We start from the raw sequence: 57,671 nt of genomic DNA, 5'->3' as shown, positions 1-57,671 counted from the left end.
ACATGTTTCCTTCTTGCGGCACTGCTTTGTGCGCCAGGCAGCTTTGCACAACCAAACCCTGGCGCCGTGGATATACTGGCGCTGGCATCGTCTCCTCGATGGCTGACAACCAAAGTCTATATAGAAGGCGAGCCTCAAACTGACGTAAAAGCGGATTATTCCGAAGTGGTGGGCATATCGACCTGGGATCTCGAAACCAATCGCTATGAGTTCTTCGACGCTGTCACGGGAGTTTCAAAGTACAACAAAGGAGGTGGCGGTTACTTCTTTGTTACCGGAGATCAAAAACACCACATACTGGTACCCGAATTCGGCCCCATCAAAACAGTGGTCAGGCGCCTGGAAGCATTGAATAAAACCGAGTTCACCTACTCTCGAGAAGTACCACGCGACATGGTGGAAAACAACCCGCCGGTGCGCATCCATGTCGTTCACACTCCTTATAAAGGGGAGTAGCAAGCGCGTCCGCCTTGAGCCATAAATGAGCTTGCGACTACCTCGAACCTGTATTTGCTTCTTCCGGCAAGCAGTCCAGACTACAGAACACCGCCAAGGCGGTGGACACCATTGCCAAACACTTCTGAAATCAGCACCCTGAAACGACCTTTTGCACCTGACAAGCCGACGATCACAGGAGCCGAGCAATGCCCGCAACTGTTCTGGTACTGGTTGAAACCATCAATGACTACCTACCGATTCTCGAACATCAAGGCTTTCACCTGATCCTGGCACCCACGCCCGCCGAGCGAGCCGAAGCCATCTCGCGCCACGCCGGCCAGATAGATGCCGTGCTGACTCGCGGCCCCCTGGGGCTGTATGCCGATGAAATCGCCGCCCTGCCCAACCTCAAGATCATTTGCGTGATCGGCGCCGGTTACGAACACGTCGACCTGCAGGCGGCCGCCGACCGCGGCATCACTGTCACCAACGGCGCCGGGGTCAATGCCTCCTCCGTCGCCGACCATGCCATGGCACTGCTATTGGCACTGGTGCGCGATGTGCCGCGCTGCGATGCCGCCGTACGACGCGGCGAATGGCCAAAAATCATGCGCCCGTCCCTCGCCGGCAAGCGCCTGGGCATCCTTGGCCTGGGCGCGGTCGGCATGGCGATCGCCAAACGCGCCGACGCCGGCTTCGACATGAGCGTGAGCTACCACAATCGCCAGCTTCGCAGCGACGTGCCCTACGCCTTCTGCTCGACCCCCACCGAACTGGCGCGGGCCTCGGATTTTCTCGTTGTTGCCACGCCGGGTGGCGTGGGCACCAGACACCTGATCAACCGCCAGGTGCTGGACGCCCTTGGCCCCAACGGATTCATCGTCAATATCGCCCGGGCCAGCGTTATCGCCACCGCTGACCTGATCACCGCACTTGAGCAACGGCGGATCGCCGGGGCCGCACTGGATGTGTTCGTTAACGAACCGCACGTACCCCAGGCATTCAAGGCACTGGCCAACGTTATCCTCACCCCGCATGTCGCCGGGCTGTCCCCGGAGGCAACCCAGGGTACCGTCGAACTGGTGGGCAAGAACCTGGTGGCGTTCTTCTCCAGCCAACCGGTACTGACGCCGATCCTGTTGCCGCCGGCGCAAAGCCGTGCTGTACATTGACGACAAATTCAAACAGCTGTATCAAAAACAATGATTGGCCGGCAACACGCTTACCTATAAGAGCCATTCACGGTTGTGGGTGCAGGGTGTGCGCATTAGATTAGCCAATAGTTTGAGGCCTCCAGAATAAGCAGAAGGGATAAGCATGGCGCTTACTGACCAGTCCACCCGTATCCGCTCCGGCGAAGAACTCGATGCCAGCCTGATCGATCCGTACCTCAAGGCGCACATTCCCGGCCTCAGTGGTCTGCCACAGATCAGCCAGTTCCCGGGGGGGGCGTCGAACCTCACCTACCTGCTCGAATACCCCGAACAGGAGTTCGTCCTGCGGCGCCCACCCTTCGGCCACAAGGCCAAGTCCGCCCACGACATGGGGCGTGAGTTCCGCATCCTCAATCAGTTGCGCGACGGTTTTCCGTACTGCCCCAAGGCCTATGTGCACTGCACCGACGAATCGGTGATCGGTGCCGAGTTCTACGTGATGGAACGGGTCAACGGCATCATCCTGCGCTCGGACCTGCCAGCAGAACTGGGCCTGGACGCCGCAAAAACCGAACCCCTGTGCAAGAGCTTCATCGACAAGTTCGTGGAATTGCATCAGGTCGACTACAACGCCTATGGCCTGGGCGACCTGGGCAAGCCCGAAGGTTACGTGGCGCGGCAGATCAAGGGCTGGAGCGATCGCTACGAGAAAGCCCTGACCCCGGACGCGCCACAGTGGGACGCGGTGAAGGCCTGGCTCAACGACAAGATGCCGGCCGATCACCCGACCTCCAGCATCGTCCACAACGATTACCGCTTCGACAACGTGATCCTTGACCCGAATAACCCGATGCAGATCATCGGCGTGCTCGATTGGGAGCTGACCACCCTCGGCGATCCGCTGATGGACCTGGGCAACACCCTCGCCTACTGGATCGAAGCCGATGACCCGGCCCCCGTGCAACTGATGCGCCGCCAGCCGAGCCACGCACCGGGCATGCTGACTCGCCGCGAGTTCGTCGATTACTACGCCGAACGTTCAGGCATCCGCATCGACAATTTCGATTTCTACTACACCTATGGCCTGTTCCGCCTGGCCGGCATCGTGCAACAGATCTACTACCGCTTTTACCATGGTCAGACCCAGGACAAGCGCTTCGCACAGTTCATTCACATGAACAAACTGCTGGAGCAGATGAGCCTTCAGGTCATCCAGAAATCCAGCCTTTGATCACGCTTGTGGCCCGATAACAAAACTTTTTATAAGGGAATACCATGTCCAAGACTCAGTTGTTCGACCTCGATGGCAAGATCGCTTTTGTCTCCGGTGCCAGCCGCGGCATCGGTGAGGCCATCGCCAAACTGCTGGCCCAGCAAGGCGCCCATGTCATCGTTTCGAGCCGCAAGCTCGACGGCTGCCAACACGTCGCCGACGCGATTATTGCCGCCGGCGGCAAAGCCACCGCCATCGCCTGCCACATCGGTGAAATGGAGCAGATCAGTCAGGTTTTCGCCGGCATCAAGGAACAGTTCGGGCGCCTGGATATCCTGGTCAACAACGCAGCGACCAATCCGCAGTTCTGCAACGTGCTGGACACCGACCTCAGCGCCTTCCAGAAAACCGTCGATGTGAACATTCGCGGCTACTTCTTCATGTCGGTGGAAGCCGGCAAACTGATGCGCGAGAACGGCGGCGGCAGCATCATCAACGTCGCCTCGATCAACGGCGTCTCGCCGGGCATTTTCCAGGGCATCTACTCGGTGACCAAGGCTGCAGTCATCAACATGACCAAGGTCTTCGCCAAGGAATGCGCGCAGTTCAACATACGCTGCAATGCCCTGCTGCCGGGCCTGACCGACACCAAGTTCGCCTCGGCGCTGGTCAAGAACGAGGCCATCCTCAACACCGCCCTGCAGCAGATTCCGCTCAAGCGCGTGGCGGACCCGAGTGAAATGGCGGGCGCAGTGCTCTATCTGGCCAGCGACGCCTCCAGCTACACCACCGGGGTGTCGCTGAACGTGGATGGCGGCTACCTGTCCTGATTGGCGTCTGCGAGCAAACAGGTAGGAGCCGGCTTGCTGGCGATAACGATTCGTCAGGCGACACCGCCGTCGGCTGACCCAAAGCAATCGCCAGCAAGCCGGCTCCTACAGGGTTTCGCGTACTGGATGGTCTACTGCGTGACGCAACGAGTAGTCGTGGTGACTCGGGTCACCTCGCCGTTTTCGCCACGCACATCGCCCAGCACATCGGTTTTATCCATGGTCTCGCAGGTTTTTTCCTGCGGCGGTAATGGAGGCGGAGGGGGTGGTGGACTGGCGCAGCCACCGAGGATCGCTGCGCAGAGTGCGAGCGGTGCAAAAACGCATTTCCCGGACTTTTTCATAGGTTGACCCACGATAAGTGATCGACACTTTTTTGTGACAACAAAACCTCCGTACAAAGTCCACGATCCTGTCACAAAAAACCATTGCCTTAATCCTTATAGCCCAGTCGTTGGCCGCCGCCAGCAGAATCTGGCAGTTCTTACATCACCGGGTCCGGGCGATGCAGACTGTTACTCGTGAGCTCGTAACGTAGTTCCTCGATCAGGACAGCCACCGACTCTGCTGTGTGCAGCGCTGCCATGTTCAAGCCGCTGACCACCAGGTCCACCTGACCAGACAGCGGATGGTAAAGCTTCACGGTCAATGAATGATCACCCGAGACACTGCACTCGCAGGCCAGCGGAGAAAAACTGCGCTCGATCGACATCCGCAACTGGCTGAGGGAAATCATTGCACAGGCCTCGTCAGGCGCAATGCGACACAGGGTTGTTTCATGTAGCGGTTCCTTGAGCTGTTTCAATGGGGACACGCAGGCGCTGCGCACAGACCTGTCGTACTCCGCCAGCGTAAGAGCCGCTACCACCAGTCAAAACATCAATTTGCACCCTGCTCTCTGGTGCATTTGCACCTCAGCGCTGGCCCTTGGGCCGCCACTCGCTGGAGAACAACCCACGCTCACGCGACCAGACAATCGCTTCGCTGCGACTGTGCACGTCGAGTTTGGAGTAGACCGTCGCCACATGATTGCGAACCGTGTTCGGCGCCAGCTGCAGGCGCGCGGCGATTTCCTTGTCGGCCAGACCTTCGCAGATCAGGCCCAATACGTCGCGCTCGCGCGGGGTCAGGTCGGTGAAGGACACGCTGGGCAACCTCGGCGTGTTGACGCTTCTCACATTGGCCAGCTTTTCGATCAGCGTGCGGCTGAACCACGAGGTGTCTTTCATCACCTCCTCGATGGCCGATATCAGTTCAAGTTCAGTGCGTTTGCGCTCGCTGACGTCGATCAACACCAACAGATAGCAGGGTCTGTCCTGAATATTCACGGTATCGGCAGACACCTGGCAATCGATCAGCCCGGCGTCTTTTTTACGCACGCGCACATCGACCCGATCCAGGCTTGCGCTCTTCTCCAGCGCTGCGAACAGGCGCGTGCAGGCGCCTTTGTCCTCAACGAAATCAACCTGCGCGATGCTCTCGCCGAGTACTTCCTCGCTGGGGTAACCGAGGGTATCGAGAAACGCATCATTGACGTCCAGGACCACCTGATCACTGGCAGCGCATAGCAGTATTGGCACCGGTGACAGGCGAAACGCCTTGGCAAAACGCTCCTCGCTCTGGCGCAGGGCGACCTCGGCCTTGTGGCGCGGTTCCATGTCGACGAAGGAAAACAGCATGCAGGCTTCTTCATTGAGTTCCAGAGGCTGACCGGCGACGATCACCTGCTTGCTGCCACCGTCGGGCAACTGAAGTTCGGCCTGCATCTGTGGAATGGTGGTCCCTTCGCGCAAGCGCTGTTTGGCCAGGTCCTTGTTTTCGGCCTGCTCCAGTACATCGAGCTCATAGGTGGAACTGCCGATCACCTGGTCGCGGGCATAACCGGTCATTTCGAGGAATCCGGAGTTGACCTTGATGTAGCGCAAATCACTGAGCCGGCAGATCACCGCAGGTGCCGGGTTGGCGGAGAAAGTCTTCTCGAACCGCTGCTCGGCGCTGGCCCAATCGGTGACATCGTCCATGATCAACACCAGCGATTCCGGCTCGCCACGGCTATCGGCCAACACCATGCTGCGTACGCGATGGACCCAGCAACGCTCCTCGTCCTCAGCCGACGTCACCATCACCAACACATCGCTGAACGTCTCGCCACGCGCCACGCGGTTGATCGGGTAGCTATCGGCCGGGACCACATGATTGTTGCGATAACGCAGGGCGAAGCGCTTGGCGTAGGCCTTGGCGTCGGCACCCAGATCGCCGACCTGATCGACGCCATGCATCGTCAACGCCGCTTCATTGGCCCAGAGAATGTTCTGTTCGGGGTCGAGCACGATCACCCCGTCGGACAGGCCGGCAATGATCTGCTGCAACTGTCGACGATTGGTTTCGGTGCTCAGGACGTCCTGGCTCATTGCGTTCCACCCTTGCGATGGAGCTGTCACGCCCCAGTGAAGAGTACGACCGCAGGCATTTCTGAACGTGCGAAGAACCTGTGAGGACGAAGTGAGCAAAAGCAAAAAGTCGCAGCCTGCGCCAGCTTCTACACCCGAAACCCTGTAGCTGGCGCAGCCTGCGATCTTTTTTTCCGCTCAAGTAGCCAGTTCCCCCTTCGCAATGGCTTGCGACGCCGCCAGCATCGCCCGCAACAACACCGCACAGCCCGCCGCGAGATCATCCGGCGCGGCGTTTTCGATTTCGTTGTGGCTGATGCCGCCTTCGCACGGTACGAAGATCATCCCGGCCGGGCCGAGTTCGGCGAGGAAGATTGCGTCGTGCCCTGCTCCGCTGACGATATCCATGTGCGACAGGCTCAGGCCCCGGGCGGCGCCACGAACCGCATCGACGCAGCCCTGGTCGAAGTACAGCGGCGGGAAGTCGGCGGTCGGGGTCAGCTCGAAGGTCAGGCCGTGTTCCTCGCAAGTGGTTTCGATCACCTGGCGCACTTCGGCGATCATCGAGTCCAGCCGGGCCGGTTCCAGATGCCGGAAGTCCAGGGTCATGCGCACTTCACCGGGGATGACATTGCGAGACCCGGGATAGGCTTGCAGGCAACCGACCGTGCCACAGGCGTGGGGTTGATGGCCAAGGGCAGCGCGGTTGACCGCACCGACGATCACCGCGGCGCCGACCAGTGCGTCCTTGCGCAGGTGCATCGGCGTCGGGCCGGCGTGGGCTTCGACGCCACGCAGTTTCAGGTCGAACCACTTCTGCCCGAGGGCGCCCATGACGACGCCGATGGTCTTGTGTTCGTCTTCCAGAATCGGGCCCTGCTCGATATGGGCTTCGAAGTAGGCGCCGACCGCATGGCCACTGACTTTACGTGAGCCGGCATAGCCGATGGCGTTCAGGGCTTCGCCGACGGTTACACCCTCGGCATCGACCTTGGCCAGGGTTTCTTCCAGGGTGAATTTCTCGGCGAAGACGCCAGAGCCCATCATGCAGGGGGCGAAACGCGAGCCCTCTTCGTTGGTCCAGACCACCACTTCCAGCGGTGCCTCGGTTTCGACGCCCAGGTCATTGAGGGTACGCAGCACCTCGACGCCGGCCAGTACGCCGAAGCAGCCGTCGAACTTGCCGCCGGTGGGCTGGGTGTCGATGTGGCTGCCGGTCATCACCGGCGGCAGATCCGGGTTACGCCCGGGACGCCGGGCGAAGATGTTGCCGACGCCGTCGATACTGACGGTGCAGCCCGCCTCCTCGCACCATTTGACGAAGGTGTCGCGGGCCTGGCGGTCGAGGTCGGTCAGGGCCAGACGACAGACGCCGCCCTTGACCGTAGCGCCGAGCCTTGCCAGTTCCATGAGCGACTGCCACAGGCGGTCGCGGTTGATGTGCTGATGGCTGGTCTGCAGAACGTCTAGGGCAGCGTTCATGATGATCTCCTCTGGCTGTTCTTATGGATTTGTTCCGACGATACGGTGGTGTTTGTACTGCCGTCTTCGCGAGCAAGCCCGCTCCCACATTTGAAATGCGTTCCCCCTGTGGGAGCGGGCTTGCTCGCGAAGGGGCCATCACTCATACCGCAGATTTCGCAACAGACGGACTGGGCCGCATCACACTCAACCCGTAATAAATCACCCCGCCAAGGGCCGAGCCGGTAAACCAGCCGTAGCTGTAGAACCAGCTGAACACATCGCTGCCCAACGACAGCAGCGTCAACACCACCGGCACCCCGAACGCGATGAAGCCACTCCAGTTCCATGCCGGGTACACGTCATCGCGATAGAGCCCGGCAAGGTCAAGCTGCTGTTTCTTGATCAGGAAATAATCCACCACCATGATCCCCGCGATCGGGCCCAGCAGGCTGGAATAACCGAGCAGCCAGTTGGAATAGACGGTTTCCAGGCTGAGATCCGAAACGATCAGCCCGAGCTTTTTCAGCAGCTCATGAGCCATCAATGCCAACCCCACCAGCCCGGTGAGGATCACCGCCTTGGTGCGGTTGATCGCCTTGGGCGCGATGTTCTGGAAATCGTTGGTCGGCGAGACGATGTTGGCCGCGGTATTGGTCGACAGCGTGGCGATGATGATCAGCGCCATCGCCAAAGCGACCCAGACCGGGCTCTGGATATGGCCGATCAAGGTCACCGGATCGGAGACGGTCACGCCCACCAGTTTCACCGACGCGGCGGTCATCACCACACCGAGGGAGGCAAACAGGAACATGGTCAGCGGCAAGCCGATGATCTGCCCGACAATCTGGTCCTTCTGGCTTTTCGCGTAGCGGCTGAAGTCCGGGATGTTCAGGGACAAGGTGGCCCAGAAACCGACCATCGCTGTCAGCCCGGCGGCGAAGTAGCTGGCGACACCGGCGCCTTCGGGACGCTTGGCCGGGATGGCCAGCAGTTCGGTCATCGACACATTCGGCATCGCCCATACCAGCAGGCCCACGCCCACCGCGACCAACAGCGGTGCGGACAGGGTTTCCAGCCACTTGATCGACTCGGCGCCGCGAATCACCACCCATAGGTTCAGCACCCAGAACACCATGAAACCGATGACCTCACCGGTCCCCCCCAGAGATTTCCAGCCTTCGAACACCGAGCCCAGGAACAGATGAATCGCCAGGCCACCGAACATCGTCTGAATACCAAACCATCCGCACGCCACCAGGGCTCGGATCAGGCACGGTATGTTGGAGCCGAGGATGCCAAAGGAAGAACGCAGCAATACCGGAAAGGGAATGCCGTACTTGGTACCGGGGAATGCGTTGAGGGTCAGGGGAATTAACACGATGATGTTGGCAAACAGGATCGCCAACAGCGCTTCACCCACGCTCAGGCCGAAGTACGCAGTCAGCACGCCGCCCAAGGTGTAGGTCGGCACGCAGATCGCCATGCCCACCCACAATGCAGTGATATGCCATTTATTCCAGGTACGTTCGCGCACCTTGGTCGGTGCGATGTCGTGGTTGTAACGGGGACTGTCGAGTACATCGCTGCCGGCTTCCAGCTCAAACAAGCCGTCGCGCTCGGTCACTTGCGATCTGATCTGTTGCATGGCCGCTCCACTGTTCTTTTGATTGTTGTTACACATCAGGGGCTGGCGGCATCAATAAACGTGCCGGATGCCCCGCTTGCGCATCGGGCAGTACCATAAACATTTTGTAAGCAACTGATGTTTATCAGTTTTATTTATTCAGCCATCAACTCCTCGGTTGCTCGTCATGCCACTCAAACCGAATGCCAGCAAGTTGTCCGAACAGTCAGGACTCAATCTGGTGCGTTGAAGTTTTTTTCAAAGTTGCGCAGCAACCATAGACCACCTTCAAACAGCTGATTTCACATAGGAAATCTTGACCATATTTGGTTCCTGTCAAGTGCGTCAAAATGGTGAGGACATGCACCATTTTGCGGATTTGTGATTTTAGTTGTTTATTTTCAACAGGTTAAACCAGATATAAGCTTATAAAAAATAATCTTGCCGATTCCAATAACACCAGCTAGCTTCTATTCCTGACAACGTTGACAGGATTAAACCTGCTAACGATGGCAACCTATAAAACATCTAGAACCGGCACAAGCCGGTCATGCCTGCGAGGAACTCGGAATGTCTCTGTTGATCCGTGGCGCCACCGTTATTACCCACGATGAAAGTTACCGCGCCGATGTTTATTGCGCAGACGGCGTGATCAAAGCCATCGGCGAAAACCTTGACCTTCCCACGGGTGCCGAGTTACTCGACGGCAGTGGCCAGTTCCTGATGCCCGGCGGCATCGACCCGCACACCCACATGCAACTGCCCTTCATGGGCACCGTCGCCAGCGAGGACTTCTACAGCGGCACGGCGGCGGGCCTGGCTGGTGGCACCACATCGATCATCGATTTCGTGATTCCCAACCCGCAACAATCCCTGCTCGAAGCCTTCCACCAATGGCGCGGCTGGGCCGAGAAATCGGCGGCGGACTACGGCTTTCACGTCGCCATCACATGGTGGAGCGAGCAGGTTCGCGAAGAGATGGCCGAGCTGGTCAGCCAGCATGGCGTCAACAGTTTCAAGCATTTCATGGCCTACAAGAACGCGATCATGGCCGCCGACGACACCCTGGTCGCCAGTTTCGAACGCTGCCTGGAGCTGGGCGCGGTGCCCACCGTGCATGCGGAAAACGGCGAACTGGTCTATCACCTGCAGCGCAAGTTGATGGCCCAGGGCATGACCGGCCCGGAAGCCCATCCACTGTCGCGGCCCTCGCAAGTGGAAGGCGAAGCTGCAAGCCGGGCCATCCGCATTGCCGAAACCCTCGGTACGCCGCTGTACCTGGTACACGTCTCGACCAAAGAAGCCCTCGACGAAATCACCTACGCCCGGGCCAAGGGCCAGCCGGTCTACGGTGAAGTGCTGGCCGGGCATCTGCTGCTCGATGACAGTGTCTACCGCCACCCCGACTGGCAGACCGCCGCCGGTTACGTGATGAGCCCGCCGTTCCGTCCGCGCGGTCACCAAGAGGCGCTTTGGCACGGGCTGCAGTCGGGCAACCTGCACACCACCGCAACCGACCATTGCTGCTTCTGCGCCGAGCAGAAAGCCGCCGGTCGCGACGACTTCAGCAAGATCCCCAACGGCACCGCCGGCATCGAAGACCGCATGGCGGTGTTGTGGGATGAAGGGGTGAACAGCGGTCGCCTGTCGATGCAGCATTTCGTGGCGCTGACTTCCACCAACACAGCGAAGATCTTCAACCTTTATCCACGCAAGGGTGCGATCCGCGTCGGTGCCGATGCCGACCTGGTGCTGTGGGACCCGCAAGGTACACGCACCATTTCCGCCAAGACCCATCACCAGCAGGTCGACTTCAACATATTCGAAGGCAAGACCGTACGCGGCGTGCCCAGCCATACCATCAGCCAGGGGCGTGTGGTCTGGGCCGATGGCGACCTGCGGGCCGAGCGCGGTGCCGGGCGTTATATCGAGCGGCCGGCTTATCCGGCGGTGTTTGATTTGCTGAGCAAGCGGGCTGAGTTGAATCAGCCGGTTGCTGTTAAACGCTGAGAGCGGCCTGCGGCCTATCGCGGGCAAGCCACGCTCCCACAGGGATCCCGGTTGATCGAAATAACTGTGGCAGGCCAGCTCTCACGGGATTTGTGAACACCCGAGCCCCTCCTGTAATTGGAGCTGGCTTGCCAGCGATAGCGTTATCACAGACGCCACAACAACCAATGCCCGACAGAGGCAGAACCTCCATCACCGTGAGGCCATAACCGTGATCAAGACCCTGACCCACCTCCCCCGTCCCATTGAAAACGCCGCCGCCCTCGCCGGCCATTTCAGCGACCTGGCGCCGCCGCTCAACGAGCGCCAGGCTCACCTCGAAGCCTCGCGCTGCCTGTATTGCTATGACGCGCCGTGCATCAATGCCTGTCCAAGCGAGATCGACATTCCCTCGTTCATCCGCAACATCCAGCACGACAACGTGCAGGGCGCGGCGCAGAAAATCCTCTCGGCCAACATCCTCGGCGGCAGCTGTGCCCGGGTCTGTCCGACGGAAATCCTCTGCCAGCAGGCTTGCGTGCGCAATAACGCCCAGGAATGCGCTCCGGTGCTGATCGGTCTGCTGCAACGCTACGCCGTGGACAACGCGCACTTCGCTACACACCCGTTCCAGCGCGCCACCGCCACCGGTAAACGCATCGCGGTGGTCGGTGCCGGCCCGGCCGGCTTGTCCTGCGCCCATCGCAGCGCCATGCACGGGCACGACGTGGTGATTTTCGAGGCCCGGGAAAAGGCCGGAGGCCTCAACGAATACGGGATCGCCAAATACAAACTGGTGGACGACTACGCGCAGAAGGAGCTCGACTTCCTGCTGCAGATCGGCGGCATCGAAATCCGCCACGGGCACAAGCTCGGAGACAACCTGACCCTCAGCGAACTGCACCAGCAGTTCGACGCGGTGTTCCTCGGCCTCGGTCTGGCTGCCAGCAAGCAACTGGGTCTGCCTCACGAAGACGCGCCGGGTCTGCTCGCCGCCACCGACTACATCCGCGAACTGCGCCAGGCCGATGACCTGACGCAGCTGCCGCTGGCCGACCGTTGCATCGTCCTCGGCGCAGGCAACACCGCCATCGACATGGCCGTGCAAATGGCCCGCCTCGGTGCCCGCGACGTAAACCTGGTGTACCGCCGGGGCGCCGAGGACATGGGCGCCACTGATCACGAACAGGACATTGCCAAGGCCAATCAGGTGCGCCTGCTGACCTGGGCCCAACCCCAGGAAGTCCTGCTCGACGCCAGCGGCCGGGTGCGCGGCATGCGTTTCGCCCGCACGCATCTGGTCGAGGGGCGCCTGCAGAGCACTGGCGAAACTTTCGAACTGGCCGCCGACGCCATCTTCAAGGCCATCGGCCAGGCCTTCGACAACAGCGCCCTCGCCGACCCGCTGGCCCGAGAGCTCAAGCGTCAGGGCGAGCGCATCGAAGTCGACGAACAGCTACGCACCAGTATCCCCGGTGTATATGCCGGCGGTGACTGCACCAGCCTCGACCAGGACCTCACCGTGCAAGCGGTGCAACACGGCAAACGTGCCGCCGAAGCAATCAACGCACAACTGATGCTTAACGTGGAGGCTGCATAAATGGCCGATCTGTCGATTGTCTTCGCCGGCATCAAAGCACCCAATCCGTTCTGGCTGGCCTCGGCGCCGCCGACAGACAAAGCCTACAACGTGGTCCGCGCCTTTGAGGCGGGCTGGGGTGGCGTGGTCTGGAAAACCCTGGGGGAAGACCCGGCGGCGGTGAACGTGTCGTCGCGCTATTCAGCGCACTTCGGCGCCAACCGTGAGGTGCTGGGTTTCAACAACATCGAGCTGATCACCGATCGCTCCCTGGAGATCAACCTTCGGGAAATCACCCAGGTCAAAAAGGACTGGCCGGACCGTGCCCTCATCGTGTCCTTGATGGTGCCCTGCGTCGAAGAGTCCTGGAAACACATTCTGCCGCTGGTGGAAGCCACCGGCGCAGACGGAATCGAACTGAACTTCGGTTGCCCCCACGGGATGCCGGAACGGGGCATGGGTGCGGCAGTCGGCCAGGTGCCTGAATACGTCGAGCAGGTCACTCGCTGGTGCAAGACCTATTGCTCGCTGCCGGTGATCGTCAAGCTCACGCCGAACATCACCGACATCCGCGTCGCCGCACGCGCCGCTCACCGTGGCGGCGCCGATGCGGTGTCGCTGATCAACACCATCAACTCGATCACCAGCGTGAACCTGGAACGCATGGTCGCCAACCCCATGGTCGGCAGCCAGAGCACCCATGGCGGCTATTGCGGTTCGGCGGTCAAGCCGATTGCCTTGAACATGGTCGCCGAAATCGCCCGCGACCCACAGACCCGGGGTTTGCCGATCAGCGGGATCGGCGGCATCGGCAACTGGCGCGATGCCGCGGAGTTCATCGCCCTGGGTAGCGGCGCGGTGCAAGTGTGCACGGCGGCGATGTTGCACGGTTTCAGGATCGTCGAGGAGATGAAGGACGGCTTGTCGCGCTGGATGGACAGTCAGGGTTACGCCAGCATTTCAGAATTTTCCGGCCGCGCGGTGGGCAACACCACGGACTGGAAGTACCTGGACATCAACTATCAGGTGATTGCCAGGATTGACCAGCAGGCGTGCATTGGTTGTGGCCGCTGTCACATTGCTTGCGAGGACACTTCGCACCAGGCGATTGCCAGCCTGAAGAAACCCGACGGTACCCATGCCTATGAAGTGATCGATGACGAGTGCGTGGGCTGCAATCTTTGCCAGATCACCTGCCCGGTGCAGGATTGCATCGAGATGGTGCCGGTGGCGACGGGCAAGCCGTTTCTGGATTGGAATCATGATCCGAGGAATCCGTATCACGTCGCGTCGTGAAATCAGCGGCGCCTTGACTGACGCAATCGTCGCAACGCCGCCCGGACTTGGTCCGGGCGGCGTTGCGACGATGAGGCCAGCAACTACAGCGCCGACCTCAAGGCCTCACACCTATCAGTTCTGCTAGTAGACGCCTCTCCAAAAATGCCCGAGGCTTAAACCAACGAGCTGCCAAAGGGAACTGCGCCCATGACTTCGATGAAATTGCTGCGTGCATATCACTACGACCCACTGGACCGTCTGACGGGCGAGACTTCGGCTGGTCGGGCGAGCACGCAACGTTTCTATCAGGAAGACGACCTGGTGACCGAAGTGGGGGATCAGGTGCAGTTGACGATCCTGCGCCACGGGGAGGAGCCACTGGCCCAACATCGGACCGCTTCCGGTGTTGATGACACGACGCTGCTGGCAACCGATCGAGCGCATTCAGTATTGCAAACTCTTNCACGGGGAGGAGCCACTGGCCCAACATCGGACCGCTTCCGGTGTTGATGACACGACGCTGCTGGCAACCGATCGAGCGCATTCAGTATTGCAAACTCTAGCAGGAACTAATCGCCATCAGATGGTTTATACCGCTTATGGGCATCGAACTGGCGAAAGTGGTTTGAGCAGCTTGCTGGGGTTCAATGGTGAGGCCCCGGATGCGATAACCGGTCATTATCTGTTGGGACAGGGAACGCGTGCTTTCAATCCGGTTTTGATGCGATTTAACAGCCCGGATGAGTTGAGCCCATTTGATTCAGGTGGAGTAAATCCGTATGCGTATTGCGGGGGAGACCCGATCAACCGCTACGATCCCACCGGAAAATATTGGCAATGGATCCGGTTTTTGGGTTTTCACCACTACGATGCAGGAATGAATCTAATCAACAATAAGATTTCGGTTATTGTCAAAAATCCGATAAACCATTCTCGATACCAAAAAACCACTAAAACAAACCTCGCAACAGCGAAGCCGTTTGAATACGACTTGCCACCGGTAAAAAAACACCCAAGCAGAGTCGACAAACCTAAGTCTGTGCGTGGAAAACAAAATAGAACTCTTATAAACGACGCTATACGATACGATGAAATAAAAAACTCCAATGACATCACGACCGTGGCCACGGAAGAAATGAAATCTAAATACCGGAACGCAACTGAGGAGCTAAGCAGACTTCCCAAAACCAAAGACACCAGTTCAAGGCGCCATAAATTAAAACAAATAATAAGCTGGCAGTCAGCTCGAATCAAACAACTTAGTGTCTTTAATTACCACAAGGAAATTAAAACCTCCCAACATATCAGAGGCAAATAATGGCAGTTGCGCCACAGTTACATTAGTTCTTCATGCACCGGCAGAGCTCCGATTCTTTCATATTGGTCCACTTGTACAGATTGACGCGCCTACCTATCAGTTCTGCTAGTAGACGACACCCCAAAAATGCCCGAGGCTTAAACCAACGAGCTGCCAAAGGGAACTGCGCCCATGACTTCGATGAAATTGCTGCGTCAATATCACTACGACCCACTGGACCGTCTGACGGGCGAGACTTCGGCTGGTCGGGCGAGCACGCAACGTTTCTATCAGGAAGACGACCTGGTGACCGAAATGGGGGATCAGGTGCATTTGACGATCCTGCGCCACGGGGAGGAGCCACTGGCCCAACATCGGACCGCTTCCGGTGTTGATGACACGACGCTGCTGGCAACCGATCGAGCGCATTCNTTTGACGATCCTGCGCCACGGGGAGGAGCCACTGGCCCAACATCGGACCGCTTCCGGTGTTGATGACACGACGCTGCTGGCAACCGATCGAGCGCATTCAGTATTGCAAACTCTTGCACGAACGAACCGCCAGCAGATGTTTATACCGCTTATGGGCATCGAACTGGCGAATGTGGTTTGAGCAGCTTGCTGGGATTTAATGGTGAGGCACCGGATGCGATAACCGGTCATTATCTATTGGGACAGGGAACACGTGCTTTCAATCCGGTTTTGATGCGTTTCAACAGCCCGGATGAATTAAGCCCTTTTGGCGAGGGCGGGATTAATCCATATTCCTATTGCGCAGGTGATCCTATTAACTTTCGCGATCCTACCGGCCATGTGCCAGTGAGGTTTAACATGCGCCCATTGCACATGGCCACCCAAACTGCATCAGCTGGACCGATTAAAACGAGCATCGCCACTCAAACTGATCCGGTTATAATATTTTCAGCGCGCAGCGCCACTCCAACTATTACAATTACACCAATTGCAGGGAACATCGGAGCTCCAACTGCTCCAACTGCTCCAACTGCTCCAACTATCACAACTAGACCAACCCCCAGTGGTTCAAAGCTTAACTTATACAAGATATTGCCTCCGGAGGGACCAGACAAGCCGAGGTACCGCAACCCTACAAACTCCCCGAGCCTGGAAAAAACGCGTAATTATCGAGAACGACAAAAACAAGCCGCATGGGACTATGATGAACTCGCTGCTCGAGGTGAAATTATGCATATACCGCTGGACCCAGAGACGTACAGAAAATTGCTTGTCGCCGAAGAAAAAATGACGACCGCCAAAGCCATGAAATCAGGTGAACGAAGGAACAAAACAATACAAGGCTTGCGCAGGAGCTTGCATAGCATCCGACGCCAGAACAAAGCTTACGTCATGAATCAATTCAATAAACTACCGAGAAATAAAACAAAATAGACCGGCATTATCTATTTTCAACCAAAACCAAAGCGTGTGACAGACGCACACACTACGGCTCCAACCCAATCCCCCGCAAAATCACCCCGGTCACCGTCTGCACCGCTCGCTCGAACTGCATGTCCGACAGCGGCTGGTGATCGTTGAGAATATTCACCTGATGATCAAAGTCAGCGTAATGCTGGGTCGAGGCCCAGATCATGTACAGCAGGCTCGACGGTTCCACCGCCAGGATGCGTTTGTCCTCCACCCACTGGCGGATCTTCGCTTCTTTCATCTTGGCCCAGTCGTACAGGCTTTCGTCCAGGGCGCTGCCCAGGGTCGGTGCGCCATGGATGATTTCGTTGGCCCAGACTTTTGAGCCATGAGGCCGGCTGCGCGAGTGGTTCATCTTGGCGCGGATGTAGCTGCTGAGCACCACCCGGGGATCGTCGAACAGCTCGAAGCACAGGGCGTCCTGCTTCCACACTTCCAGCAGATCGAACAGTACGGCGCTGTACAGTTCGGTCTTGGTACTGAAGTAGTAATGCAGGTTGGAGCGCGGCAGTTGCACTTCGGCGGCGATGTCCGCCATGGCGGTGCCGCCGAAGCCCTTTTCGGCGAAGACTTTTTCGGCGCCCAGCAGAATCTTTTCGACGTTACTGCGACGAATCTCGATCTTGTGATTGCCCATGAGGGCTCCCCGGCAACAGCGTTGATCAAGACTAACACCCGCTCTGGATCGCGGCGACAGGGGAACAGGAAACTTCGTACTGCCGCCGTCTGTGGGTAAACCGGGCGCATTTGGAATTGACCTGTGAGGTACTCTCGATGCTGCTCAAGAACACCCTGACTGCCGCTGCCCTGCGTCTGCGGATCAATGACAGTGAAACACGCCATGACGCCCTGCGTAGCAGCGTGATCCTGGAGTGGCTGTTGGGGTTGGGTGGGTTGCGGCGGTTTCTTTGCTCGGCACCCTGCCACCGATGGTTTCCGGGTGACCTGACACTCGGATTACTGTGGAGCAGGCTTGCCAGCGATAAGGCCGGCAAATCCAGCATCATCGGCGACTGACACCCCGCCATCGAGACGGTGTGGCGATCCTAGAAGCCCCGCTCCCACAAGGAACACCATTGCAACCTGCCTGCCACGAGTCATCGTATAACTTCTGATTGACATCCCGCCGAATTCCCGCAAATATCGCCACCAATGTTGTACGACGACGTATAACAAAAAATAAAAACAACAAGCTACAAGGGAGCGTCACAGTGAGCAAACCCGTCCGCCATTACTCCGCCCGTAGTCCACGTCCTGCCTTCGTCCGTCGCCATACCCTGAGCCTGATTGGCTGCAGCGGCCTGGCCCTGGCCCTGCCCATGAGCAGCCAGGCCGAAGGCTTTACCGATGACGCCAAGGTCAACCTGAACCTGCGCAACGCCTACATCAATCGCAACTACGTCAACCCGGCCTACCCCCAAGGCAAGGCCGAAGAGTGGACGCAGAACTTCATTTTCGACGCCAAATCCGGGTACACCCAAGGCCCGGTAGGCTTTGGTGCGGACGTGCTGGGATTGGTATCAGTCAAGCTCGATGGCGGCAAGGGCACCGGCGGCACGCAGTTGTTGCCGATCCATGGCGATGGCCGCCCGGCTGACAGTTTCGGCCGCCTGGGCGTGGCGCTGAAAGGGAAAATTTCGAAAACCGAACTGAAGGTCGGCGAGTGGATGCCGGTGCTGCCGGTCCTGCGTTCCGACGACGGTCGTTCGCTGCCACAGACCTTCCAGGGCGGTCAGTTGACCTCCACCGAAATCAGCGGCCTGACGCTGTATGGCGGCCAGTTCCGCCAGAACAGTCCGCGCAACGATGCGAGCATGCAAGACATGTTCATGAACGGTAAATCGGCGGCCTTCACATCGGACCGTTTCAACTTCGGCGGCGGCGAGTACGCCCTCAACGAAAAACGCACACAGATCGGCGTGTGGTATGCCGAACTTAGCGACATCTATCAACAGCAATACTTCAACCTGAGCCACAGCCAGCCAATCGGCGACTGGACCTTGGGGGCCAACCTCGGTTATTTCATCGGCAAGGAAGATGGCAGTGCCCTGGCTGGCGACCTCGACAACAAAACCGCCTTTGCCCTGCTCTCGGCCAAGTACGGCGGCAACACCTTTTATGTCGGCCTGCAAAAACTCAGCGGCGACGATGTCTGGATGCGTGTCAACGGCACCAGCGGCGGCACCTTGGCCAACGATAGCTACAACTCCAGCTACGACAATGCCAAGGAGAAATCCTGGCAGGTGCGCCACGACTACAACTTTGCCGCCCTCGGCGTGCCGGGCCTGACCCTGATGAACCGCTACATCAGCGGTGACAACGTGCACACCGGGGTCATCACTGACGGCAAGGAATGGGGCCGCGAATCGGAACTGGCCTACACCGTGCAGAGTGGCGCGCTGAAGAACCTCAACGTGAAATGGCGCAACGCGAGCATCCGCAAGGACTTCAGCACCAACGAATTCGATGAGAACCGCATTTTCGTCAGCTATCCGATTTCGTTGTTGTAAACCCCGGGGATCCCCCCCTGTAGGAGCCGGCTTGCTGGCGATGGCGTCCACCCGATCGCCATCGCCAGCAAGCCGGCCCCTACGGGACCGAGATTTTGCGCAGCAGGGACAGTGATGACCCTCCGTCAATTACCACCAAGGTCGCGTTGACAAGTAACGGAAACCCTAACGATACTTCACGCCAGTCATACGACAACCTACAACAATTCGATAACAACAACTGTTTGTCCAGGATTCCCATGACGACCACTGCAACCACTCGCACTCCATTCAACCGCCTGCTGCTGACCGGCGCCGCCGGTGGCCTCGGTAAAGTCTTGCGCGAAAGCCTGCGCCCTTACGCCAACGTCATCCGCCTGTCGGACATCGCTGAAATCGCCCCGGCGATTGATGATCGCGAAGAAGTCGTGAACTGCGACCTGGCCGACAAGCAGGCCGTGCATGACCTGGTCGAAGGCGTCGACGCGATCCTGCACTTCGGCGGCGTGTCCACGGAGCACTCGTTTGAAGATATTCTGGGCGCCAACATCTGCGGCGTATTCCACATCTACGAAGCCGCGCGTCGCCACGGCGTGAAACGGGTGATTTTCGCCAGCTCCAACCACGTCATCGGCTTCTACAAGCAGGGTGAAGTGATTGACGCCCACTCCCCTCGCCGCCCGGACAGCTACTACGGCTTGTCCAAGTCGTACGGCGAAGACATGGCCACCTTCTACTTCGATCGCTACGGCATCGAAACCGTCAGCGTGCGCATCGGCTCCTCCTTCCCGGAACCACAGAACCGCCGGATGATGAGCACCTGGCTGAGCTTCGGCGACCTGACTCAATTGCTCGAGCGCGCGTTGTACACGCCGAATGTCGGCCACACCGTTATCTACGGCGCCTCCGATAACAAGGACGTCTGGTGGGACAACCGCTACGCCACGGCCCTCGGGTACACCCCTAACGATACTTCCGAGGTATTCCGCAGCAAGGTCGAGACGCAGCCACTGCCGGCAGCCGATGATCCGGCGCGGCTCTATCAGGGCGGTGCCTTTTGCGCAGCCGGCCCGTTCGGCGACTGAGCCTTTGCCCACCACTTGATCCCCACAACAAAAACCCAAGGGAATGAGTCGCCATGCAAGCCGAATTGATTGTCGATGCCCGCAATGCGGTCGGTGAAAGCCCGGTCTGGGTGCCTGAGGAAAACGCCCTGTACTGGGTAGACATCCCCGCTGGCACGCTGCAACGCTGGAATGCCGAGGATGGTCGTGTCCAGGCCTGGACAACCCCGCAAATGCTCGCTTGTATCACTCGCCACCAAAACGGTGGCTGGGTGGCCGGAATGGAGAGCGGTTTCTTCCACCTGCATCCGCACCGCGACGGCAGCATTGACAGTCAGTTACTGGCCCTCGTCGACCATGCCCGCCCCGACATGCGCCTCAACGACGGGCGCTGCGATCGCCAGGGCCGTTTCTGGGCCGGCAGCATGGTGCTGAACATGGCAGCCAATGCCGTCGACGGCACCTTGTATCGCTACAGCGCCGGGCAACGCGGGCCGCTCGACGCACAATTGAGCGGGTTCATCGTGCCCAATGGCCTGGGCTTCAGCCCTGATGGTCGCACCCTGTATCTGTCCGACTCTCATCCTTCAATCCAGCAGATCTGGGCCTTCGACTACGACATCGACACCGGCACCCCCTCCAATCGCCGGGTCTTCGTCGACATGAATCAATACTGTGGTCGCCCCGACGGCGCCGCAGTCGATGCCGAGGGCTGCTACTGGATCTGCGCCAACGATGCCGGATTGATCCACCGTTTCACCCCCGAAGGAAAGCTCGACCGCTCCCTCACCGTCCCGGTGAAAAAACCCACCATGTGCGCCTTCGGCGGCAGTCGACTGGACACACTGTTCGTGACCTCGATCCGCCCCGGTGACGACCATGACCCGCAGTCCCTGGCCGGTGGCGTGTTTGCGCTGAACCCCGGTGTACAGGGCCTGCCTGAGCCCATTTTCAACAACTGAACCGCAGCTGATTGTGCTGCAACGCTGTGCCTTGAACAAAAAAACAATAAAACAATAAAACAATAAAACTGGAGACACCCCCATGGACTTCAAACGCACCTTGCTCGCCGCCGCACTCCCCCTCGCCTTCTCCCTCAGCAGCGCCGCTTACGCGCTGGAAATCAAATTCGCCGACATCCACCCGGCCGGTTACCCGACCGTGGTGGCCGAAGAGCAACTGGGCAAGACCCTGGTGGCCGACAGCGACGGCAAACTGACCTTCAAGATGTTCGCCGGTGGTGTGCTCGGTTCGGAAAAAGAAGTGATCGAGCAGGCCCAGGTTGGAGCCATCCAGATGGCCCGGGTCAGCCTGGGTATCGTCGGGCCAGTAGTGCCGGACGTAAACGTGTTCAACATGCCGTTCGTGTTCCGCGACCAGGCGCACATGCGCAAAGTCATCGACGGTGAAGTTGGCGACGAGATCCTCGACAAAATCACCAACTCCGAATTCAACCTGGTCGCCCTGGCCTGGATGGATGGCGGTACGCGCAACATCTACACCAAGAAACCGGTACGCAGCCTGGCCGACCTCAAGGGCATGAAGATTCGCGTACAAGGCAACCCGATGTTCATCGAAACCATCAACGCCATGGGCGGCAACGGTATCGCAATGGATACCGGCGAAATCTTCAGCGCCCTGCAGACCGGTGTGATTGACGGCGCGGAAAACAACCCGCCGACCCTGCTTGAACATAACCACTTCCAGAACGCCAAGTACTACAGCCTGACCGGTCACCTGATCCTGCCCGAGCCGATCGTGATGTCGAAAATCACCTGGGAAAAACTCACCCCTGAGCAGCAAGCCCTGGTGAAGAAAACCGCCAAGGCTGCCCAGGCCCAGGAGCGCATCCTCTGGGATGCAAAATCGGCCAGCAGTGAAGAAAAACTCAAGGCCGCCGGCGTCGAGTTCATCACCGTCGACAAGAAACCTTTCTACGAAGCCACCGCCTCGGTCCGCGAAAAATACGGCGCGCCGTACGCTGATCTGATCAAGCGCATCGAAGCCGTCCAGTAACCCTCCCTGCATTTGAAGAAAGGCCAGGCGCCATTGACGTTGATAAACGTCAGTGCGCGCCCGGTTACGGTGGAACCCGATGAAGAATCTATTGCTGCGTATCAACGACAGGATTTACATGACCTGCATCTGGGTCGCGGGCCTGTCGGTCCTGGCCATTGCGCTGATAATCCCTTGGGGTGTCTTCGCCCGTTACGTCCTGGGCACCGGCTCCAGCTGGCCGGAGCCCACGGCGATTCTGCTGATGATGGTGTTCACCTTCATCGGCGCGGCCGCCAGTTATCGCGCCGGCGCGCACATGGCGGTGGCAATGCTCACCGACCGCATGCAGCCGCAAATGCGCAAAGCCGCCAGCGTGTTTTCGCAATTGTTGATGGCGACCATTTGCCTGTTCATGGCCATCTGGGGCACCAAGCTTTGCCTGTCGACCTGGAACCAGTTCATGAGCTCCATGCCAACCCTGCGTGTGGGCATCACCTACATGCCGATTCCGATTGGCGGCGTGCTGACCTTGATCTTTGTCCTGGAAAAACTCTTGCTCGGTGATCAGAGCAATCGTCGGGTCGTGCGTTTCGACCTCGTTGAAGAAAACGAAGGTGCCGCCTAAATGGACGCTCTGATACTGCTCGGCAGTTTTATCGCTTTGATCCTGATCGGCATGCCGGTCGCCTACGCCCTGGGGCTATCGGCGCTGATCGGCGCATGGTGGATCGATATCCCGTTCCAGGCCCTGATGATTCAGGTCGCCGGGGGCGTGAACAAGTTCTCTTTGCTGGCGATTCCGTTCTTCGTCCTGGCCGGCGCGATCATGGCCGAGGGCGGCATGTCCCGGCGTCTGGTGGCGTTTGCCGGGGTCTTGGTGGGCTTCGTGCGCGGCGGCCTGTCCCTGGTCAACATCATGGCCTCGACCTTCTTCGGCGCGATCTCCGGCTCCTCGGTAGCGGACACCGCTTCGGTCGGTTCGGTATTGATTCCGGAGATGGAGCGTCGCGGCTATCCGCGGGAGTTCGCCACCGCGGTCACTGTCAGCGGCTCGGTGCAAGCCCTGCTGACCCCGCCGAGTCACAACTCGGTGCTCTACTCCCTGGCCGCCGGCGGCACAGTGTCGATCGCCTCGCTGTTCATGGCCGGTGTAGTGCCGGGCCTGCTGATGAGCGCGTGCCTGATGGTGCTGTGCCTGATCTTCGCCAAAAAGCGTGACTACCCAAAAGGTGAAGTCATTCCGATGCGCGAAGCGCTGAAGATCTGCGGCGAAGCGCTCTGGGGCCTGATGGCCATGGTCATCATCCTGGGCGGCATTCTGTCGGGCATTTTCACCGCCACCGAGTCGGCGGCGATTGCCGTGCTCTGGTCGTTCTTCGTGACCATGTTCATCTACCGCGACTACAAGTGGCGCGAACTGCCGAAACTGATGCACCGCACGGTGCGCACGATTTCGATTGTGATGATCCTGATCGGCTTTGCTGCCAGCTTCGGCTACATCATGACCCTGATGCAGATCCCGGCGAAGATCACCACGATGTTCCTGACCCTGTCGGACAACCGTTACGTGATCCTGATGTGCATCAACGTCATGCTGCTATTGCTCGGCACGGTGATGGACATGGCGCCGCTGATCCTGATCCTGACGCCGATCCTGATGCCGGTCATTCTGGGCATCGGTGTAGACCCGGTGCAGTTCGGCATGATCATGCTGGTGAACCTGGGGATCGGATTGATCACACCGCCAGTGGGTGCGGTATTGTTCGTGGGGTCGGCAGTGGGCAAGGTGAGTATCGAAAAAACCGTGAAAGCATTGCTGCCGTTCTACGGCGTGCTGTTCCTGGTGCTGATGGCCGTGACCTACATTCCTGCACTGTCGCTGTGGTTGCCGCATCTGGTGTTGTGATGTTCAAGGCAAGGGAGGCGCATCCTCCCTTGCCACAACCAATATGAAAGCAGGTCTCCATGTCGCTGACACTGATCGAACTCGAAGACGAACTCACCCACCTCACCCTCGCCCCTGAACTCGGCGCCAGCATCGTTAACTGGACCGTGCGCAGCACCGGACAGCCCTTGCTCCGACACTCCGATGAGCGCGCCCTGAACACCGGCCTGCCCGGCAAACTCGGCTGCTATCCCTTGATACCCTGGTCCAACCGCATCGCCGATGGCGGCTTCGAATGCCCGGATGGCTGGCAGGCGTTGGCGCCCAACAGCCTCACCGATCCCCTGCCGATTCACGGCAGCGCCTGGCAGCAAGCGTGGCAGGTGGTCTCGCACTCGGCAGATGAGGCGGTCCTGCAACTGGACAGCACCAGCCCCTTCGCCTATCGCGCCGTACAGCGTTTCCATCTGGCTGGCGGCAAACTGAGCATCGAGTTGCACGTCACCCACCTGGCCGAACGCGCCGCGTGGCACGGCCTGGGGTTGCATCCCTATCTTCCGCGCAGCGCCAACACCCGTCTGCAGGCTGCGGCCGCTCAGGTATGGCTGTGCGATGCGAGAAAACTGCCGACGCAGCTCAGCGCGTTACCCGCCGAATGGGATTTTCAGCAGCTCAAAGCGCTGCCCGAGACGCTGGTCGACAATGGGTTCTGCGAATGGGATGGCCAGTGCCTGATCCAGCAACCCGACCTCGGTTACGAGCTGGACTGCCAGGCCATCGGCAGTGATTACTTCCTGCTGTATTGCCCGGTGGGCCTGGATTTTTTCTGTATCGAACCGGTCAGCCACCCGGTCAATGCCCATCATTTGCCGGGTCGGCCGGGGTTGCGCTTGCTGGAACAGGGACAGTCCAGCGAACTGGGTTTCAGCCTCCAGTATCGGCCGCTGTAAGGCTCAGGCGCGCAGCAACATATAGGCGGCTACCACCAGGCAAACACTGGCAAACCCGACCTGCAACGCCCGCGCCGGCACCCGCGCGCAGAGCTGCCGGCCGATGACCATGCCGACGATGCTGGAGACGATAAAGGCTACCCCCAGACTGTCGATGCGCACCCCCGCATGGAACGCACCGATCACCCCGATGGCGGAAATCAGGCTGATCACCATCAGGGAGGTGGCGACGATCCCGCGCATCTGCACATCGGTCAATTGCTTGAAAGCCGGCACGATGAGAAAGCCACCACCAACACCGAGCAGCCCCGACACTACCCCGGTCACGGCGCCGAGGGCCGCGAGCGTCGCGGTGCATTTGGCGGTCCAGGAGAAGCGCCCGGTTTGTTGATCGAGCATGCAGTTCTTCTGACCCCAGTTGGCGTGGCCATGATCGCTGGGACCCTCGTCCTTGCGTTCACGGCGCAACATGCGCCAGGCCACCATGACCATCAGCAGGCTGAACAGGATCATCAGGACTTTTTCCGGCAACTGATGGGCAAAATAGATGCCCACCGGGGAAAACACCGCACCCAGTGCCGCGATCAGCAACGCCGCGCGATAGCGCACCAGGCCATGGCGTAAACCGTCAATGGCGCCGACCGCCGCCGCGCTGCCAACGGCAAACAATGCCACCGGGGCGGCCTGGGTCATGCTCCAGCCCAAGCCCAGCACCAGCGCCGGCACCGCGAGAATCCCGCCACCGGCACCGGTCAATCCCAGCACCAACCCCATCACCACGCCAAACAGACTTGCCAGCAACATAGGGAGTTCTCAGTCGACCTTGGACATGCGCGTCAGCCACTCGCGGCCCTTGAGCATACCGTTCCAGTAGAACCACGGCAGCAGTGTCGCCTTTAGCCACCACGCCGAGCGGCGCGCGGTCGTCGGGTCGAGGGGAAAAGTGGGCAACAACTTGCCCGCGTAACCGAACTCGGCAAGGATCACCTTGCCCTTCTCCACCGTCAGCGGACAAGAACCATAGCCGTCGTATTTCAGCGGCAGCGCTTGTTGCTTGCGCAAGGCCAGCAGGTTTTCGGCAACGACCACTATCTGCTTGCGCACCGCCGCGGCGGTTTTGGCATTGCTGGTGCCGCAGATATCGCCCAGTGCGAACACGCCTGGATAGCGTGGATGCTGCAGGCTGTGAGGATCGACCTCGCACCAGCCGGCGGCGTCGGCCAGCAGACTCTGGGCGATGAAGTCCGGGGATACTTGAGGTGGCACGACGTGCAGCAGATCAAAGGTTTTTGCCTGGCGGGTGACCGTGCCATCGGCGTCCTTGACTTCGAACCACGCGGTTTTCGCCGGGCCGTCGACTTTTACCAGGTTCGAGTTGAACGCCAACCGGGCCTTGTATTTATCGATGTACTTCATCAGCGGCGCAACAAATGTCGCCACACCGAACAGCGCCGCGCCGGCAAGATTGAATTCGACGTCAATGTTGTTCAGCACACCGGTCCTGTTCCAGTGATCGCAGGACAGGTACAGCGCCTTTTGTGGCGCGCCCGCACATTTGATCGGCATGGCGGGCTGGGTGAACAGCACCTTGCCGCCGCGCAATTTCTGCACCTGCTCCCAAGTGTAGGTCGCGTGCTGATAGCTGTAGTTGGAGGTCACACCGTGTTGGCCGAGGGTATCCTCCAGGCCTTCGATTTTCTCCCAGGCCAGGCGCAGGCCGGGGCAGACGACCAGGTTTTGATAGCTGACCGTGCGCGCGTCACTGAGGGTAAGTTGGCGCTGGACCGGATCAATGCCCGTCACGGCAGCCTGCAACCAATTGGCCCCGCGCGGCATCACCGATGCCATGGGCCGAACGGTATCTTTGACGTTGTACGCACCACCACCGACCAGGGTCCAGGCCGGCTGATAGAAGTGTTGGGCGCTGGGTTCGATCACGGTGATGCTCAGGTGCGGGCTGCGCTTGAGCAGGCTGGCGACAAGGCCGATACCCGCCGTGCCACCGCCGATGACCACGATATCTGCACTGATGGATGGGCCCCAGTGTTGATCGTTCATTGCTTGTTCCTTTTGTTGCACGAAAGGATTTTTGCCGGCCTCAACAAAAAACAACTGTGGGAGCGGGCTTGCTCGCGAAGGCGGTGTGTCAGCCAACGTATATGTCTAATGACACGCCGCCTTCGCGAGCAAGCCCGCTCCCACATTATTGAGTTGCGCTGGCCGGCATCAAGGTTGCACCCAGCTTTGAAGCACAGCCCCGCAATAAAGCCCGGAGAGGGTCTTCATCACCTGGATCACTTCGTGACTGGCGAGACCGTAGAAAATGTACTTGCCTTCACGACGGGTCGCGACCAGCCCCTCATCGCGCAGGATGCCCAATTGCTGGGACAGGGTCGGTTGACGCACGCCGGTCATTTTTTCCAGCTCGCCGACGTTGCGCTCACCCTGGGTCAGCTGGCACAGGATCAACAGGCGATCCTCATTGGCCAGGGCCTTGAGCAGCGCACATGCCTTGGAGGCCGAGGCGCGCAGTTGAGCGACTTCACATTCGGTCAGACTGGATTGCATTTGCAGGATGCCTTCAATGTCACTTAAGCTGTACACATTATGTTTTTACATAAAGTGTTGCAAGCCATGACTCACTTTTCTTCCCCTGCACAGGTTCGTGTCCATGCCCGCGCTGATTGAAGCTTTCCTCGACCCCGCCTCCTCGACCTACAGCTACGTGGTCTACGAGACTGATGGCGGTCTGTGTGCGATCGTCGATCCGGTGCTCGACTACGACGCCGCCTCCGGGCGTACCGCGACCACCCAGGCAGACACAATCATCGCGTTCATTCGCGCCCATGCACTGCAGGTGCAATGGCTGCTGGAAACCCACGCACATGCTGATCACCTGTCCGCCGCGCCGTACCTGCGCAGGGAGCTTGGCGGCAAAATCGCCATTGGCGAGTCGATCAGCAAGGTCCAGGACGTGTTCAAGGCGCTGTTCAATCTGGAGCCGTCATTTCGCGTCGACGGCTCGCAGTTCGATCACCTGTTCGCACCCGATGAATCGTTCATGATCGGCAACCTCAAGGCCACCGCCCTGCATGTACCCGGCCATACCCCGGCGGACATGGCCTACCTGGTCGACGGTAACGTGATTCTGGCGGGCGACACGCTGTTCCTGCCTGACGTGGGCACTGCCCGTTGCGACTTTCCCGGCGGCAATGCCCAGCAGATGTTCTCTTCAATCCACAAACTGTTGGCCTTCCCCGCCAGCGTGCGCCTCTACGTGTGCCACGACTACCCGCCCGAGGGCCGTGAGTCCCACTGCATGAGCACCGTCGGCGAGCAGCGCAAAAGCAACATCCACGTGCGTGACGGCATCGACGAAGGCGCCTTCGTCGCCATGCGCACCCAGCGCGATGCCGGGCTGGGCATGCCCACACTGTTGCTGCCGGCGATTCAGGTGAATGTGCGGGCGGGCAATTTGCCGCCAGCGGAAGACAATGGCGTTACCTACCTGAAAATTCCGATCAATCAGTTTTAAGACCGATCGTTCCCACTGCGTGGGAACGATCAGGCATGCTGGCTTCAAGTCCCCAACGTCAAGCCCCCAACGTCAAACCATTAGACGGCAAAGGCAGCGCCGTCTTGTACCGCACCTGCTTGAGTGCAAAGCTCGAGCGGATGTTCGCCACCCCCGGCACCTTGGTCAGAAAGTCCATCATGAAGCGCTCCAGGGACTGGATGGTCGGCACCAGCACCCGGATCAGGTAGTCCGGGTCGCCGGCCATCAGGTAGCACTCCATGACTTCCGGGCGATCGGCGATTGCCTCTTCGAAATGCTGCAGCGCCTCCTCTACCTGCTTCTCCAGGCTGACGTGGATGAACACGTTGACGTGCAGCCCCAGCAGGTCCGCGTCCAGCAGCGTCACCTGCTCGCGAATGAGGCCCAATTCTTCCATCGCCTTGACCCGGTTGAAACACGGCGTCGGCGACAGGTTCACCGAACGTGCGAGGTCGGCGTTGGTGATGCGCGCATTCTCCTGAAGGCTGTTGAGAATGCCGATGTCGGTACGGTCCAGTTTGCGCATGAGATAAAGCCACCTGTTTTTTATGCTTATGCAGTTTTTTTATCTGCAAATGACCTTTAGCGCAATGAAACAGAGAGAAATATTCTTCTTGGCCGGGCCTATGATTGTTGTAGGACAAGATTTCTTTTATCGAAGAATGACGGTCAGCTCACTACAAGAAATTCACAAGATCGAGCGAAAAAGCCATGAATCAAGCGTATGAACCGCTGCGCCTGCACGTTCCCGAACCCTCGGGCCGCCCAGGGTGCAAAACCGACTTTTCCTACCTGCGTCTGACCGATGCCGGTACGGTGCGCAAACCTTCCATCGACGTTGAACCTGCCGACACGGCTGATCTGGCCAAGGGCCTGATTCGCGTGCTCGACGACCAGGGCAACGCCCTCGGTCCGTGGGCTGAAGGCGTACCGAGCGAGATCCTGCGCAAAGGCATGCGCGCCATGCTCAAGACGCGCATCTATGACAACCGCATGGTGGTCGCCCAGCGTCAGAAAAAAATGTCGTTCTACATGCAGAGCCTTGGCGAAGAAGCCATCGGCAGCGGCCAGGCCCTGGCGTTGAACATCGACGACATGTGCTTCCCGACCTACCGCCAGCAAAGCATCCTGATGGCCCGCGAAGTGCCGCTGGTAGACCTGATCTGCCAACTGCTGTCCAACGAGCGCGATCCGCTCAAGGGACGTCAGCTGCCGATCATGTATTCGGTCAAGGATTCCGGTTTCTTCACCATTTCCGGCAACCTTGCCACCCAGTTCGTGCAAGGCGTGGGCTGGGGCATGGCCTCGGCGATCAAGGGCGACACCAAAATCGCCTCCGCCTGGATCGGCGACGGTGCCACCGCTGAATCCGACTTCCACACCGCCCTGACCTTCGCCCACGTCTACCGTGCGCCAGTGATCCTCAACGTGGTCAACAACCAGTGGGCGATCTCCACCTTCCAGGCCATTGCCGGCGGTGAAGCGACCACCTTTGCCGGTCGTGGCGTCGGCTGCGGGATTGCCTCCCTGCGCGTCGATGGCAACGATTTCGTCGCGGTCTATGCCGCCTCGGCCTGGGCTGCTGAACGTGCGCGCCGCAACCTGGGGCCGACCATGATCGAATGGGTCACCTACCGCGCCGGCCCGCACTCGACCTCCGATGATCCATCGAAATACCGTCCTGCCGACGACTGGAGCCACTTCCCCCTGGGCGATCCGATTGCGCGTCTCAAGCAGCACCTGGTGAAAATCGGCCAGTGGTCCGAAGAGGAACACGCCGCCGTCAGCGCCGAGCTGGAAGCCGAAGTGATTGCCGCGCAGAAAGAAGCCGAACAGTACGGCACCCTCGCCGGCGGCCAGATTCCAAGCGCCGCGACCATGTTCGAAGACGTCTACAAAGAGATGCCGGAGCACTTGAAGCGCCAGCGTCAAGAGTTGGGGATCTGACATGAACGATCACAACAACAATATCCAGCTGGAAACCGCCATGACCACGACCACCATGACCATGATCCAGGCCCTGCGCTCGGCCATGGATGTGATGCTTGAGCGCGATGACAATGTCGTGGTGTTCGGCCAGGACGTGGGCTACTTCGGCGGCGTGTTCCGTTGCACCGAAGGCTTGCAGAACAAATACGGCACCTCCCGGGTGTTCGACGCACCGATCTCCGAAAGCGGCATCGTCGGCGTCGCCGTGGGCATGGGCGCCTATGGTCTGCGCCCGGTGGCCGAGATCCAGTTCGCCGACTACGTGTACCCGGCGTCGGACCAGATCATTTCCGAAGCGGCGCGCCTGCGCTATCGCTCAGCCGGTGAATTCACCGCGCCAATGACCCTGCGTATGCCTTGTGGCGGCGGCATCTATGGCGGCCAGACCCACAGCCAGAGCATCGAAGCGATGTTCACCCAGGTCTGCGGCCTGCGCACGGTAATGCCGTCCAACCCTTACGACGCCAAGGGCCTGCTGATCGCCTCCATCGAAAACGATGACCCGGTAATCTTCCTTGAGCCAAAACGCCTGTACAACGGCCCGTTCGACGGCCACCACGATCGCCCGGTAACCCCGTGGTCGAAACACCCTGCCGCACAAGTGCCGGACGGTTACTACACGGTGCCGCTGGACGTCGCCGCCATCACCCGCCCGGGCAAGGCCGTGACCATCCTGACCTACGGCACCACCGTGTATGTCTCGCAAGTCGCCGCGGAAGAGACCGGTATCGATGCCGAAGTGATCGACCTGCGCAGCCTGTGGCCGCTGGATCTGGAAACCATCACCAAGTCGGTGAAGAAAACCGGGCGCTGCGTGATCGTCCACGAAGCCACCCGCACCTGCGGTTTCGGTGCGGAACTGGCTGCACTGGTACAAGAGCACTGCTTCCACCACCTGGAAGCGCCGATCGAACGCGTCACCGGTTGGGATACCCCCTACCCGCACGCGCAAGAGTGGGCGTATTTCCCTGGTCCGTCCCGAGTGGGCGCGGCTTTGAAACGGGTCATGGAGGTCTGAATGGGTACTCACGTTATCAAGATGCCGGACATTGGCGAAGGCATCGCAGAAGTTGAATTGTCGGTGTGGCACGTCAAGGTCGGCGACATGGTCGTCGAGGATCAGGTGCTCGCCGATGTGATGACCGACAAGGCGATGGTCGATATTCCGTCGCCGGTTCATGGCAAGGTGATTGCCTTGGGCGGCCAGCCTGGCGAAGTGATGGCGGTCGGCAGTGTGCTGATCAGTATCGAAGTCGAAGGCGCGGGCAACGTCAAGGAGTCGGCTCAGCCTGCGGCGCCTGTGGTTAAAGAAGCGCCGGTTGCGGCGCCGAAAGTTGAAGCCGTAGTGCAAAGCAAACCGGTCGCTGCTGCAGCACCACGAGCCGCCGTCTGCCAAGGCCCGATGGTAGCCCGCGAAGCCGATGAGCGCCCGTTGGCCTCCCCGGCCGTGCGCAAGCATGCACTGGACCTCGGCATTCAACTGCGTCTGGTTCGCGGAACCGGCCCGGCCGGTCGCGTGCTGCACGACGACCTCGATGCCTACCTGGCCCAGGGTCAGTCGAATGCATCGGCACCTGCCTCTGCCACTTACGCCCAGCGTAACGACGAAGAACAGATCCCGGTGATCGGCATGCGCCGCAAGATTGCCCAGCGCATGCAGGACGCCACCCAGCGCGCCGCGCATTTCAGCTATGTCGAAGAAATCGACGTCACTGCCGTGGAAGAGCTGCGTGCACACCTGAACGAAAAACATGGCGCCACTCGCGGCAAGCTGACCCTGCTGCCGTTCCTGGTGCGCGCCTTGGTCGTTGCCCTGCGTGATTTCCCGCAGATCAACGCCCGTTACGACGACGAAGCCCAGGTCATCACCCGCCTCGGCGCGGTGCATGTGGGTATCGCCACCCAGGCCGACATCGGTTTGATGGTGCCGGTAGTGCGCCATGCCGAGGCCCGCAGCCTGTGGGACAACGCGGCGGAAATCTCCCGCCTGGCCACCGCTGCCCGCAATGGCAAGGCCAGCCGCGACGAACTGTCCGGCTCGAGCATCACCCTGACCAGCCTTGGCGCCCTTGGCGGCATCGTCAGCACCCCGGTGCTGAACCTGCCGGAAGTGGCTATCGTCGGCGTCAACAAGATCGTCGAACGGCCGATGGTGATCAAAGGCCAGATCGTGGTCCGCAAGATGATGAACCTCTCCAGCTCTTTCGATCACCGCGTGGTCGATGGCATGGACGCGGCGCTCTTCATCCAGGCCGTACGCGGCCTGCTCGAACAACCCGCAACCCTGTTCATGGAGTAAGGCATGCAGTCTCTGAGCACCAAGCTATTGATCATCGGCGGCGGCCCTGGCGGTTATGTGACGGCGATCCGTGCCGGCCAACTGGGTATCCCGACCATTGTGGTGGAAGGCCAATCCCTGGGCGGTACTTGCCTGAACATCGGCTGCATTCCGTCCAAGGCACTGATTCACGTGGCCGAGCAGTTCCACCAGACACAACACCACAGCCAGCACTCGGCCCTGGGTATCAGTGTTTCGGCGCCAAGCCTGGATATCACCAAGAGCGTGGAATGGAAGGACGGCATCGTCGACCGCCTGACCACCGGCGTTGCGGCGCTGCTGAAGAAGAACAAGGTCCAGGTCATACAGGGCTGGGCCAAGGTCATCGACGGCAAGACCGTCGAGGTCGGCGACACGCGCATCCAGTGCGAGCATCTGGTGCTGGCCACCGGTTCGAAGAGCGTGAACCTGCCGATGCTGCCGATTGGCGGGCCGATCATCTCTTCCACCGAAGCCCTGGCGCCGACCTCGGTGCCCAAACGCTTGATCGTGGTGGGTGGCGGTTACATCGGCCTGGAACTGGGTATCGCCTATCGCAAGCTAGGCGCCGAGGTCAGCGTAGTCGAGGCACAGGAGCGCATCCTGCCGGCCTATGACGCCGAATTGACCCAACCGGTCCATGACGAACTGAAAAAACTTGGCGTGAAGCTTTACTTGAAACATAGCGTGCAAGGCTTTGATTCTTCTAACAATACACTGCAGGTATTGGAGCCGAATGGCGACACCCTGAACCTGGAAACCGATCAGGTGCTGGTGGCTGTCGGGCGCAAGCCCAACACCCAGGGCTGGAACCTTGAAGCGCTGAATCTGCAGATGAACGGTTCGTCGATCAAGATCGACAATCGCTGCCAGACCAGCATGCGCAACGTCTATGCCATCGGCGACCTCAGCGGTGAGCCGATGCTCGCGCACCGGGCCATGGCCCAGGGCGAGATGGTCGCCGAGCTGATCAGCGGCAAGACCCGCCAGTTCAACCCGACCGCCATTGCTGCCGTGTGCTTTACCGACCCGGAACTGGTGGTGGTCGGCCAGACCCCGGACGACGCCAAGGCTGCGGGGCTGGACTGCATCGTCTCGAGCTTCCCGTTCGCCGCCAATGGCCGGGCGATGACGCTGGAGTCCAAAAGCGGCTTCGTGCGAGTGGTCGCCCGTCGGGACAATCACCTGATTGTCGGCTGGCAGGCGGTGGGCGTCGGGGTGTCGGAATTGTCCACGGCGTTTGCCCAGAGCCTTGAAATGGGCGCGCGGCTGGAAGACATCGGCGGCACCATCCACGCCCATCCGACGCTCGGCGAGGCAGTGCAGGAAGCGGCGTTGCGGGCCCTTGGCCACGCGCTGCATCTGTGATCGAGGACAATGGGTGGCGTGGCTGATGGCCTCTTCGCGGGCAAGCCCGCTCCCACAGGTGATTTGCAGTGAACACAAATTTTGCAAACACCAGAAACTACTGTGGGAGCGGGCTTGCTCGCGAATTCTCCAGAGCGACACTATTTCTGCCGATTAGCCGATAGTCCGGGCTGCGAAACCGGCCCGGAATGAAGTATTGTTGTCCCCATCCAAAAAAATGTCAGAAGCCTTGAACCGTTTCGACGGTTGTTCAGTGATAGAGGGTGTCATGGGTAACGAAAGCATCAATTGGGACAAGCTGGGTTTTGACTACATCAAGACAGACAAACGCTACCTGTCGCACTGGCGCAACGGTGAGTGGGATAAAGGCTCCCTGACCGAAGACAACGTGCTGCACATCAGCGAAGGCTCCACTGCCCTTCACTATGGCCAGCAGTGCTTTGAAGGCCTGAAGGCCTACCGCTGCAAGGACGGCTCGATCAACCTGTTCCGCCCGGATCAGAACGCCGCGCGCATGCAACGCAGCTGCGCCCGCCTGCTGATGCCGCAGGTGTCCACCGAGCAGTTCGTCGAAGCGTGCAAGGAAGTGGTCCGCGCCAACGAGCGCTTCATCCCGCCTTATGGCACCGGCGGCGCGCTGTACCTGCGCCCGTTCGTGATCGGCGTGGGTGACAACATCGGCGTGCGCACCGCCCCCGAGTTCATCTTCTCGATCTTCTGCATCCCGGTCGGTGCCTACTTCAAGGGCGGCCTGACTCCGCACAACTTCCTCATCTCCAGCTATGACCGCGCCGCGCCACAAGGCACCGGTGCCGCCAAGGTCGGTGGCAACTACGCCGCCAGCCTGATGCCAGGCTCCCAGGCCAAGAAAGCCCACTTTGCCGACTGCATCTACCTGGACCCAATGACCCACTCGAAAATCGAGGAAGTCGGTTCGGCCAACTTCTTCGGGATTACCCACGACAACAAGTTCGTAACCCCGAACTCGCCGTCGGTACTGCCAGGCATCACCCGCCTGTCGTTGATCGAACTGGCCAAGTCCCGTCTGGGCCTGGAAGTGGTTGAAGGCGACGTGTTCATCGACAAGCTGGCGGACTTCAAGGAAGCCGGCGCCTGCGGTACCGCTGCCGTGATCACGCCGATCGGTGGCATCAGCTACAACGACCACCTGCACGTGTTCCACAGCGAAACCGAAGTCGGTCCGGTCACCCAGAAGCTCTACAAAGAGCTGACCGGGGTGCAAACCGGCGACGTCGAAGCACCAGCGGGCTGGATCGTCAAGGTCTGACCTGACACCCACCGGTCGTAAAAAGCGCCGCCTTCGATGTTGAAGGCGGCTTTTTTGTGGCTGATGCAGCCCCCCGTAGGAGCCGGCTGGCTGGCGATGCAGGCGACTCGGTTCAACATTTGACTGAGTTGATGCGTCAATCAGTCATCCCGGGTCAGCACTTCCAGCAGTTCAATCTCGAAAATCAGGTTCGAATTGGGTGTGATCTTGCCCATGGTGCGTTCGCCATAAGCCAGATGCGCCGGCACCAGCAGCTTGCGCTTGCCGCCGACCTGCATGCCCATGATTCCCTGGTCCCAGCCCTTGATCACCCGACCGGTGCCGATTACGCACTGGAAAGGTTTGCCTCGACTGTAGGAAGAGTCGAATTCAGTGCCGTCCTCCAGCCAGCCGCGGTATTGGGTGGTGATCAGTGCGCCTTTGACGGCGGCTTTGCCAGCGCCGGGTTCGAGGTCGATGATTTGTAGTTCGTTGGTCATGTTCGTACTCGTTCACGTTCGCCCGATTCTTGCAGGCGTGGACGGCGGTTTTCGCAGAAACCGGTGCGGATGGCAATGGGTGGAACCGATACCTCGTCTGTCGCTCACATAAGTATCAACCACCATTGTGCAAGGGATGCTCTGATGACTGACTCTCTGGCTCTACGCAATTTCATCCCGCCCTACATTCTGCGCCGTATCCTCGCGAACGGTTCTGCACACCAGCGGGCCAGCGCGATGAACACCCTGACCCATATTCGCACCTTGCGGCATCAGCCGGGCCCACCCGTTCGTCCTCCTGCGGCGGCGATTCTCCTGCAAACCAATCAACCAGGGCTGGCACAACGCAGCGTCTATGATGCCCTGGGGAAAACGCTGTTGCCCGGCATGCCGGTGCGTCTCGAGGGCCAACCGGCAAGTGGTGATCCGGCGGTCGACGAAGCCTACGATGCGCTGGGGGCCAGCTACGATTTTTTCTGGAAGGTGCTTGGTCGCAACTCTCTCGACAACAAAGGGTTTGCCCTGATCGGCAGCGTGCATTACGGCCAGAACTACGAAAATGCGTTCTGGAACGGTTCGCAAATGGTCTTTGGTGACGGCGACGGCGAAATCTTCCAGCGCTTCACCCGCTCGCTGGATGTGGTCGGCCATGAATTGACCCATGGCGTGATCGAAAGCGAAGCCGGCCTGGTGTATGCCGACCAGTCAGGCGCGCTGAATGAATCGCTGTCGGATGTGTTTGGCGTCATGATCAAGCAACATATCCTGGGGCACACCGCCGATCAGGCGGACTGGCTGATCGGTGCAGACTTGCTGACACCGCGCATCAATGGCGTTGGCCTGCGGTCCATGGCCCATCCGGGCACCGCCTACGACGACCCGCTGCTGGGCAAGGACCCGCAACCGGACCACATGGGCAAGTTCGTCATCACTCAGGAGGACAACGGTGGCGTACACATCAACTCGGGCATCCCCAATCGGGCGTTTTACCTGGTGGCACAAGCGCTGGGCGGCTTTGCCTGGGAGAAAGCCGGTCGCATCTGGTACGACGCATTGTGCGATCGGAGCTTGAACCGCGAAGCGTCATTCAGCGCCTTCGCGCATTTGACCCTTGAGCATGCACGCAAGCGCTTCAGTGCCCATGAGGCACGTGCCGTGCAACAGGGCTGGGCCGATGTGGGTGTCAATCTGACTCGGGAGGCGCCATGAAAACCCTGCCAATACTGGACGAGCAAGCCGTCGTTCGCCTCTCTCGCCAAGGCGGTTTTGCGACGATTCAGGCCTTGACCCGACCACGGGAAATCGAGTTCGCACAATGCAATTTCGAACAACGGACGCGCATCTGTACCTTGCTGGAAGGTTGTCTGCCGCTGACCAGTTCATCATCCGGCCGTGGCGATCAGCGCTTTTACCAGATCGAACTGCGCTACCACACCGGCGAGCAGGACGATGAAATGGTATTGAAAGTGCCGGAAGACCAGGCGCCCGGTGAACTGGTACTGCTCTGGGATAAAGGTGAACTGCTGCAAAATGGGCGTTGAGCGCCAGCTAATGGCCGTCGTGCCCGCCTTACGCCTGTTTGTGACAGATGAGACCGCCATCGCTGGCAGGCCAGCTCCCACAGGGGAATGTGGCCGCACGCAGATTTTGTGTCCACTGCACACTCACTGTAGGAGCGAGCATGCTCGCGATGAGGCCGGCACATTCAACATCACTCGCGACTGGCACGCCGCCATCGCTGGCAGGCCAGCTCCCACAGGGGAATGTGGCCGCACGCAGATTTTGTGTCCACTGCAGACTCACTGTAGGAGCGAGCATGCTCGCGATGAGGCCGGCACATTCAACATCACCGGCGACTGACACGCCGCCATCGCGAGCGGGCTCCCACATGGGCATTGTGATCGCAACTTTCGCGATGAGCCCTTTTGCGCTGTAGATCCCTCCTGATCCAGCCTTTATCCTTGTAACCCAGCCGTACCGAGTCCCAGGAGTTTTTCTCATGCCACATGAAGGCAACCTGCTGCAAGCCGCTGTCGTATTTCTGCTTGCGGCCGTACTCATCGTTCCCCTGGCCAAGCGCCTGCAACTGGGGGCCGTACTGGGTTATCTGTTTGCCGGGGTGATCATCGGACCATCGGTGCTGGGCCTGGTCGGTAATTCGCAAAGCGTTAGCCATATCTCTGAACTGGGCGTGGTGTTGCTGCTGTTCATCATTGGCCTGGAGTTATCGCCGCGGCGCTTGTGGGTGATGCGCAAGTCGGTGTTCGGCGTCGGCCTGGCGCAGGTGCTCCTGACCGCAACAGTGATTGGCGTAGTAGCCATGTTTGTTTTCGGCCAGCGCTTGAACAGCGCGATCGTGCTGGGCCTCGGCCTGGCACTGTCGTCCACCGCATTCGGCCTGCAGAGTCTGGCTGAACGCAAGGAATTGACCAGCCCCCACGGGCGCCTGGCGTTCGCGATCCTGCTGTTCCAGGACATCGCGGCGATCCCGCTGATCGCCATGGTGCCGTTGCTCGCCGGCGGCGATCACAGCACCAGCGCCGGCGAAGACTTGAATAATGGCCTGCGTGTCCTTGGCAGCATCGCAGTAGTGGTGATCGGCGGACGGTATCTGCTGCGGCCGGTATTTCGTGTGGTGGCCAAGTCCGGCTTGCCCGAAGTGTCGACTGCCACGGCACTGCTGGTAGTGATCGGCACCGCGTGGTTGATGGACATGGCCGGAATCTCCATGGCTCTGGGTGCATTCCTTGCCGGACTGCTGCTGGCAGACTCCGAATACCGCCATGAGATGGAAGCTCAGGTCGAACCGTTCAAGGGCCTGCTGCTGGGCCTGTTTTTCATCAGCGTCGGCATGGGCGCCAATCTCAGCCTGCTGCTCAGTACACCCATTGCGGTGTTGAGCCTGACCCTGCTGCTGATCGCGATCAAACTGCCACTGCTGTTTCTGGTCGGCCGACTGGCGGGTGGCTTGGGCAACGTCAGCGCAATCCGCCTTGGCATCGTACTCGCCGCCGGTGGCGAGTTTGCCTTTGTGGTGTTTCAGATCGGCCGCGACCAGGGGCTGTTCGCCCCCGGGCTGCATGACTTGCTGGTGCTGACCATTACCCTGTCCATGGCGGTGACGCCGCTGTTACTGCTGGTTTGCGCACGCCTGGTCAGCCCCAGGGTGCAACCGGTGGAAGTGCCTGAGCAATTTCGGGAAATCGATGCCGACACCCCACGGGTGGTGATTGCCGGCATGGGCCGCATGGGCCAGATCATTTCGCGTATTTTGCGCGCGCAGAACATCAAGTTCGTCGCCCTCGACACCTCCGTGGAAACCATCGAGCTGTCCCGCAGCTTTGGCGGGGTGCCGGTGTTCTACGGCGACCCGATGCGCCCGGAGATCCTCAGCGCGGCCAAGGTTGGCCAGGCCGAATATTTCATCATCGCCACCGATGATCCGGAAACCAATATCAAGACCGCTGAACTGGTGCGCAAGCTTTATCCGCAGATCAAAATCATCGCCCGCGCCCGTAACCGTCAACACGTACATCGCCTGATCGACCTGGACGCCGTTGCTGTGCGCGAAACCTTCTATTCGAGCCTGGAAATGAGCCGTCAGGCGCTGATCGGCCTGGGTTTGACCCCGGCTCAGGCGGATGCACGGATCAAGCGTTTCAAGCATCACGACGAGCAGGTGCTCGAAGCCCAGCACGCGGTGTATGACGACGCGGTGAAAGTCCGGCAGACCGCGCAGGAAGCCCGGGCGGAACTGGCGAAACTGTTTGAGTCGGATCAGCTGGAAGAGCAAACGAGCAAGAATTGAGGTGTGCTTGATGGCCCCATCGCGAGCAGGCTCGCTCCCACATGCATCGGATGAACAACCCAAGGAGCCGACAATGACTGACCAATCCTCCCCCGCCCTCAAGGAAATCTTCAACGCCGAACGCCTCCAGCACATTGCCACAGAGATGAGCGCGGTCTATCCCGAATTCGATGCCGGGAAATTCCTCGAACTGGCCCAGAGCGGCCTGGCGGAGCTGAGCGTGATGCAGCGCATGGCCCGGGTCAGTGAATGCCTGCACGCGGTGCTGCCGCTGGACTATGAAGCGTCATTGCAAGTCCTGCGTGCCCTCGCCCCGCGCCTCAACAGCGGCTTCGTCAGCATGTGCCTGCCGCACTTTGTCGCCAGCTATGGCGCCCATGCGTTCGAGCGTTCAATGGACGCGCTCAAGTATTTCACCGCGTTCGGCTCATCGGAATTCGCTATTCGCCATTTCCTGCGCAGCGACCTGCAACGCTCGCTGCAACTGATGCACCTCTGGTCTCTGGATGCCAACGAACACGTACGGCGCCTCGCCAGCGAAGGCTGCCGACCCCGCCTGCCATGGTCGTTTCGCCTGGAGCCGGTGCAGACCGACCCGCGCCTGGCCGCCGGCATTCTCGACAATCTCAAGGCCGACCCCAGCCTGTATGTACGCAAATCCGTGGCCAATCACCTCAACGACATCACCAAGGATCATCCCGAATGGGTGCTGGACCTGATCGAAGGCTGGGCGCTGGACGACAAACACACCGCATGGATCGCCAGACATGCCCTGCGCAGCCTGATCAAACAGGGGAACCCGCGGGCGCTGGCAATCATCGGCGCGAGTGGCAAGCCTGAAGTCGAGATCATGAATGTGAAAGTCGACCCGCCGGTGATCAGCCTGGGACAGAAAATCACCCTGTCTTTTGCCGTCAAATCCACCGTCGAAACCAGTCAGCACCTGGTGATCGATTATGCGGTCGATTACGTCAAGGCCAACGGCAGCACCTCGGCCAAAGTGTTCAAGCTCAAGGCCCTCACCCTGCCCGGCAAGGCCTCCGAGGTGATAAGCCGAGGTCAGCAGATCAAGGAACTCACCACGCGCAAGCACTACGCGGGCGTGCACGCCGTACATATCATGGTCAACGGCGAACGCCTGGCCAGTACCTCGTTCGAGATTGTTGCTTAGACCTCAAGATGGATATTGGATGTACACCGCCTTCGCGGGCAAGCCCGCTCCCGCAGGGGAGAATACATTCCAATGTGGGAGCGGGCTGCCCGTGAAGGCGTCCGTTCAGACACCGGGAGAAGCTGGCCCCAGCAGCAACCCCTGCTCGCGCTCACACAACTGCACCACGTAATCCCACAATACCCGCAGTCGCACGGACTTGTGCAGTTCGCGGCGGGTGCTGATCCAGTAGCTGCGCTGGATGCTTTCGTCCGGCAGTAGCGGCACCAGCTCAGGGTCGGCGCTGGCCATGTAACAGGGCAGCACGGCGATCCCCAGGCCGGAGCGCGCCGCCTGTTGCTGGGCAATCACACTGGTGCTGTGAAAGACCACCTGCGGGTTGCGGCAAAAGCTGTTGAGGAACATCAACTCCTGGCTGAACAACAGGTCGTCGACATAGCCGATCCAGGCATGTCTGCCCAGGTCTTCGCGGCTGCGCAGCGGTGGCGAGCGGTCGAGATAGTCCTGGCTGGCATACAGTGCCAGTCGATAATCGGTAAGTTTGCGGGTCACCAGCATATCGGCGGCCGGGCGTTCCAGGTGGATGCTGATTTCCGCTTCGCGGTTGAGGATGCTGACAAAGCGCGGCACCGCCACCAGCTCCACTTCCAGTCCGGGATAGCGTTCGAACAGGCCGTTCATGCGACTGGCGAGGAACATGATCCCCAGCCCTTCCGTCACTCCGACGCGGATCTTGCCCAGTGGCGCCGTGGACTGGGTGATCTCCTCCTGGGCCAGCAGCGCGACGTTTTCCATCGCCTCGGCGTGTTTGAGCAGCGCTTCGCCGGCCGGGGTCAACTCATAGCCTTGGGCATGCTGCACGAACAGCGCCGTGCCCAGACTCTTCTCGATGGCCTCGATGTGCCGCGCCACAGTGGCGTGGGTGGTGTTCAAACGGCGGGCAGCAGTCAGCAGACGCCCGCTGCGCTGCAATTCGAGAAAAAACCGCAGGTCATTCCAGTCGAACATGAATCATCCTTGAGCCGGGCTATGGGGTTGGCTGTTCAAAAACGCACAGCGGCTGCGCAAAAACTAACATTCTTTTGCCGAAAGCTAACAACTAGGATGACCCACAACAAGAACAACAAACGAGGTCATGGATGCCGACTTCCCTTGATGAATACGACTACATCGTGGTCGGCGCCGGGCCGGCCGGGTGTCTGCTGGCCAATCGGCTGTCGAGCAACCCGCAGCAGCGGGTGCTGCTGCTCGAAGCCGGTGGTCGCGATAACTATGCGTGGATTCATATCCCCGTGGGTTACCTGTTCTGCATCGGCAACCCGCGCACCGACTGGTGCTTCAAGACCGAAGCGCAACCGGGCCTGCAAGGCCGCACTCTCAGCTACCCGCGCGGCAAGGTGCTGGGCGGCTGCTCGTCGATCAATGGCATGATCTACATGCGCGGCCAGGCCGGCGATTACGACGGCTGGGCGGCCGACGGCAATCCTGGCTGGCGTTGGCAGGACGTGTTGCCGCTGTTCAAGCAAAGCGAAAACCACTTTGCCGGCGCCGCCGAATTTCACGGTGCCGCCGGGGAATGGCGAGTCGAACGCCAGCGCCTGTCGTGGCCGATTCTCGATGCCTTTCGCAGTGCCGCCGAACAAAGCGGCATCGCCAGCATCGACGACTTCAACCAGGGCGATAACGAAGGCTGCGGTTATTTCCAGGTCAATCAGAAGGCCGGCGTGCGCTGGAACGCGGCCAAGGCGTTTCTCAAACCGGTTCGCCAGCGCAGCAATCTCACGGTACTGACCGGCGTCGAAGTCGACCGCGTGCTGCTGGACAATGGCCGCGCAGCAGCGGTCAGCGCGCGATGGCAAGGTCAGGTGAAAACCTTCAGGGCGCGCAAGGAAATCGTCCTCTGTGCCGGCTCCATCGGTTCGCCGAGCATCCTGCAACGTTCGGGCATCGGCCCTCGCCCGCTGCTGGAGCGCCTGGGCATAGGCGTCGTCCATGAACTGCCCGGTGTCGGCGGCAACCTGCAGGATCACCTGCAACTGCGGCTGATCTACAAGCTGGAAAACGCGCGTACCCTGAACCAGATCGCCGGCAGCCTGTGGGGCAAGATGGGCATGGGCCTGCGTTACCTGTATGACCGCAGCGGCCCGCTGTCCATGGCGCCGAGCCAGTTGGGCGCCTTCGCCCGTTCAGGGCCGGAGCAGACTTCAGCCAATCTCGAGTACCACGTGCAACCGCTGTCCCTGGAGCGCTTTGGCGAACCGCTGCACGCCTTCCCGGCGTTCACCGCGTCCGTCTGTGATCTGCGCCCGCAGAGCCGAGGTCGCGTGGAAATCCGCTCTGCCGATCCGCAGCAGGCGCCACTGATTGAGCCCAACTATTTAAGCCACCCGGAAGACTTGCGGGTCGCCGCCGACGCCATTCGCCTGACCCGCCGCATCGTCGCTGCGCCGGCCCTGAAAGCCTTCAACCCGGTCGAGTACCTGCCCGGCGACAGCCTGCAAAGCGATGAGCAACTGCACGAAGCCGCCGCGCGGATCGGCACGACGATCTTCCATCCGGTCGGCACCTGCCGCATGGGCAATGACGCCGATGCCGTGGTCGATGCGCAACTCAAGGTCCATGGCATCCCCGGCCTGCGCATTGCCGATGCCTCGATCATGCCGCGTATCACCTCGGGCAACACCTGCTCGCCTACGCTGATGATCGCCGAGAAAGCGGCGCAACTGATCCTTACCCCTGCTGTAAACACAATCCCTGTGGGAGCGGGCTTGCTCGCGAAAGCGGTGGATCATTCAACTTGATGTTGAATGACACGACGCCTTCGCGAGCAAGCCCGCTCCCACAAGGGTCACATCAGGGTCACGGACACCGAGCATTACCCCTGAAATGGAACAGGCAACACCAGTGGAACAACAAAAACAATCACTGTGAGGGATACGCAATGTCAGAACACGTTCAGCCCCTGGAAGCCGCGCGCAGCACGAGCACCAGCCAGGAGACCCAGAAAGTCATCTTTGCCTCGTCCCTCGGGACGGTCTTCGAGTGGTACGACTTTTTCCTCTATGGCGCCCTCGCGGCGGTGATCAGCAAGCAGTTTTTCGCCGGGGTCAACGACACCACGGCATTCATCTTTGCCTTGATGGCCTTCGCCGCCGGCTTCATCGTCCGCCCATTCGGCGCCCTGGTGTTCGGGCGGTTGGGGGACATGATCGGGCGCAAGTACACCTTCCTCGCCACCATCATCCTCATGGGCCTGGCGACCTTCTGCGTCGGACTGCTACCGACCTACGCCAGCATCGGCATCGCAGCGCCGATCATCCTGGTGGTGCTGCGCATGCTCCAGGGCCTGGCCCTGGGCGGTGAGTACGGCGGCGCCGCCACCTATGTCGCGGAACACGCGCCGATGGGCAAGCGCGGTTTCCACACCAGCTGGATTCAGTCCACCGCGACCCTGGGCCTGCTGCTGTCGCTGCTGGTAGTGCTGGGTTGCCGCTACTTCACCGGCGATCAGTTCGAAGTCTGGGGCTGGCGTATTCCGTTCCTGTTTTCCATCGTGCTGCTGGGCATCTCCACCTGGATTCGCCTGAGCCTGCACGAGTCCCCCGCCTTCGTGAAAATGAAAGAAGAAGGCAAGCTGTGCAAACAGCCGATCCGTGACTCGTTCGGCAAATGGGAAAACCTCAAGGTGGTGCTGATCGCCCTGTTCAGCATCAATGCCGGGCAAGCGGTGACCTTCTATGCCGCGCAATTCTATGTGCTGTTCTTCCTCACCCAGTTCCTGAAAATGGACCCGGCCGTGGCCAACGGCTTGCTGATCGTCAGCGTGACCATTGGCGCACCCTTCTTCATTTTCTTCGGCTGGCTGTCGGACAAGGTCGGGCGCAAGCCGATACTGATGCTCGGCCTGTTGCTCGCCACTGCGCTGTATTTCCCGATCTTCAAGACCCTGGCCCACTACGCCAACCCGGCCATCGACCAGGCCAGCCGCCAGGCACCGATCACCGTACTGGCCGACCCGGCCACCTGCACCTTCCAGTTCGACCCGGTGGGCAAGGCGAAATTCGACAGCCCTTGTGACAAGGTCAAGACCTTCCTGGTCAAGCAGGGCCTGCCTTACCACAGCGAAGCCGCACCGGCCGGAAGTGGCGTGCAGATCAGCGTCGGTGACGTGCAGATCGACGGTTTCGACGAATCAGCCCTGCGTGGCGCGGTGACCCTCGCCGGTTATCCGCAACAGGCGGACATGCAGCAGATCAACAAACCGATGATCGTTGCCCTGATCGTCGCGCTGATCATCATCTCCGCCATGTGCTACGGACCGCTGGCTGCGCTGATGGTCGAACTGTTCCCGACCCGCATCCGCTACACTTCGATGTCCCTGCCCTACCACATCGGCAATGGCTGGTTCGGTGGATTCCTGCCGACTGTGTCGTTCGCCCTGGTGGTGTACACCGGGGATATTTTCTATGGGCTGTGGTATCCGGTGGTGATCACCGGAGTCAGCCTGGTGGTGGGTTTGCTGTGTCTGCGCGAGACGCGCAACGTCGATCTGGACAAGAACTGACGAGATCGGTCCTGGCGTTTACCCGTGGCGTGGGATTGCCTCCCTCGCCACGGTGAAGGTCCATCAGCGCATTCAAACCTCGGCGTCGAGTAGCTCGAACTTCACCTGATCCGGATAGAACGCCATGTATCCGCGAATCTGCTCTACCGACACCTTGGGGTCTTCGTAGCTCCACACCGCGTTGGCGCCTTCATGCCCCGGCACCTGCAGGCTGAAATAGCTGGCATCGCCCTTGTAGGGGCAATAACTGGTGTGATCGGTACGGGCAAAATACTTTTCGTCGATGTCCTCTCGCGGCACGTAGTACACCGACGGGTAATTGGCCTCCAGCAACACCAACGCACGAGCCGAAGCGGCCACCTGGATACCGTGGAACATCACCAGCAGGCAGCCGGGCTGCTCGGCGATGGTGATGACAGGACTGGGACTTGAGCTTTTCATGGAATACGCTCCTCATGACAAATGGCAACGCCCCGGACCAATGTGGGAGCGTGGCTTGCCCGCGATGGGCTGCGCAGCAGCCCCACAACCTGAGACCTCGAACAGTCAGGTATAACCCAAGTTTCGCAATCGCGAGTGCTTCAACGCCGAACGGGTGATAAACCCATCGCAACAAACAAGCTGTACATCCATACAGATAAAGATTGCCCCAACGCGCAGCAACCGCCATCCTGTGCACCTCACGCACATTGATCGACGATGGTGGTTATGCGGCTGTACCTCTGTGAAAAACCCTCCCAGGCTAAAGACATTGCGGCCGTGCTCGGTGCCAGGCGCCGGGGCGACGGCTGCTGGCTGGGAACGGACGTCACGGTCACCTGGTGCATCGGCCACCTGCTGGAAACCGCACCACCGGATGCCTATGACGCACGCTACAAGCGCTGGGTGCTGGCGGACCTGCCGATCATTCCGGACAAATGGAAGATGACCGTCAAGCCGCGTACCGCCAGCCAATACAAAGCGGTCAAGCGCCTGCTCGGTGAAGCATCGGAATTGATCATCGCCACCGACGCCGACCGTGAAGGCGAGATGATCGCCCGGGAGCTGGTCGAGCATTGCCGCTATCGCGGGCCGATCCGCCGGCTCTGGTTGTCGGCGCTGGACGACGCCTCGATCCGCAAGGCCCTGGCGGCACTCAAACCCGGGGCCGAGACCTTCAGCCTTTATCATTCGGCGCTGGGGCGCTCCCGGGCCGACTGGCTGATCGGCATGAACATGAGCCGGCTGTTCACCCTGCTGGGGCGCCAGTCCGGTTATCAGGGGGTTTTGCCGGTCGGCCGCGTGCAAACTCCGACCCTGCGCCTGGTGGTGGATCGCGACCGCAGCATTGCCGATTTCGTCCCCGTCGCCTACTGGGCCATCGACGTCAACCTGCTGCACGATGGCACGGCTTTCACCGCGCAATGGCGGGCGGCCTCCGAAGTCTGCGACGACCAGGACCGCTGCCTGAATCAGGCTCTGGCCCAACAAGCTGCGGCCGCCATGGCCGGCGCGGCCAGTGCCCGGGTGATCAAGCTGCGCACCGAGCGCATGCGCGAAGTGGCGCCGCTGCCATTCGACCTGGGCACCCTGCAGGAAGTCTGCTCGAAAAAACTCGGCCTCGGCGCCCAGGAAACCCTCGACATTGCCCAGGCCCTTTACGAAACCCACAAAGTCATCACCTACCCTCGCAGCGATTGTGGCTACCTGCCCCTCAGTCAGCACAGCGAAGCGCCGGCCATTCTGGCCGCGTTGCGCCAGGCCGACCCTGCACTGAACGCCCTGCACGACCACCTTGAGCCGCAGCGGCGCTCACGGGCCTGGAACGATGCCAAGGTCAGTGCCCACCATGGCATCATCCCCACCGCCGCCGCGAAGAACCTGGAACGTCTGACCGGCAAGCACCGTGCGGTCTACACCCTGATTCGCGCGCGCTATCTGGCGCAGTTCCTGCCCAATCACGAATTCGATCGCACCCAGGCCGACTTCGACTGCGCCGGTGAAGCCTTGCGCGCCGTCGGCAAGCAGATCGTCGAGCAGGGCTGGAAACGCGCCCTGCCTGAAGCCCTGGCACCGGCCAAGGGGCGCGAGACGCCCGCACCGCAAACCCTGCCAAACTTGCGCGAAGGCATTGATTGCGCGGTTGCCGGCGTGCAACTCAAGGACCTGTGGACGCAACCGCCCAAGCCATTCACTGAAGGCGATCTGATCAAGGCAATGAAGAACGTCGCCAAGCTGGTGGACGATCCGTTGCTCAAGCAAAAACTCAAGGACACCACCGGCATCGGCACCGAAGCGACACGCGCCTCGATCATCCAGGGCCTGCTCGACCGTGGTTATCTGGTCAAGAACGGCAAGGCTCTGGCCGCAACCCCGGCCGCCTTCAGCCTGATTGATGCCGTGCCCCGTGCAATCGCCGACCCGGGGACCACGGCCATCTGGGAACAGGCCCTGGACATGGTGCAGAGCGGCGAAATGAGCCTGGAAGAGTTCGTCACCAAACAAGCGGCGTGGATGAGCAAGCAGGTCAGTCGCTGCGCCGGCCTGAGCCTGACCATCAGCGGCCCACCTCCCAGCGGACGCGCCGCTACCCCCTGGAAGAGCAAACGCAAGAAAACCCAGCGCAAACCATCGAGCGCAGGCAAACGCGCGGCGAAACCGGCCAAGCCATAATTACCCTGTGTCGTACTGCAAGCCAGGAGCCCGCCAGCATGCCCGAGATAGAACTGCACGCCGCGCAACGTGACGAACTGCAAATCATCGAAAACCTGATGCAGTTCTACACCTACGACTTCAGCGAGTGGTTGCCGCTAAAGCTGGGTCAACAGGGCTTTTTCAACATCCTGCCCATGCCGCATTACTGGAGAGACCCGGCGACACAGCCATTTCTGATCAGGGTCGACGGCGAGCTGGCCGGTTTCGTGACTGTGGATGACCGGACCCATTTGCCAGGCGCCCGGTACAACATCGGCTACCTGTTCGTCAGCCGCGGCTATCGTGGCCAGGGTGTCGGCAGATTTGTCATATCCACCCTCTTGAGCCAACTACCCGGTCAATGGCAGATTTTCCATATCGACGCGAATAAGCCGGCGCGCCTGTTCTGGAGCGCCGTAATGCCCACCCTCGGCACGGGCCCGATCGCCCGGCATCAGCTGGTCATCGAGCACAATCGCTGCACCGTTTACCGCTTCGAGTCAGTCCCGCTCGCCCCCTGACGGGCATCATCCCTGCCCACCCTGCTAATTCCGAACAGCTTTGTCCGACAATATGTAGTGCGTGAAAATATTCACTACAAAACCGTTGACTCGACCGATTTGGCCTTGCATGATGCAGACGTCTCCCCGATCGGGAGTACAGGCAACACGTTTGAGCAAGCTCGTCTGACCGCCGAGCTGTTTTTCCCGGATACACGCTGCCCACAAGGCAGATTGAAGAAGCTGACCTGGCCTGAACGTCCAGTACAAGGGCGAGAAGACTTGGCGAGCAATCCTCATGATGCTTGTGGCCGACCCTGAAAACGTCGGCAGTGGCCTGAAGGTTTTCGCCGCTTCTCTTCGTTGTGACGCTATTGCGTAGCAGTTATTCAACACGACTACATGCAACAGACGCAGGACCCCGCCAATTTGGCGGTCGAACGCTGACGTCCTGGTTTCGGTGCCAGGGATCAACTAACCGATGGGCTACCTGTATAGCGACTCAACTTTAGAAAGATCACCAATTGGTCAAGGGGCTTTATGATGAATCTGAACAATCAACCAACTATCGATGAACTGGCTCGTATGTTCGCTGCAAAGAAAGACAGCCACGACAACCATATTCTCTGGATCAGCAAGTGCGGCCAGGTTCACATCGACTGCCTGTCGCCGCACGCCCACGAAGCGGAGTTCGACCAGAACAACCAGAACCTGCTTGCCCGACTGAAGATGTACCGTCGCGGCCAGGGCTATGTCGGCAAGAAAGCGGCAGCCGACAAGGACTTCATCGCCAGTGTTCTGCAAACCCTGAAACAGGCGTGGAACTCGATGCAGAACAATAACGAAGTTCGGGTGATTGACCGGCTCTACTAATATCTAAATATCTAAAGGGCCTGCTCCTAATCAAGAGCAGGCCCTTTTTTATTGCCTGTCCTGCCGCCATCGCCAGCAGGCTGGCTCCCACAGTGACTTATGGGGTTCACAAGATTTGCGTACGACCTCAAATCCTGTGGGAGCCAGCCTGCTGGCGATGGAAGTACGTTTATGGGACCGCTTTTTCGACCTGCACGTGCAGGTGCCGATACAGCAAATCGTCAGCGATCGCATACATGCAACCAACGGCGACCTGACCCGCCAACGCATCATGCTGACGACAGCGTACGACATGCTCGAGCGGCAACTGGCCAATACAACCTGGGTAGCCAGCCCCGACTTCAGCATGGCCGACTGTGCAGCCGCGCCGGCGCTGTTCTATGCCAGCACGCTGGTGCCGTTCGGTGACACGCATCGGCAACTTGGCGCCTACTTTGAGCGGTTGATCAAGCGCCCGTCGGTACAGCGGGTCATCAATGAAGCCAGGCCTTACTTTGCCCTTTACCCGTTCGCCGAAGCGATCCCGGATCGGTTTCGCTAGCGGTCAACGAAAACGCCCCAGGCAATGCCTCGGGCGGCATGGCGAAAGCTGTCGTATGTAGTGACGACTACAGCGCGACATTTAATGGATTTGGTAGTCAAGCGCATCGAAATTGACAGCGACTGCAAACACGAAAGACTGGCATAAGGAGCCGTCGACCGGGTTCTGTGTGCTTGCAGGAAGAGAAAATGGCAGGGGCGGCTGGATTCGAACCAACGCATGGCAGGATCAAAACCTGCTGCCTTACCGCTTGGCGACGCCCCTGTATCTGTTGCGACGAGAGCCGGGCTCTCTTTTTGAACTGCCCGCTTTACAACTCCGTAAGAGCTGCTGCGAGAGTGGGCGCAAATTTACCAACTTCCTTGGCGCCTGTGAAGCTTTTTTTCACAAATTGTTTTTTAAAACAGGTGCTTACTGTACTTCAAAGGCTCTGCAGCACGCGCCCTGTCACCAAGGCCCTTTATTTTCACCTGACAAATCAAGGCAATTATCCACGCCTTGCAACGGGGTAGTCATAAAGCCGTCGGGGCCACGCATGCACGCCTCGAAGGTGTGCTACGTTGTAAGTAGGACAGTGTTGAAGCCTTGATCATGAACACTCAGCGCCTGCCCCCGCTGCCACTCGCCTGGAGCACCGGGTCGCACTTTCCCCTTGACCGTTTTTCGGTCCAGCCAGGCCTGCCAGGCTTTTCTTTCCTCTCGGGGGGATGGGCAATGATTGCGCAATACTCTTTCACGGCCACTTGAGGACACGCAATTGAAAGGCAAACTGATCGCTGCCATCGTCACCGTCCTGGTCGCCGGCACCGCGATTTATGGGGTGAACACCTGGAAAGTGGTGGATAACCAGCGGCAAGAGGCGGTATGCAGGGCCGCGCAGCAACATATCAAAATCCTCGAAACCCAGGCACGGGCCATGGCCGCAGGGCTGTCGGTAGAAGCCTATGCCGAAGCCGAAAAGGCCGAAGCAGGCAAACTGGTTCGCGCGCTCGATACCGCGAAGAACGAAGCGGAGGTCGATGCCGTCATCGAACAGCATGCCACCGTTATCCAGGCGCAAATCGTCGCTGAAGACGCAGAAGTCGAATCCCGGGGCGAACAGCCGTTCCTTGGCCAGGAACTGAAAAAACAACGCATCCCGACTGACGTCAAACAGGAATTCAAGCGCGCCGAAAAAGCTGTCAACGATGCCTGTAGCTAGAAATCCGTTTCAGTCGCTACATGATTTTCGAATGCGTCTAGACTTCGTCAACGGCAGGTTGCAGCCGTAATCCGTACTGACGGCAGACGGAAACGAGGACGCCCATACTTTGAAAAATCCAGCCATCTGCACCATAGGCGGCCTGCTGCTTTCGATGGAGGCGTTCGCCACCGGAATCATGCCTGTGTTCGATATGGACTTCACAAGGTCAGCGACTGAAACACTGAAAAAAATAGGCATCCACGACGCCTGTATCATCAAGGCAGCAAACCCCACCGTGTTCACTTATTGCCGGGAAGGTTCCACAACCCTGTGGCAGTATCAGACGCTGGACCTGGAACAACTGGACAAGGTCCACGGTGATGCTCCGCAGTCTTCGAAAGCGTATCTGCCCATCAGCGTAAAGGAAGTTGATAGCGTCGCCTGCCTGGACGAACACGAGACATCGTCAGCTGTACAGGTAATGTCTCGCTGGTTTGCCCTCGTGGTGTTTATCCTTTCCCTGCTGGTCGGCGTGCACCAGACCTTGCGGGTCATCCAGCATCGGCGCAATAACCCCACCGGGTTTTCACCTCCCCATCTGCACGGCACGAGCCCATCCCTGCCAGGGTTCGACACCTTGGCGACCACCAAAGCCCTGGCAGCGTTTACCCTTGCCGTGACCGTGGCAATTGTCTACTTCAGCTACACAGGGTTTTAACAGGAGCCGAGCGCGCCGTTGCGGCGCGCCCGAAGGTCTTAGTGGGGCGCGCGAGGAATGGTCTTGAGCAGGTCTTCGGGACTGATGTGCCCCACCACGCTGCCCGGTTGCGGCAGGTTGAGGATGTGACCCTTCATCTTGCCGATGATGTGCATCTCGCAAGGCTTGCAGTCAAACTTCAGGGTCAAAACTTCATCCCCGTGGATCAATTGCATCGGCGCGACCTTGGTGCGCACACCGGTGACGCCCTTGGCCTGTTTCGGGCACAGGTTGAAGGAGAAACGCAGGCAGTGCTTGGTGATCATCACCGGCACTTCGCCAGTTTCCTCGTGAGCCTCGTAGGCCGCGTCGATCAGCTTGACGCCATGGCGATGATAGAAGTCCCGGGCCTTCTGGTTGTAGACGTTGGCCAGGAACGACAGGTGCGACTCCGGATACACCGGTGGTGGCGTGGTTTCGGCCTTGCGGCTGCCGCGCGGGTGAGCGGCGATCCGCGCTTGGGTCAAGGCGTCGATCACTTCACGGCGCAAGGCCTTGAGCTGCGAGTTGGGGATGAAGTACGCCTGCGGCGCGTCCAGCTTGATGTCAGTGGCGTGGTATTGCGTGGTACCCAGCTGGCCGAGCAGATCCTGCAATTGCTCCAGCGCCTGTTCCGGTTTGTTGGCGGCGCCGAACGGGCCAGCCAGGGTGACGCTGGCGCTGATGCCCTCTTCGCTGGTAGCAGTCAATTCCAGCTGTTCTTCACGCAGGCGAGCAACCCAGCTCAAAGCGATGCGACGCTCGGCGGAGGTCTTTTGCAACGCCTGTTGCCAGTTGTGATCAAGGTTGCGATTGAGCGGATGGTTGGGGCGCAGCTTGTACATCCCCTCCGGCATTTCGTTGGGCTCGACGCGATAGCGATAACGCTTCTCGCCGTCCTCCTCGAATTCGCCTTTGGGTTCGGCGATGTTGGCGCGAAAACCCACCACTTCACGCTTGACCAGCACGTTGAGGCCGTCGCCGTTGGACAGCGGCTCGTGGGTCACGACCTGCATGTCACGCTTGGCGACTTTCTCGACCACACCCACCGGCAGACCGGTGAAGGTCGGCGAGTCAAAGGCGCCGATATCGATCTTGCGGTCAGTGACGAAATAATCGGTGCTGCCACGGTGGAAGGTTTTTTCCGGGTCAGGCAGGAAAAAGTGCGCGGTGCGGCCACTGGAGGCTCGGGCCAGGTCCGGGCGATCTTCGAGCACGGCGTCGAGGCGCTGACGATAGTAGGCAGTGATGTTTTTCACATAGCCCATGTCCTTGTAGCGGCCTTCGATCTTGAACGAGCGCACGCCGGCCTCGACCAGGGCGCGGATGTTGGCGCTCTGGTTGTTGTCCTTCATCGACAGCAGGTGCTTTTCGTAGGCGATCACGCCGCCTTTTTCGTCTTTGAGGGTGTACGGCAGGCGGCAGGCCTGGGAGCAGTCGCCACGGTTGGCGCTGCGCCCGGTCTGCGCATGGGAGATGTTGCACTGACCGGAGAACGCCACGCACAAGGCGCCATGGATGAAGAACTCGATGGCCGCGTCAGTCTCGTCGGCAATGGAGCGGATCTCCTGAAGGTTCAGCTCGCGAGCCAGAACCAATTGGGAGAAGCCAGCCTGATCAAGGAACTTGGCCCGCTCCAGGGTGCGGATATCGGTCTGGGTACTGGCGTGCAGCTCGATAGGCGGGATGTCCAGCTCCATCACTCCCAGGTCCTGGACGATCAGCGCATCGACACCGGCATCGTACAACTGATGGATCAGCTTGCGCGCCGGCTCCAGTTCGTTGTCGTGCAGGATGGTGTTGATGGTGGTGAACACCCGCGCATGATAACGACGGGCGAATTCCACCAATTCGGCGATTTCGCTCACTTCGTTGCAGGCGTTGTGGCGCGCGCCGAAGCTCGGGCCACCGATGTAGATGGCATCGGCGCCATGCAGGATCGCCTCGCGGGCAATGGCCACATCGCGGGCGGGGCTGAGCAATTCCAGGTGATGCTTGGGCAGGGACATATTTTTTTAGTCAGGCTTGTCACGGTCGAGGCGTGCATTGTAGCGGTGAAACGCCCAACCGGCACCTTGTGCTGCCAGGTGGTGTTTCTAACCTGACCTGCGCCAATCCTGTAGGAGCGAGCACGCTCGCGATGGACGTCAACGATGACGCGGGCATCCTGTATGCCCAGGTCGCCCTTATGCTCTTCGCGAGCATGCTCGCTCCTACAGGATTTGCGTGTATCGCAGCTATCAGGCCTTGGCCGCCATCGCGGTCACTTCCACGCGCATGCCTTCCACCGCCAACGAGGCAACCCCGACAGCAGCGCGAACCGGCCATGGCTTGGCGAAGTAGCGCTTGTAGACTTCGTTGAACGCGGCGCGGTCAGCCATGTCGGTGAGGTAGATGGTCAGGTGCATCACGCGGTCCATCGAGCTGCCGGCACGCTCCAGCGCGACCTTCAGCGCTTGCAGGGTGCATTCGCTCTGCAGGGTAATGTCACCCAGTTCCAGGCTGCCGTCGGCACGGGTCGGGATCTGGGTGGAGACCAGCACGCCAGCGAAACCGACGACGTCGGAAGAAATCGAGTCCGCATCGGGATCGGGAGTGAAGGTGATGTCTTGATTGGCCATGGAGATTCTCTTGCTTGATGTAGTTAAGCCATATGCAGCGAGGTGACTGACAATGCGTGGCAGGATACCGCGCATCACCACGCAGGAAAAATCCATGACGCTTGTTTGATGAGTTTTGCTACCCAGGCGTGTAGCACTCGGTAACACGCAAGCCCTGATGTGGTGCATCTTTTTCAACGATGCGCCGCCCACCACCTCACGCCGCCTGCTCCCACCCGCCATGGCGTACTTTGTGCATCTAAATGCGACCCCAACTGCCTGAAGTCGCCATGCGCCCCAAGGAACTGAAACACTGGACCACCGGTGTAGCCCACCTGCTCGACCTGCCTCCCGGGCAGGCGCGCCTGTCGGGTTTGAGCCACTGGCTCCGGCAAATCTGCCCGGTCGATCATTTCGTGTTGTTTGTCTATGAAGGCAATCACCGGCCGCTGGCATTGTTCGATACGTTTTCGGCGGACAGGCGTGCGGTGTACGTTGACGACTACCAGTGCGGGCCTTACCTGCTCGACCCCTTCTACCTGGCCTGCACCCGCGGGCAGGCACCGGGGCTGTGGCGCTTGCGCCAGTTCGCCCCCGACCACTTCTACCTCGGCGAGTACTTCCTGACCTATTACCAGCAAACCGGCCTCGCCGAGGAAGTGGCGTTTTTCGTCGACCTGGGCGATGGCGCCATGGCGGTACTGTCGTTGATGCGCTCCAGTGCCAGCTGTGCGTTCAGCCGGGACGAAATGCAACTGATCGAGTGCGCGCAAGCGGTGGTCGAGCAGGTCATCAATGAAGCCTGGCGCCTGCGCAAGGCCCAGCAACCGCGTCCGGCGCAAGACCTGGATTTCAAGATCCGCGAAGCCTTCGACCATTTTGGCGCCCACATCCTCACCGGCCGCGAGCAGGAAATCGTCCAACTGCTGCTGCGCGGCCACTCCAGCGCCTCGGTGGCCGAACAACTGAACATCAGCCCCGGCACGGTGAAGATTCATCGCAAGAATATCTACGCCAAACTGGGGATTGGCAGCCAGTCGGAGTTGTTGGGGTTGTTTATCCGGGAGTTGACGGAAGATCCGTTGCAGACGCCCGGGCTCAAGCTGCAAGCCTGAAACGATTTGCCTGACACCCTGCAATCGGCAACTTCAAACTCGTAAAAACTGCCACAGGTTCCGGCCGCGAAATATCCCACAGACCAGGCAAGTCGACACCAAGACGCTTCCTACGCCACAACCAGAAACTTCCTATATCAACCTTTTTTACCTTCCTGAAAGCTGTCGAGCGCTTGAACGAGGGGGCTAACGAAAGCCTCTCCATCCGCTTCGATAGGCCAGGGAGGTCTGACTTTGTCCAACTTACCGTGCACCTTCTTCGACCACAGCCGCCACAAACTTAAGATCGACCAACTCGACACCCACCTCGACGTCCTCGCCTTCGAGGGCCATGAGTACCTCAGCCAACCCTACCTCTACCGCATCGAATTCACCGCCAGCGACCTCGACATCGGCGCGGAAAAACTCATCGGCCAATACGCCGAGTTCAGCCTGTACGCCCACCCGTCGACGCGGCCGGTGATGTCCTGGGACGAACCCAAGCCACCCAAACCCCTGCGCACCCTGTACGGCCGCATCACCGGTTGCCAGCGCCTGTCCGGGTCGGTCGACGAAGCCCGCTACGAAGTCACCCTGCAACCGCGCCTGGCCTTGCTCGATCGCGGCCAGCAAACGCGCATCTACCAGCACCAGTCTGTGCCGGACATCGTCAAAAGCATCCTGCGGCGCGACGGACAGCCGGGAACTGGGCCCCCGNTGCCAGCGCCTGTCCGGGTCGGTCGACGAAGCCCGCTACGAAGTCACCCTGCAACCGCGCCTGGCCTTGCTCGATCGCGGCCAGCAAACGCGCATCTACCAGCACCAGTCCGTGCCGGACATCGTCAAAAGCATCCTGCGCAGCCGCCACGATCTGGACACCGGGCACTTTCGCTTCACCCTCAAGCGCGACTACCCGNCAGCACCAGTCCGTGCCGGACATCGTCAAAAGCATCCTGCGCAGCCGCCACGATCTGGACACCGGGCACTTTCGCTTCACCCTCAAGCGCGACTACCCGTCCCGCGAACAGGTCATGCAGTACCAGGAAAGCGACCTGGCCTTCATCAGCCGGATCCTCGCCGAAGTCGGCATCTGGTACCGCTGCACCCAACATGAAAAACTCCACTTCGACATGGTCGAGTTCTGCGACGACCCTGGCCTTCATCAGCCGGATCCTCGCCGAAGTCGGCATCTGGTACCGCTGCACCCAACATGAAAAACTCCACTTCGACATGGTCGAGTTCTGCGACGATCAGCGCTGCTACCAGTTCGACGTCGAGTTGCCGCTGCGCTCACCATCGGGCTTCAGCAACAGCGACGAGGACAGCGTCTGGGCCCTGCAAACCCGCCACCAAGTGGTGGAACAGCAGGTCAACGTGCGTAGCTACCACCCCGAAGACAGCCGCGCCTACCTCGATGGCGAAGTCGACCAGACCCAGGGCGAGCCGGCCGTCCACGGCAAAGTCGMACGCCCCAGCGCCGACAACACCTACGGCGAGGCCTACCACTACGCCGAACCCTACCGCGTGCTCGGCAAGGCCCACCTGCGCGACGAAGACCTGCAAAGCGAAAGCGGCTTTTTCTACGCACGCCTGCGCCATGAACGCTACCTCAACAACCAGACCCATCTCAGCGGTACCAGCAGCAGCGCCACCCTGGCCCCCGGCCAGGTCCTGACCATCAGCGGCGACACTCCCAAGGCCTTCACCCCCCGCGTAGTGATTAAAAAGATCGCCATCCGCGCCGCCCGCGACCGCAGCCTGACCTGCGATTTCGAAGCCATGCCCTATGCCTTGCGCCTGTGCTTCCGCCCCGAAATACCACCCAAACCACAAATCGCCGGCACCC

The 57,671-nt window shown here is 60.0% G+C and carries 50 protein-coding genes, 1 tRNA gene and 4 pseudogenes (1 of these 55 running past the window's edge); 40 read left to right on the top strand and 15 right to left on the bottom strand.

Annotation, left to right across the window (positions count from 1 at the left end; genetic code table 11):
- From ASE98_RS05965 to ASE98_RS05950, 4 genes are all read left to right on the top strand, one after another.
- Positions 1–456, top strand: the 3' portion of a protein-coding gene (locus ASE98_RS05965) for a DUF4822 domain-containing protein (protein ID WP_060540461.1). Its footprint begins 24 nt before the window's first position; 456 of the gene's 480 nt are visible here — the last part of the coding sequence; its start codon lies beyond the left edge, outside the window; its stop codon occupies positions 454–456.
- 188 nt (positions 457–644) lie between these two features.
- The gene (locus ASE98_RS05960; RefSeq protein ID WP_060540460.1) at positions 645–1,610 is read left to right on the top strand and encodes a 2-hydroxyacid dehydrogenase; all 966 of its coding nucleotides are present in this window, start codon (positions 645–647) and stop codon (positions 1,608–1,610) included.
- Positions 1,611–1,755: 145 nt separating this feature from the next.
- Entirely contained in the window at positions 1,756–2,823 is a 1,068-nt protein-coding gene (locus ASE98_RS05955; protein WP_060540459.1) for a phosphotransferase family protein, read from the top strand.
- Positions 2,824–2,867: 44 nt separating this feature from the next.
- Positions 2,868–3,635: an SDR family oxidoreductase gene (locus ASE98_RS05950; protein ID WP_060540458.1), complete on the top strand. Its 768-nt coding sequence runs from the start codon at positions 2,868–2,870 to the stop codon at positions 3,633–3,635.
- A gap of 484 nt (positions 3,636–4,119) precedes the next feature.
- On the opposite strand, the gene ASE98_RS05945 is transcribed toward ASE98_RS05950, so the two are convergent.
- The 4 genes from ASE98_RS05945 to ASE98_RS05930 form a co-directional block, all read right to left on the bottom strand.
- Positions 4,120–4,371 (bottom strand): DUF1652 domain-containing protein, encoded by a 252-nt coding sequence (locus tag ASE98_RS05945; RefSeq protein WP_060540457.1) that lies wholly within the window; start codon positions 4,369–4,371, stop codon positions 4,120–4,122.
- Between the two features lie 178 nt (positions 4,372–4,549).
- Positions 4,550–6,046, bottom strand: a complete 1,497-nt coding sequence (locus ASE98_RS05940) for a helix-turn-helix transcriptional regulator (protein ID WP_060540456.1) — start codon at positions 6,044–6,046, stop codon at positions 4,550–4,552.
- A 177-nt stretch (positions 6,047–6,223) separates the two neighbouring features.
- The gene (locus tag ASE98_RS05935; RefSeq protein ID WP_060540455.1) at positions 6,224–7,507 is read right to left on the bottom strand and encodes a Zn-dependent hydrolase; all 1,284 of its coding nucleotides are present in this window, start codon (positions 7,505–7,507) and stop codon (positions 6,224–6,226) included.
- 142 nt (positions 7,508–7,649) lie between these two features.
- Positions 7,650–9,134 (bottom strand): NCS1 family nucleobase:cation symporter-1, encoded by a 1,485-nt coding sequence (locus ASE98_RS05930; protein ID WP_060540454.1) that lies wholly within the window; start codon positions 9,132–9,134, stop codon positions 7,650–7,652.
- 549 nt (positions 9,135–9,683) lie between these two features.
- Here ASE98_RS05930 and hydA point away from each other — a divergent pair.
- The 5 genes from hydA to ASE98_RS27530 all read left to right on the top strand — a co-directional run bounded on the left by hydA (position 9,684) and on the right by ASE98_RS27530 (position 16,663).
- On the top strand, positions 9,684–11,123 hold the full coding sequence (gene hydA / locus ASE98_RS05925; protein WP_060540453.1) for a dihydropyrimidinase: 1,440 nt from the start codon (positions 9,684–9,686) through the stop codon (positions 11,121–11,123).
- Between the two features lie 211 nt (positions 11,124–11,334).
- The gene (locus ASE98_RS05920) at positions 11,335–12,702 is read left to right on the top strand and encodes an NAD(P)-dependent oxidoreductase (protein ID WP_060540452.1); all 1,368 of its coding nucleotides are present in this window, start codon (positions 11,335–11,337) and stop codon (positions 12,700–12,702) included.
- Positions 12,703–13,977, top strand: coding sequence for an NAD-dependent dihydropyrimidine dehydrogenase subunit PreA (gene preA, locus ASE98_RS05915; protein WP_060540451.1), 1,275 nt, complete (start codon positions 12,703–12,705; stop codon positions 13,975–13,977).
- 445 nt (positions 13,978–14,422) lie between these two features.
- A partial coding sequence (locus tag ASE98_RS25600; protein ID WP_156465477.1) for an RHS repeat-associated core domain-containing protein occupies positions 14,423–15,277 on the top strand: 855 nt, incomplete at its 5' end.
- A 588-nt stretch (positions 15,278–15,865) separates the two neighbouring features.
- Entirely contained in the window at positions 15,866–16,663 is a 798-nt protein-coding gene (locus tag ASE98_RS27530; RefSeq protein ID WP_330219607.1) for an RHS repeat-associated core domain-containing protein, read from the top strand.
- Between the two features lie 52 nt (positions 16,664–16,715).
- Here the strand turns inward: ASE98_RS27530 and ASE98_RS05895 are convergent, their stop codons facing one another.
- Positions 16,716–17,336, bottom strand: coding sequence for a TetR/AcrR family transcriptional regulator (locus ASE98_RS05895; protein ID WP_060540448.1), 621 nt, complete (start codon positions 17,334–17,336; stop codon positions 16,716–16,718).
- Between the two features lie 131 nt (positions 17,337–17,467).
- Here ASE98_RS05895 and ASE98_RS05890 point away from each other — a divergent pair.
- The 8 genes and pseudogenes from ASE98_RS05890 to ASE98_RS05855 all read left to right on the top strand — a co-directional run.
- Positions 17,468–17,643 (top strand): annotated as a pseudogene (locus ASE98_RS05890) (copper homeostasis membrane protein CopD); the annotation flags it as partial.
- 267 nt (positions 17,644–17,910) lie between these two features.
- A complete protein-coding gene (locus ASE98_RS05885; protein WP_060540446.1) occupies positions 17,911–19,209 on the top strand; it encodes an OprD family porin in 1,299 nt (432 codons plus the stop codon).
- A 239-nt stretch (positions 19,210–19,448) separates the two neighbouring features.
- Positions 19,449–20,273 carry an NAD-dependent epimerase/dehydratase family protein gene (locus tag ASE98_RS05880; protein WP_060540445.1) on the top strand — a complete coding sequence of 275 codons (825 nt, stop codon included), beginning with the start codon at positions 19,449–19,451 and terminating at the stop codon, positions 20,271–20,273.
- A gap of 53 nt (positions 20,274–20,326) precedes the next feature.
- A complete protein-coding gene (locus ASE98_RS05875; RefSeq protein ID WP_060540444.1) occupies positions 20,327–21,214 on the top strand; it encodes an SMP-30/gluconolactonase/LRE family protein in 888 nt (295 codons plus the stop codon).
- Positions 21,215–21,296: 82 nt separating this feature from the next.
- Complete coding sequence (locus ASE98_RS05870) at positions 21,297–22,268, top strand: TRAP transporter substrate-binding protein (RefSeq protein ID WP_060540443.1); 972 nt, start codon at positions 21,297–21,299, stop codon at positions 22,266–22,268.
- 79 nt (positions 22,269–22,347) lie between these two features.
- Positions 22,348–22,875 (top strand): TRAP transporter small permease, encoded by a 528-nt coding sequence (locus ASE98_RS05865; protein ID WP_060540442.1) that lies wholly within the window; start codon positions 22,348–22,350, stop codon positions 22,873–22,875.
- Entirely contained in the window at positions 22,876–24,156 is a 1,281-nt protein-coding gene (locus tag ASE98_RS05860; protein ID WP_060540441.1) for a TRAP transporter large permease, read from the top strand.
- Between the two features lie 59 nt (positions 24,157–24,215).
- Positions 24,216–25,085: an aldose 1-epimerase gene (locus tag ASE98_RS05855; RefSeq protein ID WP_060540440.1), complete on the top strand. Its 870-nt coding sequence runs from the start codon at positions 24,216–24,218 to the stop codon at positions 25,083–25,085.
- 3 nt (positions 25,086–25,088) lie between these two features.
- Here ASE98_RS05855 and ASE98_RS05850 read toward each other — a convergent pair whose 3' ends face one another.
- The 3 genes from ASE98_RS05850 to ASE98_RS05840 all read right to left on the bottom strand — a co-directional run bounded on the left by ASE98_RS05850 (position 25,089) and on the right by ASE98_RS05840 (position 27,653).
- Positions 25,089–25,889: a sulfite exporter TauE/SafE family protein gene (locus ASE98_RS05850; RefSeq protein WP_060540439.1), complete on the bottom strand. Its 801-nt coding sequence runs from the start codon at positions 25,887–25,889 to the stop codon at positions 25,089–25,091.
- Between the two features lie 9 nt (positions 25,890–25,898).
- Positions 25,899–27,143 (bottom strand): NAD(P)/FAD-dependent oxidoreductase, encoded by a 1,245-nt coding sequence (locus ASE98_RS05845; protein WP_060540438.1) that lies wholly within the window; start codon positions 27,141–27,143, stop codon positions 25,899–25,901.
- A 168-nt stretch (positions 27,144–27,311) separates the two neighbouring features.
- The gene (locus ASE98_RS05840) at positions 27,312–27,653 is read right to left on the bottom strand and encodes an ArsR/SmtB family transcription factor (protein WP_060540437.1); all 342 of its coding nucleotides are present in this window, start codon (positions 27,651–27,653) and stop codon (positions 27,312–27,314) included.
- Positions 27,654–27,756: 103 nt separating this feature from the next.
- Between ASE98_RS05840 and ASE98_RS05835 the strand changes: the two genes are divergently transcribed.
- Entirely contained in the window at positions 27,757–28,620 is an 864-nt protein-coding gene (locus ASE98_RS05835) for an MBL fold metallo-hydrolase (protein ID WP_060540436.1), read from the top strand.
- 58 nt (positions 28,621–28,678) lie between these two features.
- Here the strand turns inward: ASE98_RS05835 and bkdR are convergent, their stop codons facing one another.
- A complete protein-coding gene (gene bkdR / locus ASE98_RS05830; protein WP_060540435.1) occupies positions 28,679–29,167 on the bottom strand; it encodes a Bkd operon transcriptional regulator BkdR in 489 nt (162 codons plus the stop codon).
- A 185-nt stretch (positions 29,168–29,352) separates the two neighbouring features.
- Here bkdR and ASE98_RS05820 point away from each other — a divergent pair, with 185 nt between their 5' ends.
- The 5 genes from ASE98_RS05820 to ASE98_RS05800 all read left to right on the top strand — a co-directional run bounded on the left by ASE98_RS05820 (position 29,353) and on the right by ASE98_RS05800 (position 35,603).
- The gene (locus ASE98_RS05820) at positions 29,353–30,588 is read left to right on the top strand and encodes a 3-methyl-2-oxobutanoate dehydrogenase (2-methylpropanoyl-transferring) subunit alpha (RefSeq protein ID WP_060540433.1); all 1,236 of its coding nucleotides are present in this window, start codon (positions 29,353–29,355) and stop codon (positions 30,586–30,588) included.
- A 1-nt stretch (position 30,589) separates the two neighbouring features.
- The gene (locus ASE98_RS05815) at positions 30,590–31,648 is read left to right on the top strand and encodes an alpha-ketoacid dehydrogenase subunit beta (protein ID WP_060540432.1); all 1,059 of its coding nucleotides are present in this window, start codon (positions 30,590–30,592) and stop codon (positions 31,646–31,648) included.
- Entirely contained in the window at positions 31,649–32,929 is a 1,281-nt protein-coding gene (locus ASE98_RS05810) for a dihydrolipoamide acetyltransferase family protein (RefSeq protein WP_060540431.1), read from the top strand.
- Between the two features lie 3 nt (positions 32,930–32,932).
- Positions 32,933–34,315 (top strand): dihydrolipoyl dehydrogenase, encoded by a 1,383-nt coding sequence (gene lpdA, locus ASE98_RS05805; protein WP_060540430.1) that lies wholly within the window; start codon positions 32,933–32,935, stop codon positions 34,313–34,315.
- Positions 34,316–34,583: 268 nt separating this feature from the next.
- The gene (locus ASE98_RS05800; protein WP_060540429.1) at positions 34,584–35,603 is read left to right on the top strand and encodes a branched-chain amino acid aminotransferase; all 1,020 of its coding nucleotides are present in this window, start codon (positions 34,584–34,586) and stop codon (positions 35,601–35,603) included.
- A 140-nt stretch (positions 35,604–35,743) separates the two neighbouring features.
- Here ASE98_RS05800 and ASE98_RS05795 read toward each other — a convergent pair whose 3' ends face one another.
- Positions 35,744–36,082, bottom strand: a complete 339-nt coding sequence (locus ASE98_RS05795) for an FKBP-type peptidyl-prolyl cis-trans isomerase (RefSeq protein WP_060540428.1) — start codon at positions 36,080–36,082, stop codon at positions 35,744–35,746.
- A gap of 144 nt (positions 36,083–36,226) precedes the next feature.
- Between ASE98_RS05795 and ASE98_RS05790 the strand changes: the two genes are divergently transcribed.
- The 4 genes from ASE98_RS05790 (at position 36,227) to ASE98_RS05770 (ending at position 41,061) form a co-directional block, all read left to right on the top strand.
- Positions 36,227–37,291 carry a M4 family metallopeptidase gene (locus ASE98_RS05790; RefSeq protein ID WP_060540427.1) on the top strand — a complete coding sequence of 355 codons (1,065 nt, stop codon included), beginning with the start codon at positions 36,227–36,229 and terminating at the stop codon, positions 37,289–37,291.
- Positions 37,288–37,623, top strand: a complete 336-nt coding sequence (locus ASE98_RS05785; protein WP_060540426.1) for a protealysin inhibitor emfourin — start codon at positions 37,288–37,290, stop codon at positions 37,621–37,623. Before ASE98_RS05790 ends, ASE98_RS05785 begins: the two co-directional genes overlap by 4 nt.
- 458 nt (positions 37,624–38,081) lie before the next feature.
- Positions 38,082–39,890, top strand: coding sequence for a monovalent cation:proton antiporter-2 (CPA2) family protein (locus ASE98_RS05775; RefSeq protein WP_060540424.1), 1,809 nt, complete (start codon positions 38,082–38,084; stop codon positions 39,888–39,890).
- 73 nt (positions 39,891–39,963) lie between these two features.
- Positions 39,964–41,061: a DNA alkylation repair protein gene (locus ASE98_RS05770; protein ID WP_060540423.1), complete on the top strand. Its 1,098-nt coding sequence runs from the start codon at positions 39,964–39,966 to the stop codon at positions 41,059–41,061.
- 105 nt (positions 41,062–41,166) lie between these two features.
- Here the strand turns inward: ASE98_RS05770 and ASE98_RS05765 are convergent, their stop codons facing one another.
- On the bottom strand, positions 41,167–42,069 hold the full coding sequence (locus ASE98_RS05765; RefSeq protein ID WP_060540422.1) for a LysR family transcriptional regulator: 903 nt from the start codon (positions 42,067–42,069) through the stop codon (positions 41,167–41,169).
- A gap of 131 nt (positions 42,070–42,200) precedes the next feature.
- Between ASE98_RS05765 and ASE98_RS05760 the strand changes: the two genes are divergently transcribed.
- Together ASE98_RS05760 and ASE98_RS05755 are read left to right on the top strand one after the other, a co-directional pair.
- A complete protein-coding gene (locus tag ASE98_RS05760) occupies positions 42,201–43,862 on the top strand; it encodes a GMC family oxidoreductase (protein ID WP_060540421.1) in 1,662 nt (553 codons plus the stop codon).
- 140 nt (positions 43,863–44,002) lie between these two features.
- Positions 44,003–45,625, top strand: coding sequence for an MFS transporter (locus tag ASE98_RS05755; RefSeq protein ID WP_060540420.1), 1,623 nt, complete (start codon positions 44,003–44,005; stop codon positions 45,623–45,625).
- A 72-nt stretch (positions 45,626–45,697) separates the two neighbouring features.
- Here ASE98_RS05755 and ASE98_RS05750 read toward each other — a convergent pair whose 3' ends face one another.
- On the bottom strand, positions 45,698–46,066 hold the full coding sequence (locus ASE98_RS05750; protein ID WP_060540419.1) for a DUF427 domain-containing protein: 369 nt from the start codon (positions 46,064–46,066) through the stop codon (positions 45,698–45,700).
- A gap of 267 nt (positions 46,067–46,333) precedes the next feature.
- Here ASE98_RS05750 and ASE98_RS05745 point away from each other — a divergent pair, with 267 nt between their 5' ends.
- The 4 genes and pseudogenes from ASE98_RS05745 to ASE98_RS05730 all read left to right on the top strand — a co-directional run.
- Complete coding sequence (locus tag ASE98_RS05745; RefSeq protein ID WP_236707779.1) at positions 46,334–48,277, top strand: DNA topoisomerase III; 1,944 nt, start codon at positions 46,334–46,336, stop codon at positions 48,275–48,277.
- 38 nt (positions 48,278–48,315) lie between these two features.
- On the top strand, positions 48,316–48,819 hold the full coding sequence (locus tag ASE98_RS05740; RefSeq protein WP_060540417.1) for a GNAT family N-acetyltransferase: 504 nt from the start codon (positions 48,316–48,318) through the stop codon (positions 48,817–48,819).
- A 522-nt stretch (positions 48,820–49,341) separates the two neighbouring features.
- On the top strand, positions 49,342–49,671 hold the full coding sequence (locus ASE98_RS05735; RefSeq protein ID WP_060540416.1) for a hypothetical protein: 330 nt from the start codon (positions 49,342–49,344) through the stop codon (positions 49,669–49,671).
- 154 nt (positions 49,672–49,825) lie between these two features.
- Positions 49,826–50,212 (top strand): annotated as a pseudogene (locus ASE98_RS05730) (glutathione S-transferase family protein); the annotation flags it as partial.
- 189 nt (positions 50,213–50,401) lie between these two features.
- Here the strand turns inward: ASE98_RS05730 and ASE98_RS05725 are convergent.
- Positions 50,402–50,476, bottom strand: a tRNA-Gln gene (locus tag ASE98_RS05725).
- A 493-nt stretch (positions 50,477–50,969) separates the two neighbouring features.
- On the opposite strand from ASE98_RS05725, the gene ASE98_RS05720 reads away from it, so the two are divergent.
- Positions 50,970–51,413: a hypothetical protein gene (locus ASE98_RS05720; protein WP_060540415.1), complete on the top strand. Its 444-nt coding sequence runs from the start codon at positions 50,970–50,972 to the stop codon at positions 51,411–51,413.
- A 109-nt stretch (positions 51,414–51,522) separates the two neighbouring features.
- Positions 51,523–52,113 carry a hypothetical protein gene (locus ASE98_RS05715; protein ID WP_236707778.1) on the top strand — a complete coding sequence of 197 codons (591 nt, stop codon included), beginning with the start codon at positions 51,523–51,525 and terminating at the stop codon, positions 52,111–52,113.
- Between the two features lie 38 nt (positions 52,114–52,151).
- On the opposite strand, the gene ASE98_RS05710 is transcribed toward ASE98_RS05715, so the two are convergent.
- Both ASE98_RS05710 and ASE98_RS05705 read right to left on the bottom strand, forming a co-directional pair.
- Positions 52,152–54,140, bottom strand: a complete 1,989-nt coding sequence (locus tag ASE98_RS05710) for a peptidase U32 family protein (RefSeq protein WP_060540414.1) — start codon at positions 54,138–54,140, stop codon at positions 52,152–52,154.
- A gap of 231 nt (positions 54,141–54,371) precedes the next feature.
- Positions 54,372–54,752, bottom strand: a complete 381-nt coding sequence (locus ASE98_RS05705; RefSeq protein WP_060540413.1) for a RidA family protein — start codon at positions 54,750–54,752, stop codon at positions 54,372–54,374.
- Between the two features lie 269 nt (positions 54,753–55,021).
- Here ASE98_RS05705 and ASE98_RS05700 point away from each other — a divergent pair, with 269 nt between their 5' ends.
- The 5 genes and pseudogenes from ASE98_RS05700 to ASE98_RS26455 all read left to right on the top strand — a co-directional run.
- Positions 55,022–55,846 carry a response regulator transcription factor gene (locus ASE98_RS05700; protein ID WP_060540412.1) on the top strand — a complete coding sequence of 275 codons (825 nt, stop codon included), beginning with the start codon at positions 55,022–55,024 and terminating at the stop codon, positions 55,844–55,846.
- A gap of 234 nt (positions 55,847–56,080) precedes the next feature.
- Positions 56,081–56,542, top strand: a pseudogene (locus ASE98_RS25590) (contractile injection system protein, VgrG/Pvc8 family); the annotation flags it as partial.
- Between the two features lies 1 nt (position 56,543).
- Positions 56,544–56,741, top strand: a pseudogene (locus ASE98_RS26465) (contractile injection system protein, VgrG/Pvc8 family); the annotation flags it as partial.
- Position 56,742: 1 nt separating this feature from the next.
- A partial coding sequence (locus ASE98_RS27670; RefSeq protein ID WP_442962695.1) for a contractile injection system protein, VgrG/Pvc8 family occupies positions 56,743–57,039 on the top strand: 297 nt, incomplete at its 5' end.
- Positions 56,936–57,671, top strand: a 736-nt coding sequence (locus ASE98_RS26455) for a contractile injection system protein, VgrG/Pvc8 family (protein ID WP_442962694.1), incomplete at its 3' end; no start/stop codon positions are given. The genes ASE98_RS27670 and ASE98_RS26455, both read left to right, overlap by 104 nt.

The organism is Pseudomonas sp. Leaf48 (assembly GCF_001421885.1).
Taxonomy (GTDB): Bacteria; Pseudomonadota; Gammaproteobacteria; order Pseudomonadales; family Pseudomonadaceae; genus Aquipseudomonas.
Note: the sequence above shows the minus strand (reverse complement) of the source record. Positions and strands in the feature narration are given on the sequence as shown.

What these genes read in the sequence shown, in the direction of transcription:
- ASE98_RS05930 (WP_060540454.1), bottom strand. Translation starts at nt 9,134, where the DNA reads ATGCAACAGATCAGATCGCAAGTGACCGAGCGCGACGGCTTGTTTGAG.
- ASE98_RS05810 (WP_060540431.1), top strand. Translation starts at nt 31,649, where the DNA reads ATGGGTACTCACGTTATCAAGATGCCGGACATTGGCGAAGGCATCGCA.
- ASE98_RS05785 (WP_060540426.1), top strand. Translation starts at nt 37,288, where the DNA reads ATGAAAACCCTGCCAATACTGGACGAGCAAGCCGTCGTTCGCCTCTCT.
- ASE98_RS05840 (WP_060540437.1), bottom strand. Translation starts at nt 27,653, where the DNA reads ATGCAATCCAGTCTGACCGAATGTGAAGTCGCTCAACTGCGCGCCTCG.
- ASE98_RS05700 (WP_060540412.1), top strand. Translation starts at nt 55,022, where the DNA reads ATGCGCCCCAAGGAACTGAAACACTGGACCACCGGTGTAGCCCACCTG.
- lpdA (WP_060540430.1), top strand. Translation starts at nt 32,933, where the DNA reads ATGCAGTCTCTGAGCACCAAGCTATTGATCATCGGCGGCGGCCCTGGC.
- ASE98_RS05755 (WP_060540420.1), top strand. Translation starts at nt 44,003, where the DNA reads ATGTCAGAACACGTTCAGCCCCTGGAAGCCGCGCGCAGCACGAGCACC.
- ASE98_RS05850 (WP_060540439.1), bottom strand. Translation starts at nt 25,889, where the DNA reads ATGTTGCTGGCAAGTCTGTTTGGCGTGGTGATGGGGTTGGTGCTGGGA.
- ASE98_RS05835 (WP_060540436.1), top strand. Translation starts at nt 27,757, where the DNA reads ATGCCCGCGCTGATTGAAGCTTTCCTCGACCCCGCCTCCTCGACCTAC.
- ASE98_RS05795 (WP_060540428.1), bottom strand. Translation starts at nt 36,082, where the DNA reads ATGACCAACGAACTACAAATCATCGACCTCGAACCCGGCGCTGGCAAA.
- hydA (WP_060540453.1), top strand. Translation starts at nt 9,684, where the DNA reads ATGTCTCTGTTGATCCGTGGCGCCACCGTTATTACCCACGATGAAAGT.
- ASE98_RS05855 (WP_060540440.1), top strand. Translation starts at nt 24,216, where the DNA reads ATGTCGCTGACACTGATCGAACTCGAAGACGAACTCACCCACCTCACC.
- ASE98_RS05735 (WP_060540416.1), top strand. Translation starts at nt 49,342, where the DNA reads ATGAATCTGAACAATCAACCAACTATCGATGAACTGGCTCGTATGTTC.
- bkdR (WP_060540435.1), bottom strand. Translation starts at nt 29,167, where the DNA reads ATGCGCAAACTGGACCGTACCGACATCGGCATTCTCAACAGCCTTCAG.
- ASE98_RS05770 (WP_060540423.1), top strand. Translation starts at nt 39,964, where the DNA reads ATGACTGACCAATCCTCCCCCGCCCTCAAGGAAATCTTCAACGCCGAA.
- ASE98_RS05940 (WP_060540456.1), bottom strand. Translation starts at nt 6,046, where the DNA reads ATGAGCCAGGACGTCCTGAGCACCGAAACCAATCGTCGACAGTTGCAG.
- ASE98_RS05960 (WP_060540460.1), top strand. Translation starts at nt 645, where the DNA reads ATGCCCGCAACTGTTCTGGTACTGGTTGAAACCATCAATGACTACCTA.
- ASE98_RS05710 (WP_060540414.1), bottom strand. Translation starts at nt 54,140, where the DNA reads ATGTCCCTGCCCAAGCATCACCTGGAATTGCTCAGCCCCGCCCGCGAT.
- ASE98_RS05955 (WP_060540459.1), top strand. Translation starts at nt 1,756, where the DNA reads ATGGCGCTTACTGACCAGTCCACCCGTATCCGCTCCGGCGAAGAACTC.
- ASE98_RS05750 (WP_060540419.1), bottom strand. Translation starts at nt 46,066, where the DNA reads ATGAAAAGCTCAAGTCCCAGTCCTGTCATCACCATCGCCGAGCAGCCC.
- ASE98_RS05705 (WP_060540413.1), bottom strand. Translation starts at nt 54,752, where the DNA reads ATGGCCAATCAAGACATCACCTTCACTCCCGATCCCGATGCGGACTCG.
- ASE98_RS05765 (WP_060540422.1), bottom strand. Translation starts at nt 42,069, where the DNA reads ATGTTCGACTGGAATGACCTGCGGTTTTTTCTCGAATTGCAGCGCAGC.
- ASE98_RS05935 (WP_060540455.1), bottom strand. Translation starts at nt 7,507, where the DNA reads ATGAACGCTGCCCTAGACGTTCTGCAGACCAGCCATCAGCACATCAAC.
- ASE98_RS05875 (WP_060540444.1), top strand. Translation starts at nt 20,327, where the DNA reads ATGCAAGCCGAATTGATTGTCGATGCCCGCAATGCGGTCGGTGAAAGC.
- ASE98_RS05745 (WP_236707779.1), top strand. Translation starts at nt 46,334, where the DNA reads ATGCGGCTGTACCTCTGTGAAAAACCCTCCCAGGCTAAAGACATTGCG.
- ASE98_RS05800 (WP_060540429.1), top strand. Translation starts at nt 34,584, where the DNA reads ATGGGTAACGAAAGCATCAATTGGGACAAGCTGGGTTTTGACTACATC.
- ASE98_RS05870 (WP_060540443.1), top strand. Translation starts at nt 21,297, where the DNA reads ATGGACTTCAAACGCACCTTGCTCGCCGCCGCACTCCCCCTCGCCTTC.
- ASE98_RS05820 (WP_060540433.1), top strand. Translation starts at nt 29,353, where the DNA reads ATGAATCAAGCGTATGAACCGCTGCGCCTGCACGTTCCCGAACCCTCG.
- ASE98_RS05865 (WP_060540442.1), top strand. Translation starts at nt 22,348, where the DNA reads ATGAAGAATCTATTGCTGCGTATCAACGACAGGATTTACATGACCTGC.
- ASE98_RS05950 (WP_060540458.1), top strand. Translation starts at nt 2,868, where the DNA reads ATGTCCAAGACTCAGTTGTTCGACCTCGATGGCAAGATCGCTTTTGTC.
- ASE98_RS05880 (WP_060540445.1), top strand. Translation starts at nt 19,449, where the DNA reads ATGACGACCACTGCAACCACTCGCACTCCATTCAACCGCCTGCTGCTG.
- ASE98_RS05860 (WP_060540441.1), top strand. Translation starts at nt 22,876, where the DNA reads ATGGACGCTCTGATACTGCTCGGCAGTTTTATCGCTTTGATCCTGATC.
- ASE98_RS05895 (WP_060540448.1), bottom strand. Translation starts at nt 17,336, where the DNA reads ATGGGCAATCACAAGATCGAGATTCGTCGCAGTAACGTCGAAAAGATT.
- ASE98_RS05815 (WP_060540432.1), top strand. Translation starts at nt 30,590, where the DNA reads ATGAACGATCACAACAACAATATCCAGCTGGAAACCGCCATGACCACG.
- ASE98_RS05760 (WP_060540421.1), top strand. Translation starts at nt 42,201, where the DNA reads ATGCCGACTTCCCTTGATGAATACGACTACATCGTGGTCGGCGCCGGG.
- ASE98_RS05945 (WP_060540457.1), bottom strand. Translation starts at nt 4,371, where the DNA reads ATGATTTCCCTCAGCCAGTTGCGGATGTCGATCGAGCGCAGTTTTTCT.
- ASE98_RS05775 (WP_060540424.1), top strand. Translation starts at nt 38,082, where the DNA reads ATGCCACATGAAGGCAACCTGCTGCAAGCCGCTGTCGTATTTCTGCTT.
- preA (WP_060540451.1), top strand. Translation starts at nt 12,703, where the DNA reads ATGGCCGATCTGTCGATTGTCTTCGCCGGCATCAAAGCACCCAATCCG.
- ASE98_RS05740 (WP_060540417.1), top strand. Translation starts at nt 48,316, where the DNA reads ATGCCCGAGATAGAACTGCACGCCGCGCAACGTGACGAACTGCAAATC.
- ASE98_RS05845 (WP_060540438.1), bottom strand. Translation starts at nt 27,143, where the DNA reads ATGAACGATCAACACTGGGGCCCATCCATCAGTGCAGATATCGTGGTC.
- ASE98_RS05790 (WP_060540427.1), top strand. Translation starts at nt 36,227, where the DNA reads ATGACTGACTCTCTGGCTCTACGCAATTTCATCCCGCCCTACATTCTG.